68 protein-coding genes (2 of these 68 cut by a window edge) are annotated in these 55422 nt (G+C 54.2%); 62 read left to right on the forward strand and 6 right to left on the reverse strand.

The window, feature by feature from the left end; genetic code table 11:
* From BLR08_RS07350 to BLR08_RS07390, 9 genes are all read left to right on the forward strand, one after another.
* Positions 1-161, forward strand: the 3' portion of a protein-coding gene (locus tag BLR08_RS07350; protein ID WP_072328545.1) for an alpha-mannosidase. It extends 3190 nt beyond the left edge of the window; only the last 161 of its 3351 coding nucleotides appear in the window; the start codon falls outside the window, past its left edge; its stop codon occupies positions 159-161.
* 705 nt (positions 162-866) lie between these two features.
* Positions 867-1829: an acetylxylan esterase gene (locus tag BLR08_RS07355; RefSeq protein WP_072328546.1), complete on the forward strand. Its 963-nt coding sequence runs from the start codon at positions 867-869 to the stop codon at positions 1827-1829.
* A 276-nt stretch (positions 1830-2105) separates the two neighbouring features.
* Positions 2106-3236 carry an ROK family transcriptional regulator gene (locus BLR08_RS07360; RefSeq protein WP_072328547.1) on the forward strand — a complete coding sequence of 377 codons (1131 nt, stop codon included), beginning with the start codon at positions 2106-2108 and terminating at the stop codon, positions 3234-3236.
* 125 nt (positions 3237-3361) lie between these two features.
* Entirely contained in the window at positions 3362-4819 is a 1458-nt protein-coding gene (gene aspA / locus BLR08_RS07365) for an aspartate ammonia-lyase (RefSeq protein ID WP_072328548.1), read from the forward strand.
* Between the two features lie 187 nt (positions 4820-5006).
* Positions 5007-6062 (forward strand): SIS domain-containing protein, encoded by a 1056-nt coding sequence (locus BLR08_RS07370; RefSeq protein WP_072328549.1) that lies wholly within the window; start codon positions 5007-5009, stop codon positions 6060-6062.
* Between the two features lie 37 nt (positions 6063-6099).
* Positions 6100-6966: a class II fructose-1,6-bisphosphate aldolase gene (gene fba / locus BLR08_RS07375; protein WP_072328550.1), complete on the forward strand. Its 867-nt coding sequence runs from the start codon at positions 6100-6102 to the stop codon at positions 6964-6966.
* Positions 6963-7889, forward strand: a complete 927-nt coding sequence (pfkB, locus tag BLR08_RS07380; protein WP_072328551.1) for a 1-phosphofructokinase — start codon at positions 6963-6965, stop codon at positions 7887-7889. The genes fba and pfkB overlap by 4 nt, the downstream gene beginning before the upstream one ends.
* 266 nt (positions 7890-8155) lie before the next feature.
* Entirely contained in the window at positions 8156-8689 is a 534-nt protein-coding gene (locus BLR08_RS07385; RefSeq protein WP_256257430.1) for a L,D-transpeptidase, read from the forward strand.
* Between the two features lie 481 nt (positions 8690-9170).
* Positions 9171-9392 (forward strand): hypothetical protein, encoded by a 222-nt coding sequence (locus BLR08_RS07390; protein WP_072328552.1) that lies wholly within the window; start codon positions 9171-9173, stop codon positions 9390-9392.
* Between the two features lie 95 nt (positions 9393-9487).
* Here the strand turns inward: BLR08_RS07390 and BLR08_RS07395 are convergent, their stop codons facing one another.
* Positions 9488-10771, reverse strand: a complete 1284-nt coding sequence (locus BLR08_RS07395) for a glucuronate isomerase (protein ID WP_072328553.1) — start codon at positions 10769-10771, stop codon at positions 9488-9490.
* Between the two features lie 486 nt (positions 10772-11257).
* Positions 11258-11464: a DUF1657 domain-containing protein gene (locus BLR08_RS07400; RefSeq protein WP_072328554.1), complete on the reverse strand. Its 207-nt coding sequence runs from the start codon at positions 11462-11464 to the stop codon at positions 11258-11260.
* A 174-nt stretch (positions 11465-11638) separates the two neighbouring features.
* Here BLR08_RS07400 and BLR08_RS07405 point away from each other — a divergent pair, with 174 nt between their 5' ends.
* The 17 genes from BLR08_RS07405 (at position 11639) to leuS (ending at position 29009) form a co-directional block, all read left to right on the forward strand.
* Complete coding sequence (locus BLR08_RS07405; RefSeq protein ID WP_072328555.1) at positions 11639-12499, forward strand: DUF421 domain-containing protein; 861 nt, start codon at positions 11639-11641, stop codon at positions 12497-12499.
* A gap of 63 nt (positions 12500-12562) precedes the next feature.
* Positions 12563-13042 (forward strand): stage V sporulation protein AC, encoded by a 480-nt coding sequence (spoVAC, locus tag BLR08_RS07410; protein ID WP_072328556.1) that lies wholly within the window; start codon positions 12563-12565, stop codon positions 13040-13042.
* 1 nt (position 13043) lies between these two features.
* Positions 13044-14054, forward strand: coding sequence for a stage V sporulation protein AD (gene spoVAD, locus BLR08_RS07415; protein WP_072328557.1), 1011 nt, complete (start codon positions 13044-13046; stop codon positions 14052-14054).
* 13 nt (positions 14055-14067) lie between these two features.
* Positions 14068-14433 carry a stage V sporulation protein AE gene (gene spoVAE / locus BLR08_RS07420; RefSeq protein WP_072328872.1) on the forward strand — a complete coding sequence of 122 codons (366 nt, stop codon included), beginning with the start codon at positions 14068-14070 and terminating at the stop codon, positions 14431-14433.
* Positions 14434-14664: 231 nt separating this feature from the next.
* Positions 14665-15624, forward strand: a complete 960-nt coding sequence (locus BLR08_RS07425) for an AAA family ATPase (RefSeq protein ID WP_072328558.1) — start codon at positions 14665-14667, stop codon at positions 15622-15624.
* Between the two features lie 4 nt (positions 15625-15628).
* The gene (locus tag BLR08_RS07430) at positions 15629-16870 is read left to right on the forward strand and encodes a DUF58 domain-containing protein (RefSeq protein ID WP_072328559.1); all 1242 of its coding nucleotides are present in this window, start codon (positions 15629-15631) and stop codon (positions 16868-16870) included.
* Positions 16867-19101 carry a transglutaminase TgpA family protein gene (locus BLR08_RS07435; RefSeq protein WP_072328560.1) on the forward strand — a complete coding sequence of 745 codons (2235 nt, stop codon included), beginning with the start codon at positions 16867-16869 and terminating at the stop codon, positions 19099-19101. The genes BLR08_RS07430 and BLR08_RS07435 overlap by 4 nt, the downstream gene beginning before the upstream one ends.
* A 190-nt stretch (positions 19102-19291) precedes the next feature.
* Positions 19292-19786, forward strand: a complete 495-nt coding sequence (locus BLR08_RS07440; RefSeq protein ID WP_072328561.1) for a YqeG family HAD IIIA-type phosphatase — start codon at positions 19292-19294, stop codon at positions 19784-19786.
* A gap of 7 nt (positions 19787-19793) precedes the next feature.
* A complete protein-coding gene (gene yqeH / locus BLR08_RS07445; protein ID WP_072328562.1) occupies positions 19794-20927 on the forward strand; it encodes a ribosome biogenesis GTPase YqeH in 1134 nt (377 codons plus the stop codon).
* 40 nt (positions 20928-20967) lie between these two features.
* Positions 20968-21861 (forward strand): shikimate dehydrogenase, encoded by an 894-nt coding sequence (aroE, locus tag BLR08_RS07450; RefSeq protein WP_072328563.1) that lies wholly within the window; start codon positions 20968-20970, stop codon positions 21859-21861.
* Between the two features lie 42 nt (positions 21862-21903).
* A complete protein-coding gene (gene yhbY, locus BLR08_RS07455; protein ID WP_072328564.1) occupies positions 21904-22194 on the forward strand; it encodes a ribosome assembly RNA-binding protein YhbY in 291 nt (96 codons plus the stop codon).
* Between the two features lie 169 nt (positions 22195-22363).
* The gene (locus BLR08_RS07460) at positions 22364-22954 is read left to right on the forward strand and encodes a nicotinate-nucleotide adenylyltransferase (RefSeq protein ID WP_072328873.1); all 591 of its coding nucleotides are present in this window, start codon (positions 22364-22366) and stop codon (positions 22952-22954) included.
* Positions 22944-23528 (forward strand): bis(5'-nucleosyl)-tetraphosphatase (symmetrical) YqeK, encoded by a 585-nt coding sequence (gene yqeK, locus BLR08_RS07465; protein WP_072328565.1) that lies wholly within the window; start codon positions 22944-22946, stop codon positions 23526-23528. The genes BLR08_RS07460 and yqeK overlap by 11 nt, the downstream gene beginning before the upstream one ends.
* A 25-nt stretch (positions 23529-23553) precedes the next feature.
* Positions 23554-23901 carry a ribosome silencing factor gene (gene rsfS / locus BLR08_RS07470; RefSeq protein ID WP_072328566.1) on the forward strand — a complete coding sequence of 116 codons (348 nt, stop codon included), beginning with the start codon at positions 23554-23556 and terminating at the stop codon, positions 23899-23901.
* Positions 23898-24803, forward strand: coding sequence for a CvfB family protein (locus BLR08_RS07475; RefSeq protein ID WP_072328567.1), 906 nt, complete (start codon positions 23898-23900; stop codon positions 24801-24803). The genes rsfS and BLR08_RS07475 overlap by 4 nt, the downstream gene beginning before the upstream one ends.
* A gap of 86 nt (positions 24804-24889) precedes the next feature.
* On the forward strand, positions 24890-25717 hold the full coding sequence (locus BLR08_RS07480; protein ID WP_072328568.1) for a class I SAM-dependent DNA methyltransferase: 828 nt from the start codon (positions 24890-24892) through the stop codon (positions 25715-25717).
* 841 nt (positions 25718-26558) lie between these two features.
* Positions 26559-29009 (forward strand): leucine--tRNA ligase, encoded by a 2451-nt coding sequence (gene leuS / locus BLR08_RS07490; protein WP_072328570.1) that lies wholly within the window; start codon positions 26559-26561, stop codon positions 29007-29009.
* Positions 29010-29108: 99 nt separating this feature from the next.
* Here the strand turns inward: leuS and comER are convergent, their stop codons facing one another.
* On the reverse strand, positions 29109-29942 hold the full coding sequence (comER, locus tag BLR08_RS07495) for a late competence protein ComER (protein ID WP_072328571.1): 834 nt from the start codon (positions 29940-29942) through the stop codon (positions 29109-29111).
* A gap of 95 nt (positions 29943-30037) precedes the next feature.
* Here comER and BLR08_RS07500 point away from each other — a divergent pair, with 95 nt between their 5' ends.
* The 3 genes from BLR08_RS07500 (at position 30038) to BLR08_RS07510 (ending at position 32700) form a co-directional block, all read left to right on the forward strand.
* Entirely contained in the window at positions 30038-30760 is a 723-nt protein-coding gene (locus BLR08_RS07500; protein ID WP_083536743.1) for a ComEA family DNA-binding protein, read from the forward strand.
* Between the two features lie 116 nt (positions 30761-30876).
* Positions 30877-32166: a homocysteine synthase gene (locus tag BLR08_RS07505; RefSeq protein ID WP_072328572.1), complete on the forward strand. Its 1290-nt coding sequence runs from the start codon at positions 30877-30879 to the stop codon at positions 32164-32166.
* Positions 32167-32187: 21 nt separating this feature from the next.
* Complete coding sequence (locus BLR08_RS07510) at positions 32188-32700, forward strand: deoxycytidylate deaminase (protein WP_072328573.1); 513 nt, start codon at positions 32188-32190, stop codon at positions 32698-32700.
* Positions 32701-32815: 115 nt separating this feature from the next.
* On the opposite strand, the gene BLR08_RS07515 is transcribed toward BLR08_RS07510, so the two are convergent.
* The 3 genes from BLR08_RS07515 to BLR08_RS07525 form a co-directional block, all read right to left on the reverse strand.
* A complete protein-coding gene (locus BLR08_RS07515; protein ID WP_072328574.1) occupies positions 32816-34033 on the reverse strand; it encodes a site-specific integrase in 1218 nt (405 codons plus the stop codon).
* A 16-nt stretch (positions 34034-34049) separates the two neighbouring features.
* A complete protein-coding gene (locus tag BLR08_RS07520; protein ID WP_072328575.1) occupies positions 34050-34532 on the reverse strand; it encodes an ImmA/IrrE family metallo-endopeptidase in 483 nt (160 codons plus the stop codon).
* A gap of 74 nt (positions 34533-34606) precedes the next feature.
* Complete coding sequence (locus BLR08_RS07525; protein WP_072328576.1) at positions 34607-34966, reverse strand: helix-turn-helix domain-containing protein; 360 nt, start codon at positions 34964-34966, stop codon at positions 34607-34609.
* A gap of 153 nt (positions 34967-35119) precedes the next feature.
* Between BLR08_RS07525 and BLR08_RS07530 the strand changes: the two genes are divergently transcribed.
* The 33 genes from BLR08_RS07530 to BLR08_RS07680 all read left to right on the forward strand — a co-directional run.
* The gene (locus BLR08_RS07530; RefSeq protein WP_072328577.1) at positions 35120-35368 is read left to right on the forward strand and encodes a helix-turn-helix transcriptional regulator; all 249 of its coding nucleotides are present in this window, start codon (positions 35120-35122) and stop codon (positions 35366-35368) included.
* Positions 35355-35576: a helix-turn-helix domain-containing protein gene (locus tag BLR08_RS07535; protein WP_072328578.1), complete on the forward strand. Its 222-nt coding sequence runs from the start codon at positions 35355-35357 to the stop codon at positions 35574-35576. Before BLR08_RS07530 ends, BLR08_RS07535 begins: the two co-directional genes overlap by 14 nt.
* Complete coding sequence (locus tag BLR08_RS07540; RefSeq protein WP_083536745.1) at positions 35573-35938, forward strand: hypothetical protein; 366 nt, start codon at positions 35573-35575, stop codon at positions 35936-35938. The genes BLR08_RS07535 and BLR08_RS07540 overlap by 4 nt, the downstream gene beginning before the upstream one ends.
* Positions 35939-35942: 4 nt before the next feature.
* Positions 35943-36566, forward strand: coding sequence for a hypothetical protein (locus tag BLR08_RS31035; protein WP_072328579.1), 624 nt, complete (start codon positions 35943-35945; stop codon positions 36564-36566).
* A gap of 1 nt (position 36567) precedes the next feature.
* Positions 36568-36927 carry a helix-turn-helix domain-containing protein gene (locus BLR08_RS07545; RefSeq protein ID WP_072328580.1) on the forward strand — a complete coding sequence of 120 codons (360 nt, stop codon included), beginning with the start codon at positions 36568-36570 and terminating at the stop codon, positions 36925-36927.
* Between the two features lie 107 nt (positions 36928-37034).
* The gene (locus BLR08_RS07550; RefSeq protein ID WP_072328581.1) at positions 37035-37262 is read left to right on the forward strand and encodes a hypothetical protein; all 228 of its coding nucleotides are present in this window, start codon (positions 37035-37037) and stop codon (positions 37260-37262) included.
* 150 nt (positions 37263-37412) lie between these two features.
* On the forward strand, positions 37413-37823 hold the full coding sequence (locus BLR08_RS07555; protein ID WP_072328582.1) for an enolase-like domain-containing protein: 411 nt from the start codon (positions 37413-37415) through the stop codon (positions 37821-37823).
* A 4-nt stretch (positions 37824-37827) separates the two neighbouring features.
* Complete coding sequence (locus BLR08_RS31040; RefSeq protein ID WP_176835449.1) at positions 37828-37983, forward strand: hypothetical protein; 156 nt, start codon at positions 37828-37830, stop codon at positions 37981-37983.
* Positions 37984-38934 (forward strand): replication protein, encoded by a 951-nt coding sequence (locus BLR08_RS07560; RefSeq protein ID WP_072328583.1) that lies wholly within the window; start codon positions 37984-37986, stop codon positions 38932-38934.
* A 2-nt stretch (positions 38935-38936) separates the two neighbouring features.
* Positions 38937-39206 carry a hypothetical protein gene (locus BLR08_RS07565; RefSeq protein WP_072328584.1) on the forward strand — a complete coding sequence of 90 codons (270 nt, stop codon included), beginning with the start codon at positions 38937-38939 and terminating at the stop codon, positions 39204-39206.
* Complete coding sequence (locus BLR08_RS07570; protein WP_072328585.1) at positions 39206-40513, forward strand: replicative DNA helicase; 1308 nt, start codon at positions 39206-39208, stop codon at positions 40511-40513. Before BLR08_RS07565 ends, BLR08_RS07570 begins: the two co-directional genes overlap by 1 nt.
* Entirely contained in the window at positions 40510-40860 is a 351-nt protein-coding gene (locus tag BLR08_RS07575; protein WP_072328586.1) for a hypothetical protein, read from the forward strand. Before BLR08_RS07570 ends, BLR08_RS07575 begins: the two co-directional genes overlap by 4 nt.
* A gap of 101 nt (positions 40861-40961) precedes the next feature.
* Positions 40962-41447: a hypothetical protein gene (locus BLR08_RS07580; RefSeq protein ID WP_143014343.1), complete on the forward strand. Its 486-nt coding sequence runs from the start codon at positions 40962-40964 to the stop codon at positions 41445-41447.
* Entirely contained in the window at positions 41431-42063 is a 633-nt protein-coding gene (locus BLR08_RS07585; RefSeq protein ID WP_072328588.1) for a hypothetical protein, read from the forward strand. Before BLR08_RS07580 ends, BLR08_RS07585 begins: the two co-directional genes overlap by 17 nt.
* Positions 42064-42080: 17 nt before the next feature.
* A complete protein-coding gene (locus BLR08_RS07590; protein WP_072328589.1) occupies positions 42081-42554 on the forward strand; it encodes a helix-turn-helix domain-containing protein in 474 nt (157 codons plus the stop codon).
* Positions 42551-42910, forward strand: a complete 360-nt coding sequence (locus tag BLR08_RS07595) for a hypothetical protein (RefSeq protein WP_072328590.1) — start codon at positions 42551-42553, stop codon at positions 42908-42910. The genes BLR08_RS07590 and BLR08_RS07595 overlap by 4 nt, the downstream gene beginning before the upstream one ends.
* Before the next feature lie 157 nt (positions 42911-43067).
* Positions 43068-43310, forward strand: coding sequence for a hypothetical protein (locus BLR08_RS07600; RefSeq protein ID WP_072328591.1), 243 nt, complete (start codon positions 43068-43070; stop codon positions 43308-43310).
* Complete coding sequence (locus tag BLR08_RS07605) at positions 43307-43624, forward strand: hypothetical protein (RefSeq protein ID WP_072328592.1); 318 nt, start codon at positions 43307-43309, stop codon at positions 43622-43624. Before BLR08_RS07600 ends, BLR08_RS07605 begins: the two co-directional genes overlap by 4 nt.
* A 16-nt stretch (positions 43625-43640) precedes the next feature.
* On the forward strand, positions 43641-44180 hold the full coding sequence (locus BLR08_RS07610) for a hypothetical protein (RefSeq protein WP_072328593.1): 540 nt from the start codon (positions 43641-43643) through the stop codon (positions 44178-44180).
* Positions 44181-44347: 167 nt separating this feature from the next.
* Positions 44348-44650, forward strand: a complete 303-nt coding sequence (locus tag BLR08_RS07615; RefSeq protein ID WP_072328594.1) for an HNH endonuclease — start codon at positions 44348-44350, stop codon at positions 44648-44650.
* Positions 44643-45149: a hypothetical protein gene (locus BLR08_RS07620; protein ID WP_072328595.1), complete on the forward strand. Its 507-nt coding sequence runs from the start codon at positions 44643-44645 to the stop codon at positions 45147-45149. The genes BLR08_RS07615 and BLR08_RS07620 overlap by 8 nt, the downstream gene beginning before the upstream one ends.
* A 115-nt stretch (positions 45150-45264) precedes the next feature.
* The gene (locus BLR08_RS07625; protein ID WP_072328596.1) at positions 45265-45633 is read left to right on the forward strand and encodes a P27 family phage terminase small subunit; all 369 of its coding nucleotides are present in this window, start codon (positions 45265-45267) and stop codon (positions 45631-45633) included.
* Positions 45634-45666: 33 nt separating this feature from the next.
* Complete coding sequence (locus BLR08_RS07630; protein WP_072328876.1) at positions 45667-47376, forward strand: terminase large subunit; 1710 nt, start codon at positions 45667-45669, stop codon at positions 47374-47376.
* Positions 47369-48589, forward strand: coding sequence for a phage portal protein (locus tag BLR08_RS07635; RefSeq protein ID WP_072328597.1), 1221 nt, complete (start codon positions 47369-47371; stop codon positions 48587-48589). Before BLR08_RS07630 ends, BLR08_RS07635 begins: the two co-directional genes overlap by 8 nt.
* Positions 48576-49157 (forward strand): HK97 family phage prohead protease, encoded by a 582-nt coding sequence (locus BLR08_RS07640; RefSeq protein WP_072328598.1) that lies wholly within the window; start codon positions 48576-48578, stop codon positions 49155-49157. The genes BLR08_RS07635 and BLR08_RS07640 overlap by 14 nt, the downstream gene beginning before the upstream one ends.
* A complete protein-coding gene (locus BLR08_RS07645; protein ID WP_072328599.1) occupies positions 49157-50845 on the forward strand; it encodes a phage major capsid protein in 1689 nt (562 codons plus the stop codon). Before BLR08_RS07640 ends, BLR08_RS07645 begins: the two co-directional genes overlap by 1 nt.
* A gap of 277 nt (positions 50846-51122) precedes the next feature.
* Positions 51123-51431, forward strand: coding sequence for a phage head closure protein (locus tag BLR08_RS07655; RefSeq protein WP_072328601.1), 309 nt, complete (start codon positions 51123-51125; stop codon positions 51429-51431).
* Complete coding sequence (locus tag BLR08_RS07660) at positions 51424-51810, forward strand: HK97 gp10 family phage protein (protein ID WP_072328602.1); 387 nt, start codon at positions 51424-51426, stop codon at positions 51808-51810. Before BLR08_RS07655 ends, BLR08_RS07660 begins: the two co-directional genes overlap by 8 nt.
* Entirely contained in the window at positions 51807-52130 is a 324-nt protein-coding gene (locus BLR08_RS07665) for a hypothetical protein (RefSeq protein ID WP_072328603.1), read from the forward strand. Before BLR08_RS07660 ends, BLR08_RS07665 begins: the two co-directional genes overlap by 4 nt.
* A gap of 3 nt (positions 52131-52133) precedes the next feature.
* Positions 52134-52913 (forward strand): major tail protein, encoded by a 780-nt coding sequence (locus BLR08_RS07670; RefSeq protein WP_083536749.1) that lies wholly within the window; start codon positions 52134-52136, stop codon positions 52911-52913.
* 1 nt (position 52914) lies between these two features.
* Positions 52915-53253 carry a hypothetical protein gene (locus BLR08_RS07675; RefSeq protein ID WP_072328604.1) on the forward strand — a complete coding sequence of 113 codons (339 nt, stop codon included), beginning with the start codon at positions 52915-52917 and terminating at the stop codon, positions 53251-53253.
* Positions 53254-53269: 16 nt separating this feature from the next.
* Positions 53270-53437, forward strand: a complete 168-nt coding sequence (locus BLR08_RS31045) for a hypothetical protein (RefSeq protein ID WP_176835450.1) — start codon at positions 53270-53272, stop codon at positions 53435-53437.
* Between the two features lie 11 nt (positions 53438-53448).
* On the forward strand, positions 53449-55422 hold the start of the coding sequence (locus BLR08_RS07680) for a phage tail tape measure protein (protein WP_072328605.1). The gene runs 2454 nt beyond the window's last position; only the first 1974 of its 4428 coding nucleotides appear in the window; it begins with the start codon at positions 53449-53451; its stop codon lies beyond the right edge, outside the window.

Raw genomic sequence — 55422 nt, forward strand, 5'->3', positions numbered from 1 at the left:
GGACGATCACGATAACCAGCGAGTATGATATTGTCTCCTGGCAGGCATGCAGCCTGCTTGAAGAGCCCGAGGGAGAGCCGGTGACCGGCCCGGAACTAAGCTGCACGATTAAGCCTTATGAGCTGAAGACGTTTCTGGTGGCCTTCCATTCAAGCCTTTGAAGCGGGGAAAATAAAGGGTGACCGTTGGGTGGCGTGTTTTGAACGAAATTCCGCATATTCCTCCCATCTTGAATGCCAGTCGGTGGCGTTATGTACGTTTTTTCGTATATTCCCCCCATCTCGACCACCATTTGGTTGCATTTTGAACGGAATTTCGTACATATTTCCCATTGTGACCGCCAGTGGGGCTCGTTTTGTATGTTTTTTCGTATATGTTTCTCCTCCTGCGACTGCCGATCGGTAGCGTTTTGAATGTCGGCCTATTCGTTCATGTAGCTTAGTTTCGGCTTTCCGGTCGAATACCGCAACACGAAGTATTTCATTAAACGGTTCAAGCGGCAGACAGGGCTCACCTATCCGAATTCAGAGATAAATAATGATCCGGCGCAGGTATTATGGCAGATGTTGCCGAGGCTACGGGTGTTCGTATTTGGGGAGTTGGTGTGGTGTGAGGTGAAACGTTTTACGAGCTTCCTAGGAATTCGTGTATTTGCCGCCATATCATTCCAACTGGTCACGACTTCAGGAGCGGTTGGCCCCTGTAGCGGGCCCTCCTTCGCGCCGAAGGCAGGGAGCGGCACACAGAGATCCTATGCATCCGGACGCTAGCCGTTTTTTCTTATTTACGACTTGTGGAACATGTTGTAAATTTAGTAGGGATGTTATTGATACTTCTTAAATCTATAGTCGCAAAGGATGATGATCATGCCTGTCGTTGATATGTCGCTGGAAAAGCTCAAGTCGTATCAAGGAAGCACTCCGAGACCTGCCGATTTCGACGCTTACTGGGAGAAGGCGCTGGAGGAAATGAAAGCCGTCGACCCGCAGGTGGAGCTGGTGCCCGCCGAATTTCAGGTGCCATTCGCCGAGTGCTTCCATCTTTACTTTACAGGAGTGAAGGGAGCCAGGGTGCATGCCAAATACGTCAGGCCGAAGCAGGCCCAAGCTCCGCATCCGGCCGTGCTCCAGTTTCACGGATATTCGGGCAGCAGCGGAGATTGGACGGATAAGCTGGCCTATGCCGCCCTCGGTTTCTCGATCGCATCGCTGGATGTGCGCGGACAAGGCGGCAGGTCCGAGGATGCGGGAGGCGTAGCCGGCAATACGCATCACGGACACATTATCCGCGGCCTGAACAGCGCCGATCCGCATGAGCTGCTGTTCCGCCATATTTTCCTGGATACGGCTCAGCTTGCCCGGATCGTCATGGGCTTCCCGGAGGTTGACGAAAACCGGGTGGGAGCCACCGGCTGGTCGCAAGGCGGGGCGCTGGCCATCGCCTGCGCAGCGCTCGAGCCGCGCATTCGCCGGACGGCTCCGGTGTACCCGTTCCTGAGCGACTACAAGCGTGTGTGGGACATGGACCTGTGCAAGGATGCGTACGCGGAGCTTAAGACCTTCTTCCGGCATTTTGATCCGCAGCATCAGCGGGAAGAGGAGCTGTTCACGCGGCTCGGCTACATCGATATTCAGAATCTGGCTCCCCGTATCGAAGCCGAGGTGCTGATCGGAGTCGGGCTTGTGGATACGATCTGCCCGCCGTCCACGCAATTCGCCGCCATCAACAAGATGAAGGCTCCCGTACAACTTGAGATTTACCCGGATTTCGCCCATGAAGGCTTGCCGGGCATGCACGATAAGATTATCCGTTTTTTGAGCGAGCTATAGCCGTACTTCAGCGGGCCGCAGACTGTCGATATGACGGTCTGCGGTTTTCTGTGCGCTTGGTAGCGCAATCGACTAAGGAGTGAAAGTCTCCAGCACACTGCGAGGTGGCGGGACTACTTGATTCTTCATGGGTCTGTCATACGCTGCAGATCAATCCGTTTTTGTTCAGCCGCGCTTGTCGTCCGGCAAGCACGGCTGTCGGAACAAAGGGATTGGTGCTATAATGAAGCGAAAAGACAAGAGATAGCACGGAATTTGAAGTTCGGAGACGATACAATGGGCAAAATTGGAAATCAACAGATGCTGCGGGACATCAATAAATCGCTGCTTCTTCATCTGGTGTATCATCATGGGCCGATCTCACGGGTGGATCTGGCCAGACGCACGAAGCTCAGTCCGACTACGGTGTCCGTTCTGATGGAAGACGCGATCCGCGAAGGCATGATTCATGAAACCGGCACATCCGGTTCCGGGGTAGGCAGGCGGATGACGCTGCTTGATATCCGCGAGGACAACGGGTTTGTGCTGGGCTTCGATCTGTCCAATGCGCCGGCCCGTTGCGTGCTGCTGAATCTGCGGGGCAAGGTCATGGCGATGAAGCCGCTGCGGAAGCTGATCGGCGAGCAGGAAATCCGCAGCGGTCTGGCCGCCATGATCGACGGCTTTGTCGCGGAGGAGCGCGTTCCGCGCGAGCTCATCCGCTGGGTCGGATTGTCCTTGCCGGGCTGGCTGGATGAAGAGCGGGACAGGCTGATCTACTCGGATTACCTCCAGGTTCGCGATATGCCGCTGCGCCGGATGCTGCACGAAGCGCTCGGTCTGCCGGTAGGACTGGTCAATGATCTGGACGCCGCAGGCTTCGCCGAGCGGTTCAGCGGGTCGGCCAAAGGGCTGCATACGATCGTCTACATCCTGATCGGCTACGGAGTCGGAGCCGGCCTGGTGCTGCGCGACCAGATTTACCGGGGCGTAGCCGGGAAGGCCGGGATGATCGGCGACTTCTATCCCTATGGCACGGAGATTTTGGCTGCGAGGCTTGCCGCGCAATATCCGGAGGCATTCGGCGAAGGAGAGCCGGACGAGAAGATAGCCCGCTTCGTGCGGCTCGGTCTTCAGGGGGAAGCGCCGTATGCGGCCGAGCTGGGGGAGATCACCGAGCGTATCGCGTCCTATTGCGGCAACATGGTCCAATTGCTCGACCCCGAGCAGTTGATTTTGAGCGGTTGGATCTCGGAGCATGAAGCTTACCTTGCCGAGCTGACCGCGCGCATCCGCCATTATGAAGGCTGGAATCGCAGGGAAGCGCCCGTGCCGGTGCAGGCCCCTTACTGGAAGGAATACGGCGCGGCCATAGGAGCAGCCACGCTGGGGCTTCATCAGCTGTTTAAAATGAAGACGGTGGATTGACTGATGCTCCTATTTGTTTATGCCGGCATAGTTTGCTAGTATGGGGAGGGAGCTATGCTCCTTGCGGTCCTGCTGGACCGGAACAAAATTAAAGTACATACGATGGTTCGAGAGGATGAGTTGTCATGACGAAGGCTGGATTTCGGATTGAGAAGGATTTTCTGGGAGCGAAGGAGGTTCCGCTGCACGCTTATTATGGCGTTCAGACGATGCGTGCCGTGGAGAACTTCCCGATAACAGGGTATCGCATCCATCAGGAGCTGATCGTAGCGATGGCTACGGTCAAGAAAGCCGCTGCGTTAGCTAATATGGAGATCGGCCAGCTGAAGCCCCAGTTCGGGCAGGTCATCGTACAGGCTGCTGACGAGATTATAGCCGGCCAGTGGCATGAGCAATTCATCGTCGATCCGATTCAGGGGGGCGCAGGCACCTCTATTAATATGAATGCGAATGAAGTGATTGCGAACCGTGGGATCGAGCTGCTGGGCGGCGACAAGGGCAATTACTTCATGCTGAGCCCCAACACGCATGTCAATATGGCCCAGTCCACCAATGATGCGTTTCCGACGGCGATTCATATCGCGGTGCTGCGAATGCTCGATCAGCTGCTCGCCGTGATGGAAGAGCTGCACGAAGGATTCCGCGAGAAGGCCAAGGCGTTCGACGGCATCATCAAGATGGGCCGCACCCATCTGCAGGACGGGGTGCCGATCCGGCTCGGTCAGGAATTCGAGGCTTACCGCCGCGTGTTGTCCAGAGACATCACGCGAATCGGACAAACGCGCCAGCATCTGTATGAAATCAACATGGGAGCAACAGCCGTGGGCACCGGTCTCAATGCCGACCCTCGCTATATTCACCGGGTGGCGGCGCTGCTCGCCGAGCTGACGGGCTACCCGCTGCACAGCGCCGAGCATCTGGTTGACGCTACGCAGAATACGGATGCCTACACGGAGGTGTCCGCTTCTCTGAAGGTATGCATGATCAATATGTCCAAGATCGCCAACGATCTGCGCTTGATGGCTTCAGGCCCGCGGGCAGGATTCAATGAGATTAACCTGCCGGCCAGACAGCCGGGCTCCTCGATCATGCCGGGCAAGGTGAACCCGGTCATGTGCGAGGTCGTCAATCAGGTTGCCTTCCAGGTCATCGGCAATGATCACACGATCTGCCTGGCATCCGAGGCCGGCCAGCTGGAGCTGAACGTCATGGAGCCGGTGCTGGTGTTCAATCTGCTGCAATCGCTCAGCATGATGACTCAAGTGTTCAAAGTGTTCAAAACCCACTGCCTGGACGGCATCGAGCCGAATGTGGAGCGCTGCCGCGAATACGTGGAGCGCAGCGTCGGAGTCATCACGGCGCTTAACCCGCATCTGGGCTATGAGCCGGTTGCCCGGATCGCCCGTGAGGCGATCGAAACAGGCAAGTCGGTGCGTGAATTATGCCTGCTGTATGATGTACTGAGAGAGGATGAGCTTAACTTGATCCTCGACCCGTACGAGATGACGAATCCCGGCATCGCCGGAGCTGCGCTGCTGACCCGCGATCAGCAAGAGGACGAATCCGGTAAGCCGAAAGCTTAACCGGCTCACCTAACGCGGACCAAAGGCTGCCCCGGCGCCGTTTCGAGAGGATCTCACTCCCATGTTTTGGGAGGCGAGATCCTTTTTCATTTTCCATAGCGAAATATAAATCAAAATTTTGATTGAAAAAATCAAAATAATGACGTATATTATCATTAATAACGGTAAATGAGAGAGGAGCCTGAACATGACTTCATTCGGTCAATTCACTTATCCGGAAATTTCCGCGCAGGCGGAGGCGCTTGAAGAGGCATTGTCCCAGCTCGCACGCCAGGCTGATTGGGTGCAGACGTACTTGAAGGACAACGATGCTGACGAGGTTGTATTTATCGGCAGCGGGTCGTCTTATTACCAGGCATTGTCCATGGCTTCCACCTTTCGCTCCTGGCTGGGCAAAAGCGCGACCGCGTTCCCATCCTCCGAGCTGTTTCTGTTCCAGCGTCAGGCGCTGCCGCCGAGCCGCCGCTATCTGGTTATCGGCGTATCCCGCTCCGGGGAATCGACGGAGGTCGTACTGGCGTTGAATGCAGTCAAGGATTTGCCGAATGTGCGGATCGCATCGATCACTTGCTATGAGGACAGCTCGATGGCTCAGATCGCGCCTGCGCTCGTCTCGCCCAAGGGCAAGGAGAAGAGCACGGTCATGACCAAGTCGTTCAGCAGCATGACGTTTCTGATGCAGGCCGCGATCGCTCAAGCGTCGGGGCGTCCCGAACTCGTGAGCCAACTGGTCGAGGTCGCGAAGGCTGATGCCCAGGTCGTTAAAGCGGCCGATGCCTTTATCAAGCCGTTCGTAGACGGCACGGAGCTTCATAAATTTATTTATCTCGGCATGGGCACTTATTACGGGATCGCGCTTGAGGCTTGCCTGAAGATCAAGGAAATGTCGTATGTATGGACGGAAGCCTATGGCACGCTGGAATTCCGCCACGGTCCGAAGTCGATCGTCGAGCCGGGCTCGCTCGTCTGCCTGCTGCTGTCGGAGGAAGCGCGTTCCTATGAACTGAAGGTGGCTCAGGAGATGAAGGAGTACGGCGCGACCGTACTGATCGTGACGGCCCGGGCCGGAGCGGACACCGAGTTCGCGGACAGCGTGTTTGAGCTTGGGGGAGCCGAGCTGTCGGATGACGCCCGTACGGTGCTTTATTTGCCTCTGCTGCAGTATCTCGGCTTCTACACGGCGCTGAAGCGCCAGGTCGATCCCGATTCGCCGCGGAACCTGACTCAGGTCGTCAAAATCTGATTCTGTCCCATACTTTAATCACGAGGAGCGAACACCTATGCCACTTGTATCGTCTACCCCTCTGTTGGAAGCGGCCCGCGCGGGCGGCTACGGAGTCGGAGCATTTAACGTCCATACCCTGGAGATGCTTCAAGCGGTCGTGGAAGCGGCCGAAGAAACGAAATCTCCGCTCATTTTGCAGTCGACGGTAGGTACGGTCAGGCATCTCGGGGCCGACTATTTGGCGGCGGCGGCCACCGCAGCTGCGAACCGTTCTTCTGTCCCGATCGCGCTGCACTTGGACCACTGCACTGAGTTCGAGCTGATCGTTCAATGCATTCGCGCAGGCTACACCTCGGTCATGATCGACGCTTCCATGCATCCGTTCGATGAAAATGTCCGCCAGACCCGCAAGGTGGTCGAGATCGCCCGCGCCGCCGGCGTAAATGTGGAGGCGGAGCTGGGCAAGGTAGGCGGCGTAGAGGATGACATCGTCGTCGCCGAGCATGAGGCGCTGATGGCGGACCCGGACGAATGCGCGAAGTTTATGGAGCTGACGCAGGTGCATACGCTGGCCCCTGCGATCGGTACCGCCCACGGGATCTATAAGGGTGAGCCGAAGATCGATTTTGACCGGATCGAGCGCATCGCCGGCAAGGTGAGTGTGCCGCTTGTCCTCCACGGAGGCTCGGGGATTCCCGAAGAGCAGGTCAAACGCTGCATTAGCCTCGGGATGTCCAAGATGAATATCGCCACGGAAATCCGTATCGTTTTCTCGGATGCGATCAAGGCTGTATTTGCCGCCAATCCGGATGAAAACGATCCTCGTAAATATATGGTTCCGGCCAAAAAAGCGGTAAAGGCTGCCGCTATGGAGAAAATGCGGATGCTGGGCTCGATCGGCAGAGCCGGAGACCATCGATGATCGTTACGGTTACGCTGAACGCGGCCATCGATAAGACGTATTATGTCAACCATTTGGAAAAAGGGCGGGTTACACGAGCGGATCGCGTGCTCGCCGAGCCCGGAGGCAAAGGCATCAATGTGGCCCGGGTCATCGCTCAGCTGGGCAGACCTGTGCTGGCCACCGGTTTCGCGGGAGGCAGCAATGGGGAATTTATTCGTCGCGGGCTGGATAAGCAGGGCATACGCCATGATTTTGTCCCGGTGAACGGCGAATCCCGGCTTTGCCTGAATATGATGGAAGCGGACGGCAGCTCGACCGAACTGCTGGAGCCGGGTCCGGTCATTTCGGATGAAGAAATGAGCGCATTCCGCGCCAAGCTGTTGAAGCTGGCAGAAGAAGCCAACTTGTTCGTGTTCAGCGGCAGCCTGCCTGCCGGGGTGCCGAAAAGCTTCTATGCCGAGCTGCTGACCGATATTCATCAGGCCGGAGCCAAAGCACTGCTCGATACGAGCGGTGAAGCGCTCATCCGCGGGATAGAGGCGGGACCCTACGCCATCAAGCCCAATGAAGAGGAGCTGGCGGCGATCGAGGGCCGCAGCTTCGAGACGGAGGCTGCTATCCTGGAGGCAATGCGCGGGCTGGGCAATCGGACAGCTTGCATTCAGGTCTCGAGAGGTTCCGAAGGTTCGCTTGCCTTGTACGAAGGGCTGGCCTACCGGGTGAAGCCGCCGGTCATCGAAGCGGTCAATACGGTAGGCTGCGGCGACGCCTATATGGCGGGTACGGCTATCGGCTTGCATGAGGGCTTGCCTTATGCCGATATTCTTCGGCTGGCCACGGCTGCGGCTGCGGCCAATGCGTTGAACGACCGGGCTGGCCACGTGGACGCTGGAGTGGTGGAAGCTTTACGGGAACAGGTGCAGATAGAAGTAATAGGATGAATGGACCCTGGCCCTGGCCGGCTAGCCGTGGATGGATGATGGAGTTAGGAGCGGCCGGTCTGGAGCGGGAATAGCAGGAGGAAGCCTTGGGCATACGGCCGCGTATGCTCAGGGCTTCTTTGCGCCGCCTGCCTTGCGATAACCAGCGGCTGACAGACTTTGCGAGCGAAGGAATGAGATCGCGGTGAATACGCGCATGCCGCTTCCGTAAACAATATCTGTAGCTGTGCGTAGAGGCAGTAGGACTAGCAAAGGAATGAAGTTTAGTGAAATGTTCTCAAGCACGAATACGGGTTGCTCTAAGTATTCTCCTGCTCGCGGCATTCCTGGCGGCGGGTCAAGCTTCAACGCATGCTGCTGTCCCGCCGGCGCAAAAATCGGCGAACGAGCAGCTGTTGATGGGATTGCAGGAGGAGGGCGTTTATCTCATCATCGAGAAAAAGACCAACCGGCTGTCGGTCGTCCATAATGGCCGAATTATCCGAACGATGCCTGTAGCAACAGGACGCCGCAAGGGGCTTACGCCTACCGGCACCTTCCGGATTGTAACCAAGATTGTGAAGCCCTGGTACGTGCGCAAGCAAATACCGGGGGGGGATCCCGCCAATCCGCTCGGGACTCGGTGGATGGGACTTAATGTGCCGGGCACCGGGGGGTACACGTACGGCATCCACGGTACGAACCGGCCATATGCGATCGGTTCAAGCGTATCGTCGGGCTGCATCCGGATGCTGAACCGTGATGTGGAATGGTTATACCGGCATATGCCGCTCGGTACGGTTGTGTTGATCAAGGAATAGCCGAGCAGAACGGCTGCAGAAGGCCCAGGAAAGAAATCGGTAGTTTCGCGTATAGAAATGATGGGTTGCGCGCATTCTATTCTCAACGGTGACAAGAGAGGTGTGGTTCCGTTGAGCATCAGAACGGTTTCGACCAAGGAAGTTGTTTTTGAATCGAGGTAGAAGCGGAGGGATGTGCCAAAGACACGTTCGTGCAGTACCCCGTACTGTTAGCGTGATGCGGTAAGAACCGAGGTTTCGATGCAAGATTCAAGGCAGTTACCAAATTTCACCGTTGGAAAGGTCTCCTGAGAGGGAGACCTTTTTCCTTTGCCGGTCTCCAGCTGCTCGAGCGCTCAGTTCGATGTCCTCGCCCCAGCTTCGGGCCTAAGCAGTCGCGGGTCAGCTGCCGGTTTGCAAGCTTGTTCCATGTTTGTCCGTTTCGAGCGCTTCTCTTCCTGCATTTACTATTCTATGTCAGGAGGGGAAGGAGTTGATAGATATGGCTAACAATCGTCCGGATATCGTCACGATCCGGTTTCACCGGAATTCCCGGAATACGCGGATTATCGATGGAGTTTGCGTGATCGGCAGCGCCCAGCCTTGCCGGAATCTGCTCTCAGTCGGTCTCCGTCTGCTTCCGGCCGCGCGCTGTCTGCTTCGGAACGAATTCCGCCTGGTGTACAGAGCACAGGGACTATGGGTATTCAAGCGCAACCGTTAATAGGCCAAGCCCGGCTTAGCGTGAAGCGCCGACCGCACAAAAAGGCTCTCTGCCATGCAGCTAAGCATGGCGGAGAGCTCTATTGTATACATACCTTATTGGCTGGCTTGAGCCTTCAGTGCCGGATCGGGTTTGCCGAGGAAGGACCAGAAGGCGCCGCCGAGCAAGCCGGCGATGTCGCGGCGGATCTCCTCTTCTTCCAGACGCCAGCCGGCGCGGAACAAGTCGCCGTATTTGTCGCACAGCACCTTGGCGATAATGGCGCGGGAATGATCCCACTTGTAGATCAGCTGGTCAAGAATCCGGCAGTCGGAATGCTGCGGGATCACGCTGCCGCCAAGCAGCTCCAGCCGCATCCGCGTCATTTCTTCGATCAGGCTCGGATTGTTCAGGAACCACCAGCAGCCGAACACCAGAAGATTGCGGTTTTTGCGGGCGGTGACTGCAAGCTCGTGCTGGTTCTCGCGGGACAGCATCGTTACCAGAAATTTCACGTCCTGATTGCGGCTTACGATTCTCTCCACCGCGCCGATATCGCTGCGGCCCAGACTGTCGCCGGCATACTTCAGCGACGGGTTGACTTGGCGCTTGACGCCGATCATCAGGGCGAACGGAATGCCTGCTTCGCGGGCAGCCGGCAGGATGCATTCGTCGATAACCCGGCCCCGTACGGAAGCCTCGGGGTAAGCGAAGTCATCCGGCAGCGAGACGGCCATATACAGCGGATCGATCCGTGCGATCCAGTCCTTCAGGAAGCGGCGAATTTCACTTACGGTATCGCCGGAGAAGTCTTGAGCTACCGCATATCCCTGCTTCTGCAGCGCCAGATAAGCTTGATCCCAGCCGTTCAGCAGCGGATCGATGCGCAGAGCGGTCAGGAAGCGGGGATCTTGCCGGCCGGCCCCGTTCTCCCATCTTGCGCGTTCATAATCGTCGAACGGATCGTTCGTCATCACGGCGCTGCGAACGCCGGACAACTCGAATATCCGGTCGATATAGTCGCTGGTGGACACTTGCCGGAAGTAGTTGCGGTATTCACCAAGATCGCGGGAAGACAAATCAAGCCCAAGCCGGTTCAACACGGTGACGACGCCCCGGCAAGCTTCACTGTAAGGGGAGTTGTCAATAAACAGCGTCTGCCAGATCAGGTCGGCTTGCTCTTGCTTGCTCATGCCCCAGAAGGTGTCGTAAGGTAGGTCCGGGTGGAAACGGAACATCTCGGCGATCAAATAATGATAAGTCAGAAGCTCGTCGATGCCCCACAGCAGCAGATCGTCGAAGGATTCGGCAAACAGATGCGTATGGATGTCGGTTACCGGCGTTTGACGTACGGTTTCATGAATAAATGCGTTCAGCTTCTCTTCGGTAAGAATGGCCATTAGATAAGAAAACCTCCTGAAAAAGGCGTAATAACTTACATTGTTCACGTTAACAATGCTATTATATCACTGTTTTCTGAGCGTGAACAGAGAGCCTGTTCCCCGAATTCATTCCCGGCTTGCCGCTTTCATATGGGCTGTTGTCCGTATCCCCATGCTTAAGGTCCGGCATACCATACAAAGACCGCTCTAATGACCCGAGAGAAGAGAGGAACAATCGATGCGAGTCCATGGATCCATGCTGGTCATCCTGCTGCTGTTCATTCTGTTGATTTTGCTGCTTCTATTGGTGTGGAGTTAAGCAAGACAAAGCCCGCAGTCTTTCTCGGAAGAAAGCTTGCGGGCTTTGCTGCGTCCGGGCCGCTGAGCGGTTCCTGCAGGAGGGCGTAGAAGTTCGGGGATCAAGAAGCCGGAGAGCCGACGGGAAATTGAATCAGCGCGTGGAATCCCCGATCGGCCGCAGGCCGCATGTTATTGACCGGACTCCTAGAAGCCTTTATATTGCGGCTCCTCGTTCTCCAATTGCTGGACTCGCATATTGACCTGATCGACGATTTGCTGCGTTTGCTTCGCGCAGTTCTCGAACATCGTTTTGGCCTCCTGATTTTGGGTGCCCAAGGCGAAGGTTTCGAGGCTGGCTTGTGCGCTCTTGAGCGAGGCGAGCGTCGTTTTTACCTGCGATGCTACTGTCATTCGAATCACCTCCCGCCTCTAATATGTACACAGGAAGAGAATCCATGAATGTAAATAACATCCAGCTAGGATCGCTGCGATCGTATCATAATTTTCCCGAGACTGGCAACGCTACATACAGGCTCGCCTGCAGGTTCAACCGGATTTATGACGGGAGTTTAAGGAGGAATCGATTTGGCAGATTGGCTGCATATTGCCGTACGTTCGTTTGCGGCAGTCGTGATTTTGTTCACCATTACGCGTCTGCTCGGTAAAAAGCAAATTTCGCGGCTTACCTTCTTCGAATATATAGTCGGGATTGCGATCGGGGAGCTGGCCGGATTCATTTCCACGGACCTGGAGGCTCATATTACTCATGGGCTTATCGCGATCGCTGTCTGGTTTCTGATTCCGTTCGGGATCGAAGCACTGACGCTCAAGAGCGAACGTCTTCGGGAATGGATGGAAGGCCGGGGCACGATTCTGATCAAAGAAGGAAAGGTGCTGGAGGACAATCTGAAGAAAGAACGTTATACGGCAGACGAGCTGATGGAGCAGCTCAGGAGAAAAAATGTGTTCCAGTTTGCCGATGTGGAATTTGCCATCCTGGAGACAAGCGGCGACCTGAACGTATTGTTGACCAGAGAGAATCGTCCTCTCACGCCCAAGCATCTCGGAATCAAGGTGGCGCCGGAGAAACAACCTCAGGCCGTTATCGTGGACGGCAATATCATGGACGAGCAGCTGGCATCGGGCGGTTTCAGCAGGGAATGGCTGCAGACGGAGCTGGAGAAGATAGGCGTAACGGTAGAGAACGTGTTTCTTGCTCAAGCGGACAGCTACGGACAGCTGACGGTCGATCTGTATGATGATACGCTTCAGGTTCCGAAGCCGAGCGCGAAGCCTTTGCTGCTTGCGACGCTGAAGAAATGCGAGGCCGATCTGACGCTCTTCGGACTGAGCACCAAAAATCCATCCGCCAAAACGATGTACGAGGACGCCGCGGCGCGCATGGCCCGGATCGTCCAGGAGGCCGAGCCGCTGCTCAAATCGTAAGTAAGTCCGTCCCAAGTCCGCTCCAACCCACATACCCATGAGCAAACGAAAGGAGCCGCCCATATGTCGACAAAGTCTAAAATGAAAAAGCTGACATGGACCCAGCAGGAGTATCAGGAGTTCGCCAAGCAGCGGGAGCCGGCCAGGCCGGTATTCCGGAACTGTCTGCGCGCTTTCCTGGTCGGGGGCGTGATTTGCATTATCGGCCAGCTGATCAAGGAAGGGTTTATGCATTGGTTTGATTTCGATAAGAAGACGGCCGGCGATCCGACGGTGGCTGTTCTTATCTTCATCTCCGTGCTGCTGACAAGCTTCGGGGTATACGACAAGCTCGCCCAGTGGGCAGGGGCCGGCTCAGCCGTACCGGTTACCGGGTTCGCCAACTCCGTATGCTCGGCCGCGCTGGAGCATAAGAGCGAAGGTTATGTGCTTGGCGTAGGCGGCAATATGTTCAAGCTGGCCGGCTCGGTCATCGTGTTCGGCGTGGTGGCGGCTTTTATTGTCGGCATGGTTCACTGGATGCTCGGCATAGGAGGGCAATGACATGCTGAAGGGGCACCAAAGCTGGGAATTTCCGAGCAAACCCGTTATTTTGGCCACGGCGACGGTAGTAGGGCCGGACGAAGGGGCCGGGCCGCTGGGCAATGAATTCGATATCGTTCACAAGGATACGATGCTGGCTCAGGACAGCTGGGAGAAAGCCGAGAAGAAGATGCTGGAGGATGCCGCCAAGCTTGCCACGCAGCATGCGGGACTGACGAAGGAGCAAATCCAGTTCTACGTCGGCGGCGACCTGCTCAATCAAATCATCAGCAATAGCTTCGCCGTCCGTACGATGCAGACGCCTTACCTCGGCATCTTTGGCGCATGCTCCACTTCGATGGAAGGACTGGCTATCGCTGCGATGATGGTCGACGGTGGCTATGCCCAGGTTGCGATGGCCGGAACATGCAGCCATAACTGCACGGCCGAGAAGCAGTTCCGCTACCCGACGGAGTATGGCTCCCAGAAGCCGCCGACCGCCCAGTATACCGTCACCGGCGCCGGCTGCGCCGTCATCGGCAAGCAGGGCGGCGGTCCGGTGGTGACGGGAGCGACGATCGGCCGCGTCGTGGATATGGGGATAAAGGACCCCTTTAATATGGGGGCGGCCATGGCCCCGGCGGCGGTGGATACGCTGCAGTCCCATTTCCGCGATTTTGACCGTGATCCGGGCTACTACGATCTGATCGTCACCGGGGATTTGGCTACGGTCGGCTATGATATTGCGGTCGACCTCATGAACAAGCATCATGTTCCGATCGGCAATACGACCTACAAGGATTGCGGGCTTATGATCTACGATGTGAACAAGCAGCAGGTGCAGGCGGGCGGCAGCGGCTGCGGCTGCTCGGCAACCGTGACCTATGGGCATCTGTACAAGCAGCTGAGGAAGGGCGAGCTGAAGCGGGTTCTTGTAGTCGCGACCGGCGCACTGCTGTCGCCGCTTTCCTTCCAGCAAGGCGAAAGTATTCCGGGCATCGCGCATGCGGTTGCCATCGAAAGCGGGGTGTAGCGACATGAACTGGATGCAATTTATGTGGGCGTTCCTGATCGGGGGAGCCATCTGCGTGGTCGGCCAAATTATGATCGACGTTTTCCGGATGACGCCGGCTCATACGATGAGTACGCTCGTCGTGGCCGGGGCGCTCGTCGAAGCGATCCCATACAAGGACAAAGGCTTGTACGACCAATTTATCGAGTTCGCGGGCGCCGGCGCGACGGTGCCGATCACCAGCTTCGGCAACGCCCTGGTCAACGGAGCGCTCAGCGAGCTGAAGGACCACGGAGCCATCGGCATTATTACCGGCATATTTCAGGTAACCAGCGCCGGTATTTCCGCGGCGATTATTTTCTCCTTCCTGGCTGCGCTGGTATTCAAGCCGCAAGGCTGAGGCTGGACGACGGACGGCTACGAGTAATAAAACGGCGAAAAAAGCTCCTGTGAGGGAGCTTTTTTGCATTTCTCCAAACAAATTCATGAATTTTACACGTATACGGTGTTTTTGGTATCCGTTACAATGGTAAGTAAACCATGCAAACGAATCTTTGTACTGTTGTTTACGTATATCCTTTTTGTATGGGCGAACACGCTTACCCGGGCGACATCAAAGGAGGAACGGCTGATGGAAACGATGATTCGAGACGATGTACAAGCGTTGAAGCTTATACAAACCAACTTGGAATCCTGCATTCTCGGGAAATCCGATGAAATTTCATTATTGCTCACAGCTATGCTCGCAGGAGGTCACGTGCTTCTGGAAGACGTGCCGGGGACGGGCAAAACCGTGCTCATTAAAGCGCTTGCCAAGTCGATTCACGGCCAATTCCGCCGCATCCAGTGCAATCCGGACTTATTGCCTACAGATATTACGGGCGTATCTATCTATCATCCGAAGGATGAAGTTTTTATATTCCGGCCGGGTCCGATCATGACGCATATTTTGCTTGCCGACGAGATTAACCGGGCTACGACGAAGACGCAGTCCGCGCTGCTGGAAGCCATGGAGGAGCGGTCCGTTACCGTGGACGGAGAAACGCATGAGCTGCCGAAGCCGTTCCTGCTGCTGGCTACGCAAAATCCGATCGACTTCGAAGGGACGTACACGCTGCCCGAGGCTCAGCTCGACCGCTTCATGATGAAGTTCAGCCTCGGCTATCCCGATGCGGAGACGGAAACCCGGATGATTGCTTCCCAAAGCGTGTCGCATCCTCTCGAAGGATTGGAGGCGGTATCCAGCGTGGAGCAGATCAGGTCGCTCCAGCTGCAGGTTAAGCAGGTTCACCTGGACGAAGCCGTGGCCGCTTATCTGGTCGGCATCACGCGGGCGACGCGCGAGCATCCGGCCGTCTACCTGGGGGCAAGCCCGCGGGCGACGCTGGCGCTCGTCCAGGCGTCCAAGGCTTATGCCTTGCTGCAGCAGAGAGATTATGTAATCCCCGATGATATTAAATTTCTGGCGCCGTATGTGCTGGGGCACCGGCTCATCCTGCAGGCGGAAGCGCGCATGGAAGGAGCGTCCGTTTCCTCCGTCCTGCAGTCGGTATTCCAGCAAGTGAGGGTGCCCGTACGTTGGGAGAAGTGATGCCATGAGGACGCTAGTTCATAAATGGACCGGGCGCCCGCGTTACGGGCGCAAATTCTGGGCTGTCAGCGCCGCCTTGCTTGGCAGTCTCGGATTTCTCCTGTTCCAGGGCGGCAAGCTCGCGCTGATGCTGTTCGTAGTGCTGCTGCTGCTCAGCGTTTATCTGCTGCTCGGCCAATGGAGCGGAATCAAGCGCACCCACGGATCGCGGACGATGCCGGCCGCTGAAGGAAGCGCCAGCTTCGAAGCGGGAACGGCGCTTGGTGTGAAGGTGCAGCTGGCGATTCCGGGATTTTGGCCGATCCCGTATGTATTTGTCAAGGATCGGCTGGTTCATAAAAACGGACGCGAGCTGACGTTCGAGACGACGCTGGTGCCGGATTGGCGGCGGCGGGCCGATTGGGAATACAAGACGCCGGCCCTGCGCCGGGGGCACTATACGTTCGAGCGGATCGAATGCGTGACTGAGGATATATTCGGCTTGTTCGAGCACAGGGGCGAGGTGGAGCTGGCGCAGCATATTTCCGTGCTGCCCCAGACGATTTCTATAAGGGAATGGCAGCAGTACAATCAGATGATGAAAGGGACGAATCATCATTCGTCCACGACGCGGGCGGTTCGCGAGACGACCCAGATCAACGGCGTCCGCGAGTATATATACGGCGACCGTATCTCAAGAATTCACTGGAATGCGACGGCAAAGACAGGCACGTGGAAGTCCAAGGAATTCGAGCGGGAATCGCTGCCCCGGACCTATGTCGTTCTTGACCGGGGAGAGCAGGCTTATGAAGATCCCGAGCAATTCGAGCTGGCGGTGTCAACCGCGGCTTCGCTCTTTCAATACGGCTCGCAGCGGGGACTTTCTCTCGGTCTTATATCAAGCGGCAAGGAACCTGCCTTCTATGAGGCCCGCCAGGGACAGCATCAGCATCAGCTGGTTTTGCAGCATCTGATTGATGTGGAGGCGGATTGCCCGTTTCCGGTGCGCTCGGTCTTGAAGGATAAGGCGCAGAAGCTGTCTCCCGGCAGCTTCATCACGATTATTAGCGCCGTGTCCGGCGAGCCGATGCTGCAGTTGATGCAATGGCTGAAGCAGCAGCAGATGAACCCCTGCCATATTTGGATCGCTCCGCCCGCCGTCCGTCACGAAGGGTGGGTCATGCAGCTCCGCAGCCGCGGCATAGCCTGTTATCCGATCCAGCAATTAAGCGAGCTTCCCGCGCAGCTCGGGGGGAGGCTGGCATGAGTGGCAGAGCGATGAATTGGCGCACAAGGCTGCTGTTCGATGAGTGGCCTCACCGGCTGACCGTGTTGCTAAGCGGCGTTTTCCTGCTGCAGCTTGTTTTGTGGTTTCAGAAGGAGGACTTCTGGTGGCTCCCCGAAACCGTTCTTATCGTCCAGCTGACGCTCTTGCTCGTGGCGGTGCTGGAGCATATTCCCTGGATACATTGGATGCTGCGCGGAGGGCTGCAGCTGATAGGAATAATCGTCATTCAGACGAAGGTGCTGGAGAGATACGAGGTTATCGAGCCGATGACGCTAGGCAGCTTTTTCTCTTCCAAGCTGTTTCTGAACTTGTATGAGCTTACGCCTTATCTTTGGTTCGGGCTTGGGGCCTGGGTCGCTTATCTCGCCATGATCTGGTGGGTGGAATCCAAGTGGCGCATTTATTTCCTGCTTGTGGCCAGCGTCCTGGCGCTCTGCATCCGCGACTCTTTCTCGTCGGTGTATCTGTGGCCGCAAGTGGCGGTTATGGTGGGCTGCGGGCTGTTCCTGGTCATTCTCGCCCATTTCCGCCGGCTGAAGGACAAGGACCCGGCGGCGTGGAGACAGCTGGCGGACTACCCGTTATCGATCGCGGTGCCGGTTACCGGCATGATCGTGATCACGCTGCTGATCGGGATCGCGATGCCCGAGGTTCAGCCGACGTTTACAGACCCGTATACGGCGTGGCGGGCTTACCGGGGCGAGCCGATGAATTTCTCTACGGGCAAGGGCGTGCAGGTGTCCGCTACTGTGGATGCGATGGACGCATCGTCCGGCTATAGCCGCAATGACCGGTTTCTCGGCAGCGGGTTCCAGTTCGATTACACGCCGGTCATGACCGTCGACACGACGCATCGCGGCTACTGGCGGGGGGAGACGTTGTCTCTATACACCGGACGAGGCTGGCAGGAGACCGAGCAGGACCGCGGCTCCTGGACCCAGGTCAGGGCTGACAGCACGCTCGCATCCGATCTGCGCCTGCCGGGCGATCAGATGAAAACGCTGGAGGTGACCCAGACGGTCACTCTGCTGACGGAGGAGAAATACCCGGTGCTGTTCGGAGCATTCGCCGCCCAGAAGGTAGTGGAGCTGAACGGCGGCCGGGCCGGCTTCGAGGCGCTCGGGTGGTCGGCTTCCCAGGGAGAGCTGAGGTACAGCGAACGCTTCCCTTACCCGCAAACGTATACGATTGTCTCGCAGGTTCCGATTATCGACGAGGAGGCGCTCCGCAAACTTCCGCGTGAGGTGCCGAGCGCTGAGGTGAGAGTGGCGATGGCGCCCTATCTGCAGCTTCCGAATCAGCTGCCGGAGCGGGTGCGGGCGCTTGCGCAAGACATCACGAAGACGGCAACGAACGACTACGATAAAGCCAAGATGATCGAGCAGTACTTGTCGTCCAGTTTCTCGTATACGAACAAGCCCGATCTGACCAAAGGAACCAGCCGCGACTTTGTCGACCGGTTCCTGTTCGAAGTCAAGCAGGGCTACTGCGATTACTTCTCCACCTCCATGGTGGTGCTCGCCCGCTCGGCAGGTCTTCCTGCTCGCTGGGTGAAGGGATACTCCTCGGGTTCGCCCGATATCGATCAGCAGGGCTTCGGCTTGATGCCCGAGGAACTGATGAATCCGGATGCCGCCGGCCGGTATACGGTGCGCAACTCGGACGCGCATTCCTGGGTGGAGGTATATTTCAGCGGCTACGGCTGGATTCCGTTCGAGCCTACTGCCGGGTTCTCGATGCCGCGTGCGCTTCCCGAGATCGAGCCGGTAGTCGATGCAAGCGCCGTAACACCGCCGGCCGACACGGCTCCGCTGGAGACGGAGACGGCGGTTAAGCCTCATTATTACATTATCGGAAGCGTGATCCTGGCTGCCGCCGCGCTGCTGCTTTTCGCCATCTGGCGCTGGCAGCTGATCGATCTGCTGCGCGAGCGGAAGAGACGGCGCCGGGCCTCGCTGCTGAAGCAGAAGCTGATCGTCGAATGCGAGCGGCTGCTGCGCATCTTCCGCCGGCATGGCTATGTCCGGGAAGAGCATGAGACGCTGCGTGAAGCGGTCAGGCGTTGGAGCGCCAAGAGCCGCTGGATGAAGGGCGAGCTGGATATCGTGCTGACCCACTTTGAGAAGGCGAAGTACGGCAAGGAGGACATTACCGAAGAGGATTTTCGTCAGACGACCCAAATCGTCGAGCGGCTGCGCTCGCAGATGTAGGCCGGATAAACCGTCATATGAATGCATGAAGCCAAGGCCCCGTCTATAGAGACGGAGGCCTTGCTGCTCTTGCTTGGCTCGCATGCGTTTCGGACGCAAGATTTTGCCGCCGTCTGGAACGGTTCTTTGAAAAAAAGGACAAGTATGGTATAGTTTGCGTATATAGCTATTGCTTCTTGAGGTGAATGCTTTGCTGAAAATGCTTATTCCGCGCGAACATGTGAACAGCATCTATGAAATTGAATTGGATATGTTGTGGAAGCAGGGATACCGTGGCATCATAACGGACTTGGACAATACGCTGGTGGGGGCCAAGGCGCCGCTCGCGACCCCTGAACTGATCGATTGGCTGAAGGTAGTCGGCCAGCTCGGCTTTCAGGTCGTCATTGTGTCGAACAATCAGCGGGATCGAGTAACCAAGTTCGCTGAGCCGTTATCCCTGCCTTTTATTTATCAGGCTAAGAAGCCGACTCATGCGTCGTTTCGCAAGGCGCTTAGCTTGATGAACCTGCAGGCGGAGCAAGCCGTCGTCGTCGGCGACCAGATGCTGACCGACGTGCTGGGCGGCAACCGGCTTGGGCTGTATACGATTCTGGTAAGTCCGATCGCGATTGCCGACGAGGGCTTTTTTACCAAGGTGAACCGGAGAATCGAGAAGGCCGCACTAATGATTATGAAAAGGTAGGGACCGTATGACGTTTGACCTGGAAAAAACTCAACAGGAACATGATTCCTGCTCCGGCTGCGGCGTTCGGCTGCAGACGGAGGATGCGCAGAAGCTGGGCTATGTGCCCGCTTCGGCCTTGACGCGCGCGCCGCTGATCTGCCAGCGCTGCTTCCGCATCAAAAATTACAATGAATCGTCGAGCATTACGCTGAATCAGGATGATTTCCTGCGCCTGCTGACCCATGTCGGCTCCACGAAGTCGCTGGTGGTGAACATCGTCGATCTGTTCGACTTCGAAGGCAGCATGATTTCTGGCCTCGCCCGCTTCGTCGGGCAAAATCCGATCGTGCTTGTCGTCAACAAGATCGATCTGCTGCCGAAGGTGACGAATTACAACCGGATTCTGAACTGGGTGCAGCGCCAGGTGAAGGAAGCCGGGCTGCGCGTTGTGGAAGTCGTGCTCTGCTCGGCCAAAAAAAATATGGGCTTCGAGCGTGTGATTGAAGCGATCGAGGAGCACCGGGAAGGCCGCGATATTTATGTCGTCGGAGCGACCAATGTAGGCAAGTCGACCTTGATCAACCGCCTGATCCGCGACTACAGCGATTTGGACGCGGAGCTGACGACCTCGCTCTATCCCGGCACGACGCTTGATCTGGTAAGAATACCGATGGATGACGGCTCTTCGATCATCGACACGCCGGGCATCGTGTATAAGCACCGGATGACGGAGCTTGTCGGCAAGAAGGATCTGATGAAGCTGATGCCGGACAAGCCGCTCAAGCCGCTGGTGTTCCAGCTTAACGAGAAGCAGACCGTGTTTTTCGGCAGCTTGGCGCGCTTTGACTTCGTGCAGGGCGAGCGGCAGTCCTTCACCTTCTATATCTCCAATGCGCTGAGCGCGCATCGGACGAAGCTGGAGAGGGCCGATGAGCTGTACCGGGAGCACAGGGGCGTGATGCTCGCTCCGCCGTCGCTGGAGGATCTGGAGCTTCTGCCGCCGCTGGCGAAGCATACGCTCCGCATCCCCAAGGGGAAGCCGATGGACGTCTCGATATCCGGAATCGGCTGGATCAAGGCCAACAGCGAGGCGGGGGCCGATCTGGTCATTCATGTGCCGAAGGGCGTCAAGGTCGTCTTGAGGGAATCGTTGATTTAACGGGCCGGTTCGAAGCGCCGGACGAAGAGGAGAGACGCGTATGGGGGAGCTTCAGGAAACAAAGGAACGCGGGACGCTGCAGACCAAGCTGGACAGCCACACGGTATTATTCGGCGTATTCGGCGATCCGATCCGGCATTCGAAATCGCCGGTTATGCTGAATCGGGCGTTCGAGGTTAGCGGGATTAACGCGGCTTACGGCGCATTTCATATCCTGCCGGGCACGCTGAAGGATGCGATAGCGGGCATCCGCGCGCTGCAGTTCCGGGGAGTTAACGTCACCGTCCCGCACAAGCTGGAAGTGATGGATTATTTGGACGAGATTGACGAAGGCGCGCGGATCATCGGAGCCGTCAATACGATCGTCAATGACAACGGCAAGCTGATCGGCTACAATACTGACGGCATCGGCTATATGCGGTCGCTGAAGGAAGAGACGGGGCTTGATCTGCGCGGCCGCAACGTGCTGATGATCGGCGCGGGCGGAGCGGCCCGCGGCGTCGGCTACGCGATCGCCAAGGAAGGCGCGGCGCATATTTATATTGCGAACCGTACGAAAGCGAAGGCCGAGGAGCTGGCTGCTTCGATGAGCAGCTTCGCCAGCGTCTCGGGCCATGGCCTCGATGAGCTTGGCCGGCTGGCCGGCGAGGCCGCGCTGATCGTCAACAATACGTCCGTCGGCATGCATCCGCATGTTGATGAATCGCCTATGGACGCTGCGCTGATCCAGGCGGATACGGTAGTCAGCGACCTGGTGTACAACCCCATGCTGACGAAGTTTTTGCGAGACGCCCGCGATCAGCGCGGCGCTGTCATTCACAGCGGTCTCGGCATGTTTATTTATCAGGGCGCCTATGCTTTCGAATATTGGACAGGCAAGCCTGCGCCTATCGAAGCGATGCGCGAAGTGGTGCTGGCTTCGTTCGACAGCTAAAAAAAGCAATGAGCCATTGTATATAAGAAGGGAATCGACTACATGCTATCTGGCAAACAAAAACGTTATTTGCGCGCGCAAGCGCATCATCTGAACCCGATCTTCCAGGTCGGCAAAGGCGGCGTCAACGATCATCTGATCCGCCACATCGCCGAGGCGATCGAAGTGAGGGAGCTGATCAAGGTTTCCGTGCTGAACAACAACTCCGACGACCGCAAGGAAATAGCCGAGGAGCTGGCAGCCGGCGCGGAGGCTGAACTGGTGCAGGTGATCGGCAGCACGATCGTGCTGTACAAGGAATCGCGCGATCACAAGACGATCGAGCTTCCTTAGGGGCCGAAGCCTGCGGGCCTGGAAGCTTGGAGAACAAGAGGCTGGGGAGCCGATGCGGAGTAGAAACAGCGAGTGGAAACCCCGATCGGACGCAGGCCGCGCGTTAATCACCGGTCTTTCACACGAAGGAAAGTCGCAGGAAAGTCTCATGGGCGAAGAGGTGGACCGTATGAAGATTGGGCTCATGGGAGGCACCTTTGATCCGATCCATATCGGACATTTGCTGGCGGCGCAAAGCGTCTGCGAGGAGCTGGAGCTGGACGAGGTGTGGTTTATGCCGGCCAATGTGCCTCCGCACAAGGAGCAGTCAACGGGAGCGGCCGCTGCCGAGCAGCGGCTGGAGATGGTTCGTCTGGCCGTAGAGGGACATGACCGGTTCAGGACGACGGCCGTCGAACTGGAGAAGGGCGGCGTATCGTACAGCATCGAGACGGTATTGCTGCTACGGGACCGGCATCCCGGACATGAATTTTATTATATTATCGGGGCGGACATGGTCCGATATTTGCCCAAGTGGGTAAGGATTGAAGAACTGGCCAAGCTGGTTACTTTCGTAGGCCTGCAGCGGCCGGGCTACGACGCGGGAGCGGACGAGCTGCCGCCGTATATCCGCACCGCACTCCGGCTTGCGTCGATGCCGCAGATCGAGCTGTCGTCGACGCTGATCCGCGAACGCCGGGCTGCCGGGCTGCCCGTGCGGTATATGGTGCCGGACCGGGTAAACAAGTATATCGAGGTGAACCGATTATATGAACCGTGAGGACATAATCGCCTCCGTGAAGGAGCAGATGCCGGAGCGGCGCTGGGCGCATACGCTCGGCGTGATGGAGACGGCGGTTCTGCTTGCGAACCGGTTCGGCGAAGACCCGGTCAAGGCGGAGCTGGCGGCCATCCTGCATGATGTATGCAAGTATTGGCGCACGGACGAGCAGGCCGAGATCATTCGTGCGAACGGGCTGCCGGCCGACTTGTTGGATTACGACAAGGAGCTGTGGCATGCCCATGCCGGGGCGTGGGTCGCCAAAACCCGTTACGGTGTGACGGATGAGGCGGTGCTGGATGCAATCCGGTATCATACGTCGGGGCGCGAGGTTATGACGGGCCTGGACAAGGTCGTCTGCCTGGCGGATTATATGGAGCCGGGCCGGGATTTCCCGCACGTGCATATTATTCGTCAAGAAGCCGAACATAGTCTAGAGAGAGCGCTGCTTGCGGGCTTTGACGGGACGATCCGCTTCCTGCTGGACAAGGGGAAACGCATCTACCCGCTGACGCTGGCGGCGCGCAACGGTCTGATAGCCGAGCTGGAGCGCCAAGCTGCGGCTGGGACTTGAACGGAAACTCAAGGGAGGAACATGAATGACCATACAACCGGAGGAACTGATGAAGCTCGTCGTAGACGCAGCCGAAGACAAAAAAGCGATGAATCTCGTAACGCTCAGCCTGCGCGGCATCTCCTTGATTGCCGATTATTTCGTCATCTGCCACGGTAATTCCGAGACGCAGGTACAAGCGATTGCTACCGAAATCCGCAAACGGGCGGAGCAGGAAGGAACGCAGGTACGCGGCCTGGAAGGCATGGACACGGCACGCTGGGTGCTGATCGATCTGGGCGATGTCGTAGCGCATGTTTTCCACCGGGACGAGCGGGAGTACTATAATATCGAGCGTCTGTGGTCGGATGCGAAAGTGGTTGAGCGAGTATGACGCTGGAAGCCGGAACCTACCGTCGGCTCGAGGTCGCCCGTGAGGTATCGCCTCACGGCTACTTCCTGACTGACGGGACGATGGACGTGCTGCTGCACTATAGCGAAACAAATGGAGCGGCCGTCAAAGTGGGCGAGAAGGTGGAAGCCTTCCTGTTTCACGATACGGAAGACCGGATGGCCGCTACGCTGCGCAAACCGCTTGTCGCTTTGGGCGAGGTTGCGCTGCTGGAAGTTGTGGATATTCATCCGCGGTTCGGCTGCTTCCTGGAGATGGGCCTTGGCCGCAATCTGCTGCTGCCTTTCCGGGAGCTGCCCGAGCTGAGGGAGCTGCATCCTCAGGTAGGCGACCGCGTGTTCGTTGTGCTGGGGCATGACCGCCAAGGCAGGCTTGTTGCCAGACTGGCCGGCGAGGAGCAGCTGCGCAAGCTGTGCGTGCCCGCTCCCCAGGCTTGGAAAAACCGCGTTGTTGAGGCGCGCGTGTACAAGCCGCTGCAGATGGGTTCGTTCGTGGTTTGCGACGCGGGTGTGCTGGGCTTCGGCGTGATCGGGCTGATCCACGCGACAGAGCGTACGCGCCTGCTGCGGCTGGGCGAAAGCGTCGAGGTGCGCGTTGCCTTCGTCCGTGAGGACGGCAATGTGAATTTGTCGATGCGCGGACGCAAGGAAACCGTGCGTGATGAAGATTCCGAGAAGCTGCTTGCGTTTCTCCGGGAACGGCCCAATGCGGCCATGCCATACTCCGACGAAACGCCTGCTGACCTGATCAGCCAGCGCTTCGGCATGAGCAAGTCGGCCTTTAAACGGGCGCTCGGCAAGCTGCTGAAGGAAGGGCTTGTGTACCAGGAAGGCAGCTGGACGTATTTAAAACAGGAAGATCAAACACCGGTTGCCGACTCTTAAAGGTTGCAGCCGGTTTTCTTTTGGCATGAGCCTGTTAATGGAGCAATGCCTTGGCGTTAACGCGAATGAGAAGGAGGGGGTCGAGCTTGGCTTATGAGCAATTTTCTTATGTGTACGACCGGCTGATGGAAGACATGCCGTACGAGGAATGGCTGGAGTTTGCCGCCGGATGCTGGCAAAAGCACGGGCAGCCCCGGACGGTCGTTGACCTCGGCTGCGGGACGGGCAGCTTGTCGGTGCCGCTGGCGCAGCTTGGGCTGGAGGTGATCGGCATCGATCTGTCCGAAGATATGCTGGCGATCGCCCGCGACAAGGCGGACGAAGCCGCGCGACGCGAGCCGGCGGCCAAAGGAGGCAGCTTGCTGCTGCTCCAGCAGGATATCCGGGAATGGTCGGTTGGCAGACAGGTGGACGCAGTCATCTCCTTTTGCGACTGCTTCAATTATTTGCTGGAGCCGGAGGAGCTGATGTCGGCGTTCAGGCATACCTATGAGGCGCTGGCTCCGGGCGGCCTGTTTATTTTTGATATGCACACGCCTTACCAGCTGCGCTCCTATGCGGAATCCCAGCCATTCCTCATGAATGAGGACGATGTGGCTTACATATGGACGAGCGAATTCGACGAGGAACGGTGCGAGATCGAGCATGCGCTGACCGTCTTCGTGAAGGAAGAGGGACGGCAAGCCGGGCAAGGGGAAAGCAGGACATGGACCGGGGAGCGGTTTTACCGGGTGGATGAAACCCATGTGCAGCGGGCTTATTCGTCCGAGCTGATCGAAACATGCTTGCGGAAGGCCGGGTTTGCGGAGGTGGCGGCGTATGCCGACTTCACTTGGATGGGACTGACCGAGGAAACGGAGCGGGCGTTTTATGTGGCGATGAAACCTAAACCGAAGGAGGAGCCGCAAACCTAAGCCGGGACGGCGGAACGCACAGCGCGGGGAACTGCCGAACCTCGCCTGTCCATTTCGCGGACGGCCGCTATAACAGATGCAGCACCAGCTGCAGGAGACCAAGCAGAATTCCCCACAGTGGCAAGGACAGCAGAAGACCATTGACAAGTCCGCGCATAAAAGACCCTCCATACCGTTTTGTGTTCTAGTATGGTCAAACGGGGCGGAGGCTAATCCGGCAATTGCAGCTGTGATGCGGTTTTTAGATGGTTTATTCGCGGGAGGAGAATGCAAGGCGCACCGACATTGGTTCTGCGATTGGGAGAACGTCGCCGGTACGCTCCGCGAGCCGGGCGTTACCGGACTCGCGACGTTCAAGAGGCGCATGCGCAGGCTGATCCCCCTTTCGCTGGCGGGAAAAATGGTGCAGATCGTTTGCCATCTGTCATGAAGCAGACGCAAGAAAGACGGAATCCCGCCGTGGTCAGGCTCTGTGCTTGACAGGCGGGATTTCTTTTACATATAATGATGAGTAATTGCATGGATAGGAAGGCAGTGACAGGAAATAGTAGCTTGAATTGTTCCGCGATCAGAGAGCCGGTGGGTGGTGCGAACCGGCGGCGGCGCTTCTTGCGAACTCGTCCTGGAGCCAGAAGGCTAACGAAGATGAGCGTCATGTCGATGCGCGTCGTTCGTAACCGGATCGTGCGCCCCGCGTTAAGGGGATCGAGTGGACGAGAGGCAAAGCATGCCTGCCGTCAACTAGGGTGGTACCACGGGAGTGTTCAAGCTTCTCGTCCCTAGCGCAAGCTAGCGGCGGGGGCTTTTTTGTTTGCTTGAAATTGAAGGAGGAGCTTAAGCTATGGCACAGGACAACAGAGACAATCAGGGCTACAACCCGCAGGCGATTGAGCCGAAATGGCAGCAGTATTGGGATAGCAACAAAACATTCAAGGTGCTGGAGGATGACTCCAAGCCGAAGTTCTATGCCCTCGATATGTTTCCGTATCCGTCCGGCGCCGGACTGCATGTCGGGCATCCGGAAGGCTACACGGCGACGGATATCGTCTCGCGCTACAAGCGGATGCGCGGGTATAACGTGCTGCATCCGATGGGCTGGGACGCATTCGGTCTTCCCGCCGAGCAGTATGCGCTCGATACGGGCAACGATCCGCGCGACTTCACACAGAAAAATATCGATACGTTCCGCCGTCAGATCAAGTCGCTCGGCTTCTCGTACGATTGGGACCGCGAGATCAGCACGACCGATCCCGAATATTACAAGTGGACGCAGTGGATCTTTATCCAGCTGTACAAAAAAGGCTTGGCCTACGTAGATGAAGTCGCCGTCAACTGGTGTCCGGCGCTGGGCACGGTGCTGGCCAACGAAGAGGTTATCGACGGTCTGAGCGAGCGTGGCGGCCATCCGGTCGTGCGCAAGCCGATGCGCCAATGGGTGCTGCGCATCACCGAATACGCCGAGCGGCTGCTGGAGGATCTCGAGGAGCTAGACTGGTCCGAGAGCATCAAGGATATGCAGCGCAACTGGATCGGCAAGTCGAAGGGCGCGGAAGCGACCTTTGCGATTCAAGGGCATGACGGCGACGGCCTGAAGGTATTCACGACCCGTCCGGATACGCTGTTCGGCGCGACGTATTGCGTGCTGGCTCCCGAGCATGAGCTGGTAGCCAAGATCACCACGGCAGCTCAAGCGGACGCGGTGCGCGAGTACCAGGAGCGCGCTTCGCGCAAGAGCGATCTGGAGCGTACGGACTTGGCCAAGGATAAGACGGGCGTCTTCACCGGCGCGCATGCAATCAATCCGGTCAGCGGCGCACAGGTGCCGATCTGGATCGCGGATTATGTGCTGTCCGGTTACGGCACGGGCGCCATTATGGCGGTGCCGGGTCACGACCAGCGCGACTGGGAGTTCGCCAAGCAGTTCGACCTGCCGATCGTGCAGGTGGTGGAAGGCGGAGATATCGCCAAGGAAGCTTATGCGGGAGACGGGGCTCATGTGAACTCGGAGTTTCTCAATGGCTTGAACAATGAGCAGGCGATCGGCAAGATGATCGAATGGCTGGAGGAGAACGGCAAAGGTCAAGGCAAGGTGACGTACCGGCTGCGCGACTGGCTGTTCAGTCGTCAGCGCTACTGGGGCGAGCCGATCCCGATCCTCCATCTGGAGGACGGCACGATGACGACGGTGCCGGAGGATCAGCTGCCGCTGCTGCTGCCGCAGGTCGATGAGATCAGGCCGTCGGGCACCGGCGAATCGCCGCTGGCCAACGTCAAGGAATGGGTCGAGACCGTCGATCCGGTATCCGGACAGAAGGCGCGCCGCGAGACGAATACGATGCCGCAATGGGCCGGCAGCTGCTGGTATTACTTGCGTTTCATCGATCCGCGGAACGATAAGGAGATTTGCTCGCCTGAGCTGCAGAAGAAATGGCTGCCGGTCGATCTGTATATCGGCGGCGCGGAGCATGCCGTGCTTCACTTGCTGTATGCGCGCTTCTGGCACAAGGTGCTGTACGATCTCGGCGTCGTAGCGACGAAGGAACCGTTCCACAAGCTTGTGAACCAGGGCATGATCCTCGGTGAAAACAACGAGAAGATGAGCAAATCGCGCGGCAATGTCATCAATCCGGATGAGATCGTAAACGAATATGGCGCGGATACGCTGCGCATGTATGAAATGTTCATGGGGCCTCTGGAAGCTACGAAGCCTTGGAACGTGAACGGCGTGGAAGGCACGTACCGCTTCCTGAACCGGGTATGGCGGCTGTTCGTTGGCGAAGACGGCGCTTTGAGCGCAAAGATCGATGCGGCGGAAGAGCTCGGCAGCGAAACGTTCAAGCGCGTCTGGCACCGGACGATCAAGAAAGTGACCGAGGACAACGAGGCGCTACGCTTCAACACGTCGATCAGTCAGCTGATGATTTTCGTCAATGAAGCGTATAAGACGGACCGTCTGCCCAAAGCGGCGATGGAGCAGTTTGTGCAGATGCTGTCCCCGCTTGCTCCGCACTTGGCGGAAGAGCTGTGGGAGAAGCTCGGCCACAGCGAGAGCGTGACCTATGCGGCATGGCCGGTTTATGACGAAGCCTGGACCGTCGACAATGAAGTCGAGATCGTCGTTCAGGTGAACGGCAAAATCGCCGACCGCGCGCGCGTCGCTGCTGACGCCGATGAGGCGGCTTTGCAGGAGCTGGCGTTCGGACTGGATAAAGTGAAGGATGCGACAGCAGGCAAGACGGTCCGCAAAGTGATCGTCGTGAAAGGCAAGCTTGTCAATATCGTCGTCGGCTAAGTCAGCGGGCAGAGGACGGATAAACAAATAACCGCAAGGACGGCGCCAAGCGGCGCCGGCCCTGCGGTTCATAAGGAAAAGACGTGAAAGCATCGCGTTCTAGTCAACCTTAGTTCCGTAGAAGCGGGCTTCCACCTTTTCCACATCTTCATCGTATTTGGCATGAGTTGTGCGGATTAGGTCGTAGAAGACCCCGCCCAGCTCTTTTTCCATTATACGGAGACCTTCTGCGGTGATGCCGCCCGGCACGGCGACCCGTTTCTGCAGCGCGGCCGGAGAGAAGCCTCCTGTCGTCAGGAGCTTGCCGGTGCCGAGCGTCATCTCGCTGGCGAGCAGAATCGCCTCCTGCTCCGAGATGCCGGTGGCATGGACGGCCGCTTCGGTAAATTTCTGAATGAAATAGGACAAGAAGGCCGGACCGCAGCTGCTCAGATCGGAGGAAATCCGGGTATACTGCTCGGACACGCGAATCGGCGACCCGATGTGAGAGAGCAGGTTTTCGACCAGCACCTCGTCTTCGGGCATCATCCGGTTGCCATATATGCATAAAGCGGCGCCGCTGAGCACGTAATTCGTGATGCTTGGAATGACCTTGGCGATTTTGCAGGGCAGCTGTTCCTCGAGATGGCGGATCAGCACGGGACTGGTGATTGAGATAAGCAGCTGATCTGCGGTGACGACGGGCCGGATCTCGTCGAGGACCGCCTTGAACTCCAGCGGCTTCACGCATACAAACAAGAGGTCTGACCCGCCAGCTGCTTCTTTATTGGAACGGGCCACCTGCAGCCCCGGAATATGCTCGGCCAACCGCTCGACCTTGGACAGCGTGCGATTGGTAGCGACGACTTGTTCCGGGTTAAGCGCACCGGACCGGATAAACGCTTCGATGAGTATGCTTCCCATGCTGCCTGTTCCTATGACTCCTACTCGCATGATCATCCCCCCTGTTTAGACTGCAGCCTTTTTCCATTATATCGAGGGGAGTTTTCATTTATGCCTTATTTTTTCCAAATGAAGGGAGGAGCCTTATGTCCATGCATCGGTCTGTCGGGACGTCGGGATTGTGGTGGATCGTGACGGGAGCGGCCGCCGTGCTCGTTATTGCGCTTGCGCTCAGGTTTGTGCTGGCCGCAGGCCCGGAGGCGGGGTTTGTCGCGGTAGACGACGCGATGCGCCAGCTGCTGCAGGAACAAGGAGAGGAGCGGGGAACAGCTCCGGATGCGGCCAAGACAAGCTCCAAGGAGAGACAGCCGGGAGGCGGCAGGACAAGCGGCGAGCCGGCAAAGCCGGAGGCAGGAGACGGAGCGGCTGCTTCGTCAGCCGGCGGGAAAGCGGGCGTCAGCGAGCCGAGCCCCGATGGAGCCGCTGACGGGATGCCGGAAGCAAACGGCTCTCTTCCTGTCTCGGCAGGGGCAGGGATCACGGGGAGCGGCCCGGCAGCTGCCGCCGGTACGGGAGCCGGAAGCGGGGCGGGAAATGAAGAGGCGGCTGCAGCAGGGGGCGTTCCGGCCGGCAAACCGGCCGCCGCAGGCTCCGCCAGCGCGGCTTCGGACGGCAAGCTGGACTTGAACCGGGCGACCGCCGAGCAGCTGGACGCGCTGCCCGGTATCGGCCCCAGTCGGGCGCAGGCAATTATCGAGCTGCGCAAGAAGCTGGGCGGGTTTCGCTCCGTCACGCAGCTTAAGGAGGTCAAGGGCATCGGAGCTCAGACGTTTAAAAAACTGGAGCCGCTCGTTACGGTCGTACCCTAAAAGGCAAGAGACGAAATCTGGCAAACTAGCGGCGACCGCTTTCGTTTTTACTAGGAATATGCGACAATAGAGACGATAGTAACCAAAACTTGCCACCTTTAAGGAGGATTTTGTTCATGTCAGAACGCAAGCTTGCCTTGGAAACTTTAGCAGTGCATGCCGGCCAAGAGATTGATCCGGCTACGATGTCCAGAGCAGTGCCTCTTTACCAAACCACATCTTATGGCTTCCGGGATACCGATCATGCCGCCGATTTATTCGCCTTGAAGGAATTCGGCAATATTTACACCCGCATCATGAATCCGACCACGGATGTGTTTGAGAAGCGGGTGGCGGCGATGGAAGGCGCGCCGGCCGCGCTTGCAACGGCATCCGGCCAGGCGGCGATTACATATTCGATTTTGAATATTGCCGGAGCGGGAGATGAGATCGTTTCCTCAGCCAGCTTGTACGGCGGCACCTATAACCTGTTCGCGATCACGCTGCCGAAGCTTGGCATTAACGTCAAGTTCGTCGATTCGTCCGATCCGGAAAATTTCCGCCAGGCGATTACGGACAAAACGAAAGCGGTGTTCGCCGAAACGATCGGCAACCCGCGCGGCGACGTGCTCGACATTGCGGCCGTGGCGGCCATCGCTCATGAGCATGGTGTTCCGCTGATCGTGGACAACACGTTCCCGAGCCCGTACCTGTGCCGTCCTATCGAGCATGGCGCAGACATCGTCGTGCATTCGGCGACTAAATTTATCGGCGGACACGGCACGTCCATCGGCGGCGTCATCGTAGACGGCGGCCGCTTCGATTGGAAGGCCAACGACAAATTCCCGGGCCTCACCCAGCCTGACCCTAGCTACCACGGTGTGGTTTATACGGATGCGGTCGGACCGATCGCTTATATCATCAAAGCGCGCGTCCAATTGCTGCGTGATATGGGAGCCTCCATCTCGCCGTTCAACTCGTTTTTGCTGCTGCAAGGTCTTGAGACGCTTCACCTGCGCATGGAGCGCCACAGCTCCAACGCGCTGGCCGTCGCCAAATATCTCGAAGGGCACGCGTCGGTGGAATGGGTCAGCTACGCAGGTCTGGAAAGCCATGCCTCGCATGCGCTCGCTGCCAAATATTTGCCCAAAGGCCAAGGCGCTATCCTCACCTTCGGCATCAAGGGGGGCCTCGAAGCGGGCCGCAAGCTGATCAACGCTGTGAAGCTGCTGTCCCATCTGGCGAACGTCGGAGACTCCAAGTCGCTGATTATCCACCCTGCAAGCACGACGCACCAGCAGCTGTCCAGCGAAGAGCAGGCGGCGGCAGGCGTAGCGCCAGGCATGATCCGCTTGTCGATCGGCACCGAGTCCATCGACGACATCCTCTATGATCTGGATCAAGCGATCCAGGCCAGCCAGCAGTAAGAGGAAGGGGAAAGATTCGCCATGGCACGCCGCAAGGACTGGGACACGTATTTTATGGATATTGCGTATATGGCCTCGACCCGTTCCCGCTGTAACCGGCGTCATGTGGGGGCCGTGCTGGTTCAAGGCAAGAAGCTGCTGGGGACTGCCTATAACGGAGCGCCCTCGGGCGTTTCGGATTGCTCGGAAGCCGGCTGCATGCTGGTAGAGGAGTATGAGCTTGTCCAGTCGGAAGGGCAGGAGCAGGTGGTCAAGAAACAGCGCTGCATCCGTACGATTCATGCGGAGCAAAATTTGCTGCTTTTCACCGACCGGGAGGACCGGGAAGGCTCGGTCGTTTATGTGACGGACCAGCCATGCTGGACTTGCTCCAATATGCTGGCGAACAGCGGGATTACCGAGATCATCTATCACCGGGCATATCCGAAGGACAGCGAGAAGGTCGGCGCGTTAATGGAGCAGAAAGGGATTCGTTTCCGGCAGATGGGCGGTTATGAACCGCCGGCGGGAACGATTGCCGAAGTTCACAATTAAATAAAATGTGAGGAAGAACCTCCTTTTTTGTAATAGGAAAGTCCTTATAAATCAAGGGGTTTACAGATTGGGGAAATGATGTTGCCCACGAATTGCCCACATTAAGCAAACATTATCATGATGAGAGGCTTTTCATTAGTTCGCTGAACTTTTGAGAGGCTTCTTTCTTTAATGCTTTAGTCACATGCAGGTATACACGTTTTGTTAATACATCAGATTCGTGACCCAGGCGCTCCATTATAGTCTCAAGGCTTGCGCCGGCCTCAGCTAATAAAGATGTGTGAGTATGCCTCAAAGAATGCGGCGAAAGGTTTGTTGGCAAGTTAGAACGCTTTAAAAGTCTCTTCATTGCTGCCCAAACAGTTTGATCTTGGAGCGGATAACCGGGGTATGTTACTTTGTCATTCACGAAAACAAAATCAAAATCTTGATAAGTGCTTCTATATTTCATTTTGATAAGTTTCTGCCATTGTTTCAATTTCTTTAGCTCAGAGATAACCGTTTCATCAACATCGATGGTCCGTTTCGACTTTTTCGTTTTTGGCAGCGTTAGAGTGAAGTCAGTATTTTTTCCAGTCTTGTTAAAAAGTGTTTTCGTTACTTTTATAGTCATTTCTTCGAAGTCGATGTCTTTCCATTTCAGTGCAATAAGTTCACCCACGCGCAAGCCTGTATATGCGAGTACTAAAAAAACTGCGTATCTCTGAGGATTATTTTTTGCAGCATTCAAAAAAATCTGTAGTTGATCTTTTTCGAGATACTTAGGTACTTCTTCTTCCGCTTCCACTTCTTCAAGAGTCTTTTGGATAAAAGGAACCTGGGCTTTGCGAGTGGGGTCCTTGGCTATGATTTCCATTTCAACTGCCTTCTTGAAAATTAAGCTTGCAACCTCATGGACACTTGCAACAGTTTTTCTGGCGTACTTTTTTGCCAAATCATCAAGAACGGATTGATACATCATCGTTGTTATTGCTTTCATTTGCACATTCGCAAAACATTTCAGCAGAACATTGAGTTTTTTTCGCCGAATTTCAACTGTGCTTGCTTTAACCCTCCCACTTGATTCATATGATTCAAGCCAGATCGGGGCAAAATCTTTAAATAAGATATTTTTTTCAGCAACGTAGCTGCCTTCTAATATTTGAGCATAAACCTTAGCCGCTGCATCCTCTGCCTCAGCTCTCGTTCGATATCCATACCCCTCCTTTTGTCTTCTTTTCCCTGTTACTGGATCAATACCAATATCAATCCTAAATGACCATGTAGCGCCGCAGGTACAACGTTTCTTGTCCTTAGGACATTTGCATCCCCGCTTCCGAAAAGATCCTTTCAAAAAAATTCCTCCTTCGTCAGGCAAGTTGATTAATTCTTCGGAAGATTTGTATTACACGCAGCGCCGCCAGTTCATAGCTCACATGAAAAAAATTGGAGAAAAAAAGTGCTATGTCTTCTTGAGCTGCAGGCAAACTCATTGATCTGACCATGAATATTGGCATAGATGCATAAAGCGAAAAATTAAAACAGTCCCACTCCTGCCATTCTTTCATCATTTTGTGCATGTTTAACTGGTTTCCTTCATGCCGGTAGATGTGGCAAAGCTCATGAAAAAAATCAATTCTCTTTTCATCATCTGAAAGTTTTTCATTTATGTATATAATCTTTTGACCCCTTTTTTCATATGCAAAACTTATCACCCCAAAATTAACAGTTACATCAAGAACACTTGAGAGATGACTGATGGTTAACTGCTCAGGTTTTGTTACCCCTTTATTGAAATAAAGAAGGTTAACAAAGTCTTCAAGATGGGTTGTAGTATATTTATCCAGGTTCATCCAGCAGTCCCCTTTTACAAGAACCTATGTTCTGTTTTTGGGCAGGGAGATACCATTTAATTGGTTATCCCTGACTATTTTTTATGGTTATTGATTTCTTCTTGAATACGAAGTTGAGCACGCATGAATGCTTTGACTTCCTCTTGACGTTCAGGTGAAAGCTTGTCCCAATCTTTGAAGAATAATTGCATTTCCGGATCATTTAGAGGGTCATGCGATGAAGGATTTGAAAAAGGTGTGTCCGCTCTACCCAAGAGGTAGTCAATGTCAACCTTGAAAAAATCAGCAATTTTAAGCAAGGTAGACTGATCCGGTTCCCTAAAACCTTGTTCATAGCTTGCGTAAGTTGTACGTGCAATGCCGATCTTGCTTGCGACATCCATTTGGCGAATCTTACGTTCTTCGCGTAAATTCTTCAATCTTTCATGAAACATCACTTCTAAACATCCTCTCACCAAAAAAGAATAACTACGCTATATGTGTAGTATAACATGTGACGCGCACTGTGTAAATAGGTGTTGACATGACTCGTAATGAGTAGTATATTTTGAATACGCACTTCGAGTCATTGAGGAGGGAGGGAGAATATGAGACGTGAATGGCTGGTGAATAAGCGAAACGCTGCCGGTTTGACTCAAAAAGAAGTTGCTGATGCAGCCGGCCTTGCCAGAACAACCTTTGCTTCAATTGAGCAGGGGGAAAGAGTCCCAAGCGTTCCGACTGCAAAAAAAATCGCATCGGTCATGGAATTTGATTGGACTCTTTTTTTTAGGGACCAAGTACACGAAACGAGTATCTGGAAAGAAAAGGAGGCGATAAGATTTGGAGCGCGATAACTTAATCCACACGGAGTCTCTGCCTGACATTTTAAACCCGCAGCAAGTGGCCCGCTTTCTAGGGATTTCAAGAAATACAGTCTACGGGCTTTGTAGCTTAAAAGTGGAGTCGGGTGGAATCCAGTCTTTTTCGGTCGGCAAGTCGCGAAGAATTAAAAAATCCGCCCTTCTGGAATGGATTGACCGCCAAGGAGGAGTAAGCGGGTGAAAAGTTTCCAACACTGGCATAAAACGAATGAAGCTACGATCAATGCCGGAAATGAAATTCTTTTGGATAAGCTGGCCCAAGGTATAAACGGCGTTGAATGGCTTGTAGCACAAATTGTCATTGATGAGTACAGAATTGAGTCCTTGGAGCGATGGTTGTTCTTCTTGAAAATCCATAAACACACTGATGTCCGGAAGGTTATGCAACACGCCTTGCTGTTGAATGAAAAGAAGTTTTATAGACGGTACAGGTGTAATTGGTGGATTTCGGTGGACGAGACACTTACACACTTGAGGCTCCAGAAGGAGCGGGATTATGATTGGTATTTCGATTTTCTAAACGAAACCTATAAGGAGCGATAACCCTATGAAATTGACGACTCACGAAACTGCTCTAATCACCTACATCCGTACTCTTTGCTTCGACGACATGCTTGATGCCTCTAGCGCCATATATGCGGAGGCCGAGAAAGCCAAGGTCAAATCGATTGTAGGTAAACACGAAAATGACAAACTGGCGTTTGTCGGATTCAAGGAACGTCAGGAACGTTTAGACAAACTCGCCGAGCTGCTCGGTGGAGCAAATGAAGATTACCGCGCCCATATCTTTCCGGACGAACCAGAACAACCGGCATTCCTTGACGCTGATCAGTTGAAGACAAAAATAAAAGAGCTTGTCGGTACAATCACTTTCGATAGTAAGCCGATTACATTCGCAGAATTTCTTTCCGAGATGGCAGGATCAGGGGAATTGTTTAACATGTTTACCGAAGATGTCCTGGATACGATGGTTAACCCGAACGCTTTTTGGGGAGACGTTGACGATTACATGGCGCCCATTGCCCACCAAGTTCTGAATGAAGCATCCGAATTGGATCGTGACCTTTACCTTTCCCTGGCGAAAACAATCCAGCACGCCTACCAGCATCTCAAAGTTCGACACGAGGCCGAAATTGAAGCGGAACGGGACGAGCCGGGAAAGGAGGAATAACATGACCGAATATAAAATCACGATTCGGACGGCGCGAGAAGAAGCCGGGATGTCGTTGGAAAAAGCAGCTCAGGATATTGGTGTTTCGGTAAAAAGACTCAAATGGTATGAATTGCACGGGTCACGGATTCCGGTCAATATGGCAAGAAAACTTGCGGAAACTTATGGTGTAAGCACTGATGAAATCCATTTTGGGACAGAAGAAGACTGCGATGGCTGGAACCTATCTGTTATGAGGCGGGATGTCATTCAACGTATCGTAAATTTCGGTATTAGCCCAGAACGTGCAGAAATAATGGTGTCCTCATTAGAATCTAAGCTTCTAGCTGTAATTCAAGGGGAGGAAGAACTGGCGTTATGACACGCGGCGAACTGATCGGAACAGTCTTGTTCATTTGCTGCTTTTGTCCTCTTGCTGGCTTTGCACTTATAACTTTTGTATCCATATTTCGATAGGAGGCCGCCTGGATGAACAACACAAATACCGTCATTACACCGGAAGTTTTCTCCACTTTCCTTGATTATCAGGATGTAACTCTGATTAAAGCAGAAATTAACGATATTATTCTCGACGCCCATGATTGCAACAAAACAACAAAAGAGATGGTAGCAGTAAGGTTGCTCGTTCTGCTCCACAAAATTAATTCATTGGAAAAGATTATGTTCGATAAAATGCAAAAAGCCTCTCAATCCTAGGATCGAGAAGCATCACGTTTTGAAATCTCCCTCGCTTATCTTGGCGGATGGCCGAGGGGATTTCATTCAAAAACCGAGGCTAAAGCTCTTGGCGTAAATAATATCGCAATCTGCGATTTTCGTCAAGAGGCCTCTATTAGGAGGATACACATGGCAGCCAGAACAATGATGACCAATTTAAATAATATGTCCATCGAACTTGATGATGCGTCCGCCTATCAATCTCCGTTCACATCCCAAATGGATGAGAAGGAACAGTATTATGAAGCGGGTATGCGCGAGGTGCTAGGGGAGCTTGCGAAGCTTCACTTCAATTCAGTGGCTCTTGATCGCGTTCGTTCGCCACGCCCCAATAGCGTCCGGTTTGATGCTGCTCAGCAAGAAGTAGAAGCCGAAGTGAAGTTGCGGGCAGTTTTGGGACCGGATATTGATTTATTGTTCGATGAGTATCTGGAGGCCCGTAATTTGGTGGAGCATCTTGGGGAAGAGGACAGATTCATTCAGGGCTTCATTCACGGATACCAGTATTTGAAACAAATCACAGCATCATTTAAGGAGTGACAGTATGGATGTGCTAGTAGGCCGAACCGGCGATGCTTTGTTCCGCTTTGCGGATCAGAAGAATTTTCAAAAGTTTTATATTGCTATCATTTCTGAGAAGATTCCGCACACCGTACATTTCGCGACGCTTGAAATAATTGTGCACGGACAGAAGGTGTAGGTGAATACCGGCGTGGTGAATCCTCAAAAGGAACGTGGATACGTAGGGCTTGCAAACGACATATGGGATGAAATCATCCGCCGGGACTTCACTAAGCGGCAAAAGGACATTCTGCAATTCATCATCCGAATGTCCTATGGCTGCGGCAGAAAGACGGCTTTCATCCCGAAGCAGAAAGACTTCTCTTTGTGTGGCGTGGGTGAAAACAAAATCAAAAGTGAGCTTGAATACCTAGAAAATTGCAAGGTCATTCGTTGGGATCGTGTCGGAAATGAATACGGGCTGAACAAAGATTATGATGCTTGGCAGGTCAGCCCGGTTCGTTCATGGGATGAAGATCGATACAAGGAAATCATTCATACCAATATCACGTTAGCAAAAAAAGAACGAAAAAAAGTTACCGAAACGGGAAGTTTCAGCCAAGGCAATCAAAGTGAGGAATCTTCCCAAAACGGGAACTTTGAAGAGATTGACGAAGAAGCTGCGGAAGTTGAAGAACTTCCCGAAACGGGAAGAAGCGATGAAAATAACTTCCCGAAAAGGGAAGAAGAGCTTCCCGAAAAGGGAAGTTCGACACCCGATTTGCCCAGTAATGACGCGGCTTCCGAGGCGTCTAAAAAAGGTTTAAAAAAGAAAGATATTAAAAAAGATTTAAAAGATTATGCGCCTGACGACGCAACTCATAAAAAAGAGTATTCGCCTTACGTCTTCTTGACCGATGATGAACACCAAAAACTAAGCGCACTTTTGGGGGATGAACTTGAAGACTATTTCCTCCGTTTCGGAAGCTGGATCAGCGGACAAACTGCTCGCGTGCAACAACAAAGAAGCGCCTATCTGTCAATTCGAAATTGGCATCGAGAGGACCAGAAGAAAAAGACGCAACGGTTTCAGAAGAAATCGACTTTCGATCAAGATCGATTTTTAAACTCGCTCAAGGAGGATGGATAAGCGTGACAATCGAGGAAGCGGGAAAACTCCTTGTAATCATTTCAAATTTTGTTCCAACGTATCAGCCATCAAAGGAGAGTGCCCGGAGCTGGAAAAGGGCGCTTGAGAACAGAGTATCATTCGCAGATGCAGAGGAATACCTATACGCTCACTTTCGGGAAAGCAGATTCATTCCTGTGCCTGCCGATCTGATTGCAAAGGCTAGAGCATCCTTTGATATCGACAGCGTAACTCCACTCGAACCACCAGATGACATGAGGGGGACGCTCTGATGATGGACATGATGCGGGATTACGAAACGGAAGTGAACGTGCTGGCCGGACTGCTGGCAGCCGACAAGACTTTTTATGACGGGCTGGCGGTCTTGACTCAAGATCATTTTGCGAATGCGGACAATGCCGAGATATTCAACGCCATTCGGGAAAAGGCTCCAAAAGGCCGGCCCACACTGAACCTGATTTACAAAGAGCTGCGGGATAGCATTCCCGGGGATACATTTCGAGCAATCCGCGAAACCGTCGCAAGTGAGTCTGCATTCGGGCAATGGCTGGAAAAGCTCCAGGAGCTGCATACACGCCGATCGTACTACGAAGCAGCTCGGGCTATCGCCCATATTTGCAAGACGGAGCCAGACATCAAAGAAATCACTCAAATCGTGGAGCGGCGCATCCTGCGAGTGAATGTCCAGGATGGGGCAAAGGACATCATTACCCCCGAGACGGCCGGGCAGAACGCTGCAGCCGAGTTTGACCGAAGGTATAACGGCGATTCCGCGACCCAAGGAATAACACTTTGCCGGGAGACGGTCCGGGACGGAGTAACAACTCTTGACGGCTTCCCGAGCATTGACCGGATCATGAAAGGACTCAAGGGCGGCGATCTGCTGATAGTGGCAGCCGAGACCGGCGAAGGGAAAACGACGCTGGCACAGAACATCGTCCGGCACGCCAGCATTCACCAGAACAACCGGACCTATTACCAGAACACCGAGATGAACGAAAACGAAATCGTGTTCCGGTTCGCTGCTCAGATGGCCAACATCGACTTCGAGCATGTGTACACGGGCGGGAAGGACCTGACACCGGAAGACCGGACCAAGATCAGGAACGCATTCGAGAAGTTCACGCAATCCCGCGTTTTCTTGTCTGTGCTGCCGGTACTCAGCCCGGAGCGCAGCCGGGGACTTGCCCGCCGCTTCAAGACGCAGTATGGCGACATGGACCTGCTGGTGATCGACTATGTAGGCCGGATGGAGATGGAGGCCAAGGGGAAGCAAGAATGGCAAATCATGCGGGACATCGCCAAAGAGTGCAAGAAGCTTGCCCAGGAGTTGGACACGGCCGTCATCCTGATTGCCCAGCTCAATGACGAGGGTAAGCTGCAAGGGGCCAGAATGATGGCGAATGAAGCCGATGCGATGTTCTTCTTGAGGCCGCTGGACGAGGACGAATTGAAGGACGCGCCATTCCGGGCAACGCACAAACTGGAGAGCAAGAAAGCCCGGCGCGGTGACAAAAAACGTCCGATCTGGCTAAGCTTCAACAAACCCCGAATGTACATCACGGAAGTATTGCCGTGAAGGAGCTGCGGGACCAGTACAAGAACATCGTCCTGGATGCCTGCAGGATCGCCGTCAAGGGAGGCGGGATGACAGCAGCATTTGAGGATTGGATCATAGACAACATAGACCGGATTATAGATGACCTGTCCGATGATGACTTTGCCCATCTGGTCATGAACGGGACTATACCGGTCCGGGAGATTGAGACGGATGTCGAGTTTGACCGGTTCACGGACTGGCAGCTCATGAACGAATCGGCAGCCGCCAACAGCTTTAACGAAGCGGAGCGGGCGAAGATGGAACAGCACCGGGGCATTCTCGATGCGTTACGTACCGAATACAAGGCCCGAGAATGGGACCTATAACCGAGAGGGGTAATCATATGCTTAATAAATTTCATTCTGATAGCCAAGCCGAATTAAAAAGAATCCCTGAACTGAATATCATCAAGCGCAAGAACAGGGCCATGATACCGGCAAAATCAGCAATCGATAGCTGGTATGAGTCCTTACGGCAGGGCGAGAAAGGCGCGAGGGAGCGGGCGCTGCTGGCGGTGAGTCACAGACGGCTGCTGGTATCGGAATTTCCCGGCAACCAATGGCACGTATACGAGCTATGCAAGGCTGTGTACGAGCTTGCCGAGATTGACCGGGTAGATTTCAACGGCGCTTCCCTCGCGGAGAAAAGATCCTTTATCAGCAGCCTGATACCAAAGGTTGAAGATGCTGCACTGAGGGAAGGCGTTCACGAGTATCACATCAGCTGCCAGCATGACGGGCGTCGAATGAACTGGATCGTCGAGGACGAGCAGAACAAGCTGCTGACCGTCGCTGAGGCGGCGCAGATTAGCCAGGACATTCTATGCTCTTTCATCGAGCATAAGGGGCTGACGGCAGAGTTGCAGGCTTACGTTGCACAATTCGAGTTTGCCCAAGATGGACCGGCGAACTGATCTTCAAGAACGGATTCGGAGCGGGGAAACGTACCTGTCCAAGCTGCAGGCGAATGACCCGAAGTTTCTACCGGTTCGAAGTAAACTGGCCCGGCTAAAGGCTGAATTAAAGCAATTGGATGCAGAGGGTGCAGCCGTGTGGACGGCTCGCCCTTCTGATCGAACATATGATCCCGAAGCAAACCGGCAGGCGTCTGCCGATATGACAAATCGCGCGACGTCGCACGATACAGCAAATACGTCGCTGTCGCCGCATTTCCGTCCTGCATACCGAATCGATCCGCGGCCGGACTTGACGGAAGATCAAGACCTATGGACAGCCCTCTTGGAACTGGTCGCAGAATACGACGAGGAGCTGACGGCGCTGCTGAATGGATTCCGCTGCGGAGGCACCCGAATTCGCTTCGGTGACACACGTTGGACACTCCGTCCGGAGATTGATCCATCTGGACACGCTGCGTGGTCGTCTCAGGCCGAATACGAGGGTCAGAGGAACAAATACCTTACCGAGTGGTCGGGAGTGCTCAGCGCCGTCCTAGACGTGTTAACGGAGCGGCACCCAAAACAGTATAAACCGAAGGAACCGACACATCAGCAAATGAGGATGAAAATCTAAACGGAGGAGGAGCGAGAATGAACAAACTGACTGATGGACAAGCAAGAGTTTATGAAGCACTCAGGGTAGCCGCAGATAAAACGACAAGAGGCATTTCGGAAGCCTTAGATATCGATATCGGGGTGGCTAGGAACATCCTGCTAACTTTGGAACGGAAGGGCATGGCAACGTCCTCCAAGATCAGAACGAGAGAAGGGAACCAAAAAGAGTTTGCTTTTATAGAAACCGAGTATGAAGTCGTGGGAAATAATCAGGTTTTAGGAAAACAGCCAGCGGTAGCTATTATCGATTTGCCCCCAGCGGAGGAGGTAGAACTAACGCCGGAACAATGGCAATTCCTTCGGGACAATAAACGGTGGTGGAGATATAGGACAGTGTTAGCCAAAGAGATGGGCCTGCCGAAGTACGTGTTCAACAATGCGCTGGAGAAGCTGCGGAAGCAGATGGAGAGAGAAAAATCCCAAGACAAGAAAGCGAGGAAGAGGGCATGAACAAAGAGCAGGAGGCAATCATTCGGAATGCCGTAGACCAATTACATGCCGATGGACATGAAGGAATGGCCGTGGAGGTCAATAGGCTGCTGGCGATCGTAGAATTCCAGGATAGGCATATTACCAATATACAAGCAAGCCGTAATGCAATATTCTCCGACTACCAAAAGCATATCAATGAGTCAAAAACATTTGCTAGGGAAGTAACTGCTGAGATGAAGTGGATGAAGGCTTTAGTTGAAATATCTTATGAGGCTTTAAAGAGAATTTCAGGGAATCCGTTCAGCTTTAAAAATAGTGGTATAGCTCGTGAAGCGATGTCTCGTATGACCAGAGTGAATAAATCTGATTATTAATTACAGGCACCTGATGGGAGGGATTACCCATGACATTGAATTCGGTCATAATGGCGATTATTTGGGGCCAGTTGATAGTTGCAGCCCTATGCGGGCTTAGGGTATGGGTGTGCCTGCGGAGGCTAAAGGACAAGAACAGGTATGGAGGGGAACAGGAATGAGCCAAGAATACAATCCGGATCTGCAGGCTTTAGTCCTGGAAGGGGATAAATTAGTCAGCGAGATGAAGCAGCAGCTTGACAACGTAGTCAATCAATACGAAAGCTTGATTGGTCTTGTCCAAGAAGTATCCGAGTATCTATCTTGGCGTGATCCAGGCAATGGGGAAGGGCAGAGATATGCTCTAAAATTAATCTATACGTGGCTTAAAGAGCATACGCCTGAGGGAGTGGGACAATGACAAACGTGTTCATTGGTTTCGGCTTCGGGTGCCTGATGCTTGTAACACTAGCAGCAAGCTGGTATATCACGGTGCTATTGTTGGATATGGTACTGAACAAAACAAGATTACTCGGCAGGGTGTTTAAGCTGGTGAACGCATTCTATGAATCGTTTCCGCGCAAGGGGCTGAATTGCCGGTACACGGTTGTCTTGTTCGATCATAAAACACATCGCTTCATCGATGGAATGCAGGTGAACGAATACGGCGAGACAGAGGAAGAGACAAAAGAATATTTCAGGGAAATGATAGATCGGCATTCACGAAAAAGGTAGCGAGGAGCGGGGATGGATGCAAATCGAATCCAAGAAGCGGGAAGCCGAAAAGAAAGAGGACGAACGCATTCTGAGCCAGCTTGAGCTGTTCCCGGCAGCGGCCAAGGAGGATATGCGGAAAACTCTCCGGCTGCTCAAAGATTATATTGACATCCGGAATCGAGTGGAAGACTACCGGGACCATGAAGAAGATATCCGCGCAGCCATCCAGGAAGGCGAGACGGCCCGCAGGCTGGGCCCTGAAGACTTGTACGCCAACAAGACGGCAAACGCTATGATCGTGGCTATGAACCAGAAAGCGGCAGCCGAGGAACTGGCCGTTCTCAAGAAGTCCATAGATCGGGCTATAAACCTGATCCGCTCGGACGAAGTGAAACAGGCCGTCACGCTCCGGTACATTAAGGGCTACAGCTACTCGGATACCTGCCGATTCATGCATTATGATGGCAAGTCCTCAACCGTCGACCGGCGGATAGGTAAGGGGATCGCTTCTATTGCCGGTACATTAAAGTTGTGGGGAGTCCTGGACATGATGCCTACTCATGAATGCGGGTAAAGAAAATGTCGCAAAAGTGAGGGTTAAACAGGGAAAAAATGCGGAACACGAGCGGAAATCTCCATGTTATGATGAAAGCGTGAAAAACTGATCAATTGCAGGAGTCGCAGAGATGCGGCTCCTTTTTGTCTTACGATCGCCACTTATAAGCAAGGGAGGTAAAGCTGATGGGCCGAGAATTTTACAAGTCCCGAAGGTGGGGAAAGAAGCGAGAGAAAATTCTAAGAAGGGATGAATATCGTTGTCGAGAGTGTACAAGGTACGGGAAGAGTGTTCCGGCCACAACCGTACACCATTGCAATCCATTAGAACATGCACCAGAGCTTGCCCTAGCGAGTTGGAACCTGGTGAGTATGTGCGGGAGCTGCCATGACAGCCTACACGATAGGAAGACGAACGTCTTGACTGAAGCAGGAGAACGATGGAGAGATTGGGCCAATAAGGCCGGAGAGGCGGAAAGACATGGGTAACATGGTCATTCAAAGGGACATCGAACAAATCAAGAGGCGAGTAAGGGAATACGATGCATTGCTTGATCGGGAAAGGATAGAGGGGCCTTCACCTCAGATTAACAACGGATTAAGGTTTATCAATGACTATTATTATGGTGACGTAACTGCATTGTTGCGAATAATAGGAGAAATGGATAGAGAGCGCAATGACAACCGGTATACGATCGCTGGAAGCGAGTATTGGAATACGGGCGATAAGGTAGTGCTTGATAACCGGATATTGGGAAACTCAGTGGATTGTGGAAAGACGGTTAGCACTCGACCATTTGACGGCAACAAAGTAAAGCTGAAGCTTGAGTTTCTGGCCGAGCTTCGGGCATTGGTTGATCTATGCGGAGCTGTAGCTCTGAAACAAACGACAGATATGATTGGGGATACATTGGTGAGTATTGCGAAAGATTTGGGGATCGGCATTTATGAAAAAAAGGAGAAATCCCAAAACTCTACAGATGAATAACCCCCCCACCTTACGTTATAGGTTTTAACTATCAACGGGACCGGGTGGGGGAGCCTTTTCCAATAGTGCGAGTCCGGGGGAAACTTTTTTTGGAACATGTGAAAGGAGGGAGGTCATGGCAAGAGCGCCTACCAAACCACCGACGAAAGATAAAATCAAACGGTCAACGATTTCGGATATGAAGGTTCTGGAAATCTACAAACCACAGTTTAATCGGATCATCGAAATCTATGCGGAATTGGTTTTTCAATATAATACCCTATCGGCTGAGTTCGAGGAAAATGGATATCAGTACGAAGTGAACACCGATCAAGGAGGGGCGAAGAAGAGTCCGATCCTCGCTTCGCTTGAGACATTACGAAAGGACATTCTGGCATACTCCGACCGTCTATGTCTGAACCCAAAATCGATGGACGCCCTGACTATCAAGAAAAAGAAGCCAGGGGAATCCAAACTACAAGCCCTCATGAACAAGAGGAAATAAGTGAGTGAACAATACCCGAACCGCGACATTGTTATGGAGTATGCCCGTAGCATTGTTGAAGGTCGAAAGGTAGCTTGCCGGGAGTTGATCAAAGGGTGCCAACGATTCCTGGATGACCTGGAATCGAACACCTATGATTTTCGGCCGGATGATGCTGAATATGTAATCGAGGTTATCGAAACAACCTTTGTCCATGAGAAGGGCGAGAGGTTGGACGGTACGCCCCTACGAAGGTCACCGTTCCTGCTGGAGCCGTGGCAAAAGTTCATCATCTACAACCTGCTCGGCTTCTACAAAAAGGGGACGATCCTTCGCCGCTTTCAAGAAGCGTTTTTGTACGTTCCGCGGAAGAACGGGAAAACGCCTTTTTCTGCTGCGCTGGCGTGGGCGCTCGCCATGCTGAGCATTAAATCCAGCTCTACCATCTACATCGTAGGTGCAGCTCTCAGGCAGGCGCTACAGAGCTTTAAATTCATTCTCTTTAACCTGAAGCAAATGGGGGAAGAGGAAAGCTTTCGAATCCTGGACAACAACCAGAATCACAGCATTTCGGGGGAGTTTGACGAAGGCGCTTTGACCATCGAAGCGCTGGCGGCGAATCCTGACGCCCAGGACTCATTGAACTGCAATTATGCCATTGCTGACGAGCTTCACGCCTACACGCGGCCAAAGCAATACAACATCATCAAAGAGGCTATGAAGGCATACGCCAATAAGCTGATGATCGGCATTACGACGGCCGGTGACGACATGACAAGTTTCTGCTATCAGCGGCTGCAGTATTGCATAAAAATCTTGGATAAGACTGCCGTCGCCGAACATTATTTTGTGTTTATTTGCAAGGCGGACCAGGACGACAAGGGGAATGTCGATTATACATCGGCCATTGAGCATGAGAAGGCCAATCCGAATTATGGCGTGAGTATTCGGCCGGTAGACATCATGAATGAGGCGCTGGAAGCTCAGAAGGACCCGCAGCAGCGCAAGGACTTCTTGGCGAAGTCGCTTAATATCTACACGGCCGCAACGAAGGCATATTTCAATCTGGACGAGTTTAAAGCGAGTGACCGAAAACATTCCTGGACGCTGGAGCAACTGGCCAGACTGCCGATTTATTGGTATGGCGGGGCTGACTTGTCCAAAGTGCATGACCTAACGGCTGCTGCTCTCTATGGAAATTATAACGGTGTCGATATTGCGATTACGCATGCTTGGTTCCCACTCATTGCGGCTCAGACAAAGGCCGAAGATGACGGCATTCCGTTATTCGGATGGATGGATGACGGATGGCTGGACATGTGCAATACTCCGACGATTAACTATGACGACATCATTCAATGGTTTGTAATGATGCGGTCTAAAGGATTCAAGATCAAAGAAATCGGATTCGACCGCAAATTTGCCCGGGAGTTCTTCCTGGGTATGAAGAAGAAAAAGTTTAAAGTTGTCGATCAACCGCAACTGTATTTTCTCAAGAGCGAAGGGTTCCGGAGGATCGAGAAATATGCGAAAGACGGAAACTTTTACTACCTCCATTCGGATGCTTTCGAATACTGCCTTGCGAATGTCAGTGCCGTCGAAAAGACGGATGATGCCGTGATGTATGAAAAGGTCATGCCGAATCAGCGTATCGATATATTCGATGCAACGGTATTCGCGGCCATGAAGATGCTTCACAGCATCGGCGAAAATAAGACGGACATAAAAAAATACTTGGATGGAGGTGGTGACGACGATGAGTAAAAAGCGAAAAGGTAAAGCATCCCCAAGCACGCGGGCAGCTCCGCAAACGCCGATCGGCTGGCTTTTGACCGATGACGCGCACGATACCCTTTGCGTGCCTGGGTATACCCGGCTATCGGATAACCCCGAGGTCAAAATGGCGGTCGGAAAAATAGCGGACCTGATCAGTAGCATGACCATCCACCTCATGCGGAATACCGACGAAGGCGACATCCGGGTACGGAATGAGTTGTCAAGGAAGATTGATATCAATCCTTACAGCCTATCCACTCGAAAAGCTTGGATGTTTAACATCGTGAACACCATGCTGCTGGAGGGAGACGGAAACAGCGTCGTATACCCCAAGATGCGCGATGGATTGATATCCGATTTGGTCCCGTTCAAACCGTCAGGCGTCAGCATCATTGATACTCCCGATGCCTACCAGATTCTATATCAGGGCCGACACTATAATCACGATGAACTGCTTCACTTTATGATCAACCCCGATCCGGAGCGGCCATGGGTGGGGACCGGTTACCGGGTGGCGCTACGGGATATCATTACCAATCTCAAGCAAGCGTCAAAGACCAAAAACAGCTTCATGTCGGATAAATGGAAGCCTTCCCTGATCATCAAAGTTGACGGCTTGTCCAGCGACTTCGAAGATGAGGATTCCCGGGATAAGCTCCTGAAGCGGTATGTCTCCGAGACAGGAGGCGGGAAGCCCTGGATCATTCCTGCGGATTTGCTCGAGGTAAACCAGATCAAACCGTTATCCCTGAATGACTTGGCGATTAACGACGCGGTACAACTTGATAAGCGCACGGTGGCGGGCCTCCTAGGAGTGCCGGCCTTTTTTGTTGGCGTCGGGGACTTCAAGAAGGACGAATATAACGCCTTTATTAACTCCCGGATTCTCCCCATGGCTACAGGCATTGTGCAGGAGCTGACCCGCAAACTGCTGATTGCCCCTGATCTATTCTTCAAATTCAATCCGAGGTCGCTTTACTCTTACGACCTGATTGATTTGGTGACGGCCGGGACAGCGCTTGTAGACCGCAACACGCTGCGGCGCAATGAGCTGCGGGATTGGGTAGGCATGAGTCCGGACCCTGAAATGCACGAATTGATCGTGCTGGAGAACTATTTGCCCGCTGATCTGCTGGGGGAGCAAAAGAAGCTGAAAAAGATCAAAAAGGGATTGGACGAAGGAGGTGATGGCGGTGAGTAGAGATGTCAGGCAAACACGCAGCCTGCAAACGGAGCTTAAGACGCGGGCCGAACCGGAAGGACAAGAGATGATTATCGAAGGTTACTTCGCGGTGTTCAACCGGCAAACCGAGCTTTGGCCGGGGGCCATTGAAGAAATTGCACCTGAAGCATTCAATAGCACACTGAGCAACGATGTTCGGGCGCTGATCAACCACGACACGATGTTTGTCCTTGGGCGAAATAAGTCAGGCACTTTGGAGCTTAAGGCGGATTCTTTCGGCCTTTGGGGGCGGGTAAAGGTTAATCCCAATGACAGCGATGCGGTGAATCTCTATGAGCGAGTCAGGCGCGGAGATGTGGACCAATGTTCATTTGGATTCAATATCACCCGAGAGGATACAGAGTGGCGGGACGATGGATCTGTCAAATGGACGATACGCGAGATCGACTTACATGAGGTCAGCGTAGTCACCTTTCCCCAATACACCGATACCGGCGTACAGGCGCGAAAGGCTGAGGTCGCCCAGCATCGGGACAGACAGATGCAGCAGCGCAAACAACAATTGAAAGCGAGGTTGAAAAAATAATGGCACTTAAACAATTAATGCTTACTCGTAAAATCCAGCAGCGCAAAGAAGCGCTTGAGGCTATGGAGACGAGGGCGGCAGAGTTGAAGACCCGATCCGAGGAACTGGAGAAGGCTATCGAAGAGGCTGCGACCGAAGAAGAAATCGCTGTCGTCGAAGAGGAAATCGGGAAGCACGATACCGACAAGGAAGCACTTGAGGCGGATAAAACCAAACTGGAAGGTGAGATTTCCGCACTTGAAGGTGAACTTGAGCAACTGAACAGCAAAGAGCCGAGCAATACGGGATCACCCGAAAACATCCCCGCAGCTCCGGCCACACCAGACCAAAGAAATCAATTTACAGGAGGCGAAACAAGAATGATCGGATTCTTCCGCAACATGCCCTTTGAACAGCGCTCCGCGCTGGTAGCACGTAATGAGGTAAAGGACTTCTTGGCCCAAGTCAGGGAGCTGGGAAAAACTGCACAGCAGCGGGCAGTGACAGGTGCTGACCTGACGATTCCAGAAGTAATGCTTGGCCTGATCCGCGACAATCTGCACCGCTATAGCAAGTTGTTGCCCAAGATTCAGCTTCGACCGCTGAAGGGCACGGCGCGGCAAAACATCGCGGGTGCGATCCCGGAAGCGATTTGGACAGAAGCCTGCGCCACTCTGAATGAATTGTCGATCGGATTCAACCAAATCGAGGTTGACGGATATAAGGTAGGCGGGTTCATCCCGATCTGCAATGCCACACTGGAAGACAGTGACCTGAATCTGGCGGCCGAAATTTTGGATGCCATCGCGCAGGCTATTGGCTTGGCTGTAGACAAGGCTATCCTGTATGGCACGGGGAAGAAGATGCCATTGGGTATTGCAACGCGGCTTGCGCAATCCTCGCAGCCTTCGGACTGGAGTTCCAAAGCCCCGGCATGGACGGATTTGCGGGCGACCCATTTGCTGAAGCTTAATCCGGCAGCCATGACGGCCGAAGCGTTCTTCTCGGCGCTTATGCTTGATTTGTCAGCCGCTAGAGCCAATTTCAGCAATGGTTCTAAGTTCTGGGCGATGAATACCCAAACGCATGCCCAGCTCATGGCACGCATGGTGGTGTTTAATGCAGCAGGTGCGCTTGTCGCATCCATGAATAATACCATGCCGCTTGTCGGTGGTGATATTGAGATCCTGGACTTTATCCCGGACGGCGATATCATCGGTGGTTACGGATCTTTGTATCTATTGGCAGAGCGTGCAGGAATTCAGCTCGCCCAATCGGAACATGTCCGCTTTATCGAGGATCAGACGGTGTTTAAGGGAACTGCCCGTTATGACGGCCGTCCTGTTTTCGGCGAAGGCTTTGTTATCGTCAATATCAACAATGTTGATCCTACGACGGTTGTACCGTTTGCGCCGGACAATGCAAACCCGTCTGATGCGTATTTGGATGAACTGACGATCGGTAACTTGACGCTTACTCCTGCCTTTAACCCGGCTGTCACGAACTACACGGCGGCTACAACATCGGCGACCAATACTATCAATGTCGATGCTGCAAAGGACAAAGCGGTGATTGAGATCAAGAATGGTTCGACCACGGTAGCCAATGGCGGAAGCGCAACATGGGCGGCAGGCGTAAATACGGTAACGGTGAAGGTGACTAACGGAACGACCGTCCGGAATTATTCGGTTGCCGTCACCAAGTCCTAATTATGGATACGGCGCTGATTTTGGCTCTCGTCAAAGAGCGCTTAGGCGTCCGCACGGCGGTCAGGGATACGTACCTGACCGCTATTGTTGCGGGCGTAGTCAGGGAGCTGGAGGACGAAAAGGGGATTGCGCTGCAGCCTGACGACGCCAGCCATTTGATGTTTTGCGTGGACCTTGCAACATGGAGGTATCAGTCCAGGGATAGTGACGGGGCGATGCCGCGACATCTGCAATTTCGGTTGCATAACTTGATGATTCATTCAGGGGGTCCGGGGCGATGACATACGACCATGAGGTAACCTTAATTGGACAGGTCGGATACGAAAGCGACGAGAATGGCAATCAGATTCCCCAGGAGAATGATACAACGATCCTTTGCAGCCTGAAATCCATAGGCCGTAATGAGTTTTACAACGCTGCTGCTGCCGGTCTTCGGCCGGAGCTGACGTTCACTGTACATGCCTACGAGTACAACGGGGAGCGGACGCTGCAATTCGAAGGGCAGTTATATCGGATCATCCGTACCTATTCGACGGGGATCGAAGAACTGGAGCTTGTCTGTGAAAGGGTGGCGGCAGATGGCTAACATCAGCATTGACCAACTGGCTTCAGCTATAACGGACGCCGTTCGGGAGTATACCGAAGATGTGTCCGAGGCGATCGATAAGAAAGTGGATGTTGTGGCTGATGCAGTGCTTGAGGATACCCGGCAGGCAGCTCCCAAGCGCTCGGGTGAATACGCAAAGGGCTTTAAGAAAACAAAACAAGGATACGAAGGCAAGTCACGCCGGGTTATCTGGAACAAAAAGGACTCCCGCAGGGTGCATCTGCTCGAATTTGGACACGCCAAACGCGGCGGAGGACGGGTCCGGGCTTATCCCCATTTACGGCCAGCATACGATAAACACGCTGGAAACTTGGCGTCCGACATTAAGCGGATCATCCAGAACGGGGGCGGGTCATGACCTTGGCGGAATTGGTTACCATCCTCAAGTCTACAGGGCTGCCGGTAGCATACGGGGAGTTTCCTGCACCATCGCCGCCCCCGCCTTTCATCACGCTGCAATTTGCCTATTCAAGCGACCTACAGGCCGACAATCACAACTACGTCGAGATCGGCAACATGCAGGTAGAACTGTATACAAAAATGAAAGAACCGGAAACGGAGAAACTGCTGCAAGACGTATTGAAAGCCAATCGATTCCCGTACAGCAAGCTTGAGACGTGGCTGGAGACAGAAAAACTCCGGCAGATCATTTATGAAATTCAACTCATTGGAGGTTAAACCATGGCGAACAATAAAGTTACATTCGGTTTGGAAAAGGTGCATATCGCATTCGTTGATGAAACAAGCCCCACACAACCGGCTTGGAAAGCGCCGATTCCCATCCCAGGCGCGGTGCGCTGGACACCTACGACAGTAGGTGAAGCAAGTACCTTCTATGCGGACAATACGGCCTATTTTGTGGCTACAAGCAATAACGGGTACACCGCAGAATTGGAAATGGCCCTTGTGCCGGATGCGGTACTTGCTGAGATGCTTGGATGGCAGATCGACGCAAACGGCATGCTCGTAGAAGTATCCGATGGCATCGCAAAGAAATTTGCACTGATGGGGCAAGTTCAGGGCGATCAGAAGAACCGCCGCTTTGTATACTTCAACTGCCAAGCCAGCCGACCGGCAAAAGAGCGGACAACCAAAAACGAAACCATTACCCCTTCGACGGATGTCCTGAGCATTGTTGTGTCCCCGATGGAGATCGGCGGAAGGACAATCGTCAAGGGCGATATCGAACTGTCCGATACGAATGCAGCAGCTTATAATGCCTTCTTCTCCGCGGTGACTGTTCCAACTTTTGGGGCGGCGAGCAAGACGGCGCTGGCGGCAAACATCGCTTTTGCTAACAGCCTGACACAAGCCAATTATACGCCTGCCACGTGGACCAAGTTGACGGCAGCCAAGACAGCGGCGACTACGGTTAACTCGAACGGTAGCGCGGCCCAAGCGCAGGTTGATTCAGCAAACACAGCGCTTTCGACGGCAATCCTCGGTCTGGTGGTGGTATAAAATGAGAATCTTAAAGTTCGGCGAACAAGAGATCAGAGTCAGGGCGACGCCCCTGGCTCTTTTGTATTACAAGCAGGAATTCAAGACGGACCTGGTTGCTGATTTCATTACTTTGGAAAAGTTTCGCAAGGATATGAGTCACTTTGATTCGGTCTTAATGCTGCAGCTTGTCTGGGCGATGGCGAAGGCCGATGCTTTCGGCAAGACCTTCCCGCCCTTTATCGAATGGCTCGGAAGCTTGGAGGCCGTGGACTTCACGGACGAAGAGTTTCTAATGGGTGCTTTGGAGGAAGCCGCAGACGGCTTTTTTCGTAAAGGAGCAAAACCACCCCAAGAGTAACAGGGCACCCGGCCGCATGGATACGGAGTTGTTGGCGGTAGGAAAGCGGATCGGCCTCAGCTTAATGGAGATTAATGAGCTTCGGGTGGCCGATTTATTCGATATCGCCAAAGCCTATACAGGAAACCAGGACGAAGAAGCAAAAGAGGCAGACCAAGCGGATATTGACGCATTTTATAGATAGGGGGCGGAAGCATGGCAGAGACAATTCGCGGCATAAACGTCGTGATTGGGGCAGATACGACGGCGCTGGCCGCCGCCCTATCTGATGTGAACAAGAAAAGCCGGGACATTCAGACGGAACTGAAGCAGGTCGAGAAACTGCTCAAGCTCGATCCGACGAACACCGAACTGCTGGCTCAAAAGCAAAAACTGCTTGGGGATGCCATTGAAAGCAGCCGGGAAAAACTTAACCGGCTGAAGATGGCCCAGCAGCAAGTGAACGAGCAGTTTGCCAAAGGTGACATTTCAGAAGGGCAATACCGGGCATTTCAGCGGGAAGTGGCAAAAACCGAGCAGGAGCTGCGCGGCCTTGAAAACCGTCTGTCCAGTACGGACAACGAGCTTAAGCAGCAATCCAAATCGGTTAGCAGATTGGGCAAGGATTATCAGGAATCTTTCGATCAGGCATCAAAATCGCTGGGCAATACCTTCGACCGGATCAAGATGGCGGGGGCTGCTATTACGGCGGCGGGCGTGGCGATGGGCGCGGGGCTTGGGGCCGCTGTAAAGCAGACGATGGAATTTGATGCTGCCATGTCCAAAGTGAAGGGGCTGGCAAATGCGACAGCAGATGAGTTTGCCGCGCTACGCAAGCAGGCCATCGACCTTGGCGCATCCACTTCATTTTCAGCCTCACAGGTCGCAGAAGGCATGCAAGAGCTGGCCGCAGCCGGATTCAATGCAAGCCAGATCATGGCAGCCATGCCGGGCGTATTATCCGCCACCGCCGCATCGGGTGAAGAGATGTCGCTCGTGGCCGAAACGATGGCCTCCACGCTTAATGGTTTCGGTCTCCAGGCGGCAGAAGCGGGAAGGGTTGCGGATATTCTTGCTCAAGCTGCTAACTCGTCGGCGATCAGCGTTCAGGATATGGCATACTCCCTCAAGTTCGTTGGTCCTCCTGCTAAGGCGCTGGGCGTATCGCTCGAAGAGGTTGGCGCGGCATTAATAGAAATGGGCAACGCGGGAATAAAGTCCGAGCAAGCTGGGACAACGCTCCGGGCGGCTCTCCTGCGGCTTGTTGACCCTCCAAAAGAAGCGAAGGACGTACTGAATGCCCTGGGCGTATCTATCGTGGATACAAGCGGGAAAATGCTACCGTTTAGCGATATCATCGACCAACTCAACAAAAAACTGGCTGGCCAGACGGAAGCACAGAAGGCCGCGGCGCTTGCTACCATATTCGGACTTGAGACAGTCAGCGGAATGATGGTCCTCGTCGATCAGGGCAAGACGAAGTTTGATGCTTATACCAAGTCGCTGCAAAACAGCGCGGGAGCATCGAAGAATGCCGCCGACATCATGAAGGATAATCTCAAGGGCAGCGTCGATCAATTAACGGGTGCGGTTGAATCCGCAGCAATCAGTATTGGTTCTAAGCTATCTCCCGCAGTCCGAAAGACCGCGGATGCATTGACGGATATCGTCAACAAGTTCAATGGCATGTCTGATGGCATGCAGACGGCGGTGGTCGTGGGGGCGAGCCTGACAGCCGGACTCACGTTGCTGACGGGTCCTTTGCTGCTCTTGATCGGCTATATTCCTCAGATCGTGGCAGGCTTACGCCTCATTGGGCCTGCAATAACTGCCTCAACTGGTCCGATAGGTTTAGTGGTGGCGGCTATAGCGACGCTTATATCGACGTTTATGGCCGTGAATAGCCTTATCAACTCTTCGATTCACAACACTAATCGATTCAAGGCAGCGTCAGCAGATGCGTTGCAATCCTCTACTGGCAGTTTTCAGAAGTTCCGATCGGAGTTGGCCGGAACAGCTAAGAGTGCCGAATCGAGTGGCAAGGCCGTCGGGGCTGGACTTGTGAAGGGGATTACGGACGGAATCAAAGAAGGCAAGCAGCAGTCCGTTGATGCCCTCAAAGAAACCGTAGATGCCATGAAGAAGTCCGTCGAATCCAATAAAGAAACGCTGAATCAAATCGGAGCTGCG

The sequence above is a fragment of the Paenibacillus sp. cl123 genome (assembly GCF_900101595.1).
Classification (GTDB): domain Bacteria; phylum Bacillota; class Bacilli; order Paenibacillales; family NBRC-103111; genus Paenibacillus_G.

What these genes read in the sequence shown, in the direction of transcription:
- BLR08_RS07555 (WP_072328582.1), top strand. Translation starts at nt 37,413, where the DNA reads ATGGCAGCCAGAACAATGATGACCAATTTAAATAATATGTCCATCGAA.
- aspA (WP_072328548.1), top strand. Translation starts at nt 3,362, where the DNA reads ATGACGAAGGCTGGATTTCGGATTGAGAAGGATTTTCTGGGAGCGAAG.
- BLR08_RS07655 (WP_072328601.1), top strand. Translation starts at nt 51,123, where the DNA reads ATGACATACGACCATGAGGTAACCTTAATTGGACAGGTCGGATACGAA.
- BLR08_RS07595 (WP_072328590.1), top strand. Translation starts at nt 42,551, where the DNA reads ATGAACAAAGAGCAGGAGGCAATCATTCGGAATGCCGTAGACCAATTA.
- BLR08_RS07570 (WP_072328585.1), top strand. Translation starts at nt 39,206, where the DNA reads ATGATGGACATGATGCGGGATTACGAAACGGAAGTGAACGTGCTGGCC.
- yqeK (WP_072328565.1), top strand. Translation starts at nt 22,944, where the DNA reads ATGAACCGTGAGGACATAATCGCCTCCGTGAAGGAGCAGATGCCGGAG.
- BLR08_RS07660 (WP_072328602.1), top strand. Translation starts at nt 51,424, where the DNA reads ATGGCTAACATCAGCATTGACCAACTGGCTTCAGCTATAACGGACGCC.
- BLR08_RS07585 (WP_072328588.1), top strand. Translation starts at nt 41,431, where the DNA reads ATGGACCGGCGAACTGATCTTCAAGAACGGATTCGGAGCGGGGAAACG.
- BLR08_RS07590 (WP_072328589.1), top strand. Translation starts at nt 42,081, where the DNA reads ATGAACAAACTGACTGATGGACAAGCAAGAGTTTATGAAGCACTCAGG.
- BLR08_RS07620 (WP_072328595.1), top strand. Translation starts at nt 44,643, where the DNA reads ATGGGTAACATGGTCATTCAAAGGGACATCGAACAAATCAAGAGGCGA.
- BLR08_RS31035 (WP_072328579.1), top strand. Translation starts at nt 35,943, where the DNA reads ATGAAATTGACGACTCACGAAACTGCTCTAATCACCTACATCCGTACT.
- BLR08_RS07645 (WP_072328599.1), top strand. Translation starts at nt 49,157, where the DNA reads ATGGCACTTAAACAATTAATGCTTACTCGTAAAATCCAGCAGCGCAAA.
- BLR08_RS07505 (WP_072328572.1), top strand. Translation starts at nt 30,877, where the DNA reads ATGTCAGAACGCAAGCTTGCCTTGGAAACTTTAGCAGTGCATGCCGGC.
- spoVAD (WP_072328557.1), top strand. Translation starts at nt 13,044, where the DNA reads ATGCTGAAGGGGCACCAAAGCTGGGAATTTCCGAGCAAACCCGTTATT.
- BLR08_RS07635 (WP_072328597.1), top strand. Translation starts at nt 47,369, where the DNA reads ATGAGTAAAAAGCGAAAAGGTAAAGCATCCCCAAGCACGCGGGCAGCT.
- BLR08_RS07630 (WP_072328876.1), top strand. Translation starts at nt 45,667, where the DNA reads ATGGAGTATGCCCGTAGCATTGTTGAAGGTCGAAAGGTAGCTTGCCGG.
- BLR08_RS07400 (WP_072328554.1), bottom strand. Translation starts at nt 11,464, where the DNA reads ATGACAGTAGCATCGCAGGTAAAAACGACGCTCGCCTCGCTCAAGAGC.
- BLR08_RS07425 (WP_072328558.1), top strand. Translation starts at nt 14,665, where the DNA reads ATGGAAACGATGATTCGAGACGATGTACAAGCGTTGAAGCTTATACAA.
- BLR08_RS07610 (WP_072328593.1), top strand. Translation starts at nt 43,641, where the DNA reads ATGCAAATCGAATCCAAGAAGCGGGAAGCCGAAAAGAAAGAGGACGAA.
- BLR08_RS07435 (WP_072328560.1), top strand. Translation starts at nt 16,867, where the DNA reads ATGAGTGGCAGAGCGATGAATTGGCGCACAAGGCTGCTGTTCGATGAG.
- fba (WP_072328550.1), top strand. Translation starts at nt 6,100, where the DNA reads ATGCCACTTGTATCGTCTACCCCTCTGTTGGAAGCGGCCCGCGCGGGC.
- BLR08_RS07605 (WP_072328592.1), top strand. Translation starts at nt 43,307, where the DNA reads ATGACAAACGTGTTCATTGGTTTCGGCTTCGGGTGCCTGATGCTTGTA.
- yhbY (WP_072328564.1), top strand. Translation starts at nt 21,904, where the DNA reads ATGCTATCTGGCAAACAAAAACGTTATTTGCGCGCGCAAGCGCATCAT.
- BLR08_RS07530 (WP_072328577.1), top strand. Translation starts at nt 35,120, where the DNA reads ATGAGACGTGAATGGCTGGTGAATAAGCGAAACGCTGCCGGTTTGACT.
- BLR08_RS07475 (WP_072328567.1), top strand. Translation starts at nt 23,898, where the DNA reads ATGACGCTGGAAGCCGGAACCTACCGTCGGCTCGAGGTCGCCCGTGAG.
- BLR08_RS07675 (WP_072328604.1), top strand. Translation starts at nt 52,915, where the DNA reads ATGAGAATCTTAAAGTTCGGCGAACAAGAGATCAGAGTCAGGGCGACG.
- BLR08_RS07520 (WP_072328575.1), bottom strand. Translation starts at nt 34,532, where the DNA reads ATGAACCTGGATAAATATACTACAACCCATCTTGAAGACTTTGTTAAC.
- pfkB (WP_072328551.1), top strand. Translation starts at nt 6,963, where the DNA reads ATGATCGTTACGGTTACGCTGAACGCGGCCATCGATAAGACGTATTAT.
- BLR08_RS07460 (WP_072328873.1), top strand. Translation starts at nt 22,364, where the DNA reads ATGAAGATTGGGCTCATGGGAGGCACCTTTGATCCGATCCATATCGGA.
- rsfS (WP_072328566.1), top strand. Translation starts at nt 23,554, where the DNA reads ATGACCATACAACCGGAGGAACTGATGAAGCTCGTCGTAGACGCAGCC.
- BLR08_RS07390 (WP_072328552.1), top strand. Translation starts at nt 9,171, where the DNA reads ATGGCTAACAATCGTCCGGATATCGTCACGATCCGGTTTCACCGGAAT.
- BLR08_RS07370 (WP_072328549.1), top strand. Translation starts at nt 5,007, where the DNA reads ATGACTTCATTCGGTCAATTCACTTATCCGGAAATTTCCGCGCAGGCG.
- BLR08_RS07510 (WP_072328573.1), top strand. Translation starts at nt 32,188, where the DNA reads ATGGCACGCCGCAAGGACTGGGACACGTATTTTATGGATATTGCGTAT.
- BLR08_RS31040 (WP_176835449.1), top strand. Translation starts at nt 37,828, where the DNA reads ATGGATGTGCTAGTAGGCCGAACCGGCGATGCTTTGTTCCGCTTTGCG.
- BLR08_RS07580 (WP_143014343.1), top strand. Translation starts at nt 40,962, where the DNA reads ATGATACCGGCAAAATCAGCAATCGATAGCTGGTATGAGTCCTTACGG.
- BLR08_RS07355 (WP_072328546.1), top strand. Translation starts at nt 867, where the DNA reads ATGCCTGTCGTTGATATGTCGCTGGAAAAGCTCAAGTCGTATCAAGGA.
- BLR08_RS07545 (WP_072328580.1), top strand. Translation starts at nt 36,568, where the DNA reads ATGACCGAATATAAAATCACGATTCGGACGGCGCGAGAAGAAGCCGGG.
- BLR08_RS07395 (WP_072328553.1), bottom strand. Translation starts at nt 10,771, where the DNA reads ATGGCCATTCTTACCGAAGAGAAGCTGAACGCATTTATTCATGAAACC.
- aroE (WP_072328563.1), top strand. Translation starts at nt 20,968, where the DNA reads ATGGGGGAGCTTCAGGAAACAAAGGAACGCGGGACGCTGCAGACCAAG.
- spoVAE (WP_072328872.1), top strand. Translation starts at nt 14,068, where the DNA reads ATGCAATTTATGTGGGCGTTCCTGATCGGGGGAGCCATCTGCGTGGTC.
- BLR08_RS31045 (WP_176835450.1), top strand. Translation starts at nt 53,270, where the DNA reads ATGGATACGGAGTTGTTGGCGGTAGGAAAGCGGATCGGCCTCAGCTTA.
- BLR08_RS07600 (WP_072328591.1), top strand. Translation starts at nt 43,068, where the DNA reads ATGAGCCAAGAATACAATCCGGATCTGCAGGCTTTAGTCCTGGAAGGG.
- BLR08_RS07500 (WP_083536743.1), top strand. Translation starts at nt 30,038, where the DNA reads ATGTCCATGCATCGGTCTGTCGGGACGTCGGGATTGTGGTGGATCGTG.
- BLR08_RS07625 (WP_072328596.1), top strand. Translation starts at nt 45,265, where the DNA reads ATGGCAAGAGCGCCTACCAAACCACCGACGAAAGATAAAATCAAACGG.
- BLR08_RS07640 (WP_072328598.1), top strand. Translation starts at nt 48,576, where the DNA reads ATGGCGGTGAGTAGAGATGTCAGGCAAACACGCAGCCTGCAAACGGAG.
- BLR08_RS07525 (WP_072328576.1), bottom strand. Translation starts at nt 34,966, where the DNA reads ATGTTTCATGAAAGATTGAAGAATTTACGCGAAGAACGTAAGATTCGC.
- BLR08_RS07430 (WP_072328559.1), top strand. Translation starts at nt 15,629, where the DNA reads ATGAGGACGCTAGTTCATAAATGGACCGGGCGCCCGCGTTACGGGCGC.
- BLR08_RS07615 (WP_072328594.1), top strand. Translation starts at nt 44,348, where the DNA reads ATGGGCCGAGAATTTTACAAGTCCCGAAGGTGGGGAAAGAAGCGAGAG.
- BLR08_RS07665 (WP_072328603.1), top strand. Translation starts at nt 51,807, where the DNA reads ATGACCTTGGCGGAATTGGTTACCATCCTCAAGTCTACAGGGCTGCCG.
- spoVAC (WP_072328556.1), top strand. Translation starts at nt 12,563, where the DNA reads ATGTCGACAAAGTCTAAAATGAAAAAGCTGACATGGACCCAGCAGGAG.
- comER (WP_072328571.1), bottom strand. Translation starts at nt 29,942, where the DNA reads ATGCGAGTAGGAGTCATAGGAACAGGCAGCATGGGAAGCATACTCATC.
- BLR08_RS07360 (WP_072328547.1), top strand. Translation starts at nt 2,106, where the DNA reads ATGGGCAAAATTGGAAATCAACAGATGCTGCGGGACATCAATAAATCG.
- BLR08_RS07550 (WP_072328581.1), top strand. Translation starts at nt 37,035, where the DNA reads ATGAACAACACAAATACCGTCATTACACCGGAAGTTTTCTCCACTTTC.
- BLR08_RS07670 (WP_083536749.1), top strand. Translation starts at nt 52,134, where the DNA reads ATGGCGAACAATAAAGTTACATTCGGTTTGGAAAAGGTGCATATCGCA.
- yqeH (WP_072328562.1), top strand. Translation starts at nt 19,794, where the DNA reads ATGACGTTTGACCTGGAAAAAACTCAACAGGAACATGATTCCTGCTCC.
- leuS (WP_072328570.1), top strand. Translation starts at nt 26,559, where the DNA reads ATGGCACAGGACAACAGAGACAATCAGGGCTACAACCCGCAGGCGATT.